We start from the raw sequence: 56,070 nt of genomic DNA, 5'->3' as shown, positions 1-56,070 counted from the left end.
ATTTGAGAAACATTTCTCTCATCCTCATACTTCTCTTTCCCTATCGCTTTCATAAATAGTAAAATACTGCTCATACCAACGATAAAGTACAGAGCACTCATGCCCCAAGAGGCGATAAATGAACCTAGCATAACACCTAATGCCCCGTTCATTTTTGCCACTTGAAAGACCATTCCGTTAATCGCCATATAAGAACCTCTTGCCTCATTTGGCACCATATCTGCCATAATAGATTGACGCACTGGCACATACATCATCTCACCTACCGTTTGGAAAAGCCCTGCAATTAATAAAATCCATAAGCTATTGCTCGTTCCGAGTATTGTAAATCCAATTGTATAAATGAATAAACCTACATATAAGATTTTCAAATCGTTGAAGCTTTTCAGCATTTTAATAAGAAGTGCTGAACATAACACAACTAAAATTGTATTCTCTGCAGAAATCCAGCTCAGCATGCGAATACCTGTTAAATCAAACGTAAAACCATTCCCGAATAAAAAGTGCACCGTTTCAAATTCCTTCTGCAAGCGAACACCTAAATAATTATTAATTTGAAACTCTAAAGACAATGTACATATACTTGCTGCACAAAAAATTAAAAACGCTCTATCTTTCATTACAACTTTATAACTATCTGCCATATCTTTTAATACATTTTTCTTCTCTACTGTTTTTCTCACTACATACACTTCTTCCATATATACAGTCATCACATATAAAGTAATAATTGCAACAAGCGTTAATACGATAAACAATTGCAATCTATAGTTTTCAAATAGTAACCCACCAAATATTGCTCCAATCGCAATGGATAAATTAATAGCCCAATAATTAATGCTATACATTACTTTTCGATTTTCAGGTGTACTCACATCAATTAACATAGCCTCTGTCGCAGGATTCATAAGTCCAGATCCTAAACTATTCACTAGCATAAAGATAAATGTTAACCACGGTGAATCTACATAATCCGAATTCGCAACTCCCATACAAGCAATAGAAATGACTTGTATACTTTGACCGATAATCATAACCTTTTTACGCCCAAGCCGATCCCCAACATATCCACCGTATAAACCAATTACTAATGAAGCTATGACATTAATGAGTAGTAAAGCACCAGCAATCGCACTACCTAACTTTATTGAAAAATAAATCGCCATAAATGGAAAAATCATCGTGGATACAGTACGTGTTAAAAACGAAGTTATAATTCTAATTTTTATATTTCGATGCATACTCCAAAATCCCATTGTTTCCTCCTCCTTATGCTTACTTATTTTACTTTGAAAAAAAGGAAGAAAAAGGTTAGAATATTCTAAAGAGTTTCCCCTTTTATAGATAGAAGGAAGTGTATATATGAAAATTATGGACTATTACATTAGACTAAGACTACATGCACAAGATCAAAAACATATACAAAATAGCTTACAAGAATTAGCGGATGTTTTATATTGCAGTACGAAAAACGTAAAGATTTTATTAAAGAAAATGAGCGAGGAACAATTAATTAGCTGGACTCCAGGGCGAGGCCGCGGAAATAAAACGGAAATTCTATTTATACATAATTTCGTAGAAGCGATTGAATCCTATACAGATGAACTGTTAGCGCAAGAAAAATTAAAGGATGTTTTTCTTCTTTTAAAAGAACCTCTACCCCTTGCACTTCAAAAAAAGATAGAAAATAAACTACATCATCATTTTGGATACGAACCTTCAAATGATATGTACGACGTATTAAAGATTCCTATATCGAGAAAGATATTCCCTTTAGATCCGGCTTTTGTGGCTGTAACTACAGAGAGCCATCTTACGAGTCAAATTTTTGATACGTTAGTCGTCTATAACGATGTTACTGAAAAAATGGAGCCTCACATTGCGCATACGTGGGAATTAAGTGAAGATGGACTTACGTGGACCTTTTATTTACGAAAAGATATATATTTTCATAACGAAATAATTTTAACTTCTAAAGATGTACAATTTTCATTTGAAAGACTAAAACAAGTTCAATCCCCTTTCGAATGGTTAACAGAAGAAATTATTCAAATTGAAACGCCATCACCACTGCAAATTCGATTCCATTTAGCAAAACCAAATTTATTTTTCTTACACTATGTAAGTTCCATGCAGCTCGCAATTTTACCGCGTGATACGAGTATTCAAAATCATCATTATATAGGTACTGGACCTTTCAAACTTGCTCATTACTCTGAAGATAATATCGTACTCGAAGCGTTCACCCATTATTTTAAAGAGCGCGCGTTATTAGACCGTATTGAATTTTGGGGTATTCCTGACCATGTGCAAATAGATGCTGATTATGAACTACCAAACGAAGAGGAAAATGAAAGGCATGATATACAAATAGAAGAAATAGGTTGTATTTATGCTAGCTTCAACTTTAAAAAACCTGGTCCTCATCACGACATTTACTTTCGAAAAGCTTGGAGAGAACTATATGATGTTGAAATGATACTTCGTAACATAGAGGGTAGACGGACAATTGCTGCATCAAGCTTCTTCCCTGATAGAAGCCGCCTTGCAACAAGAAGATCCTACTCTTTAGAAAAGGCAAAAGAGTATTTGAAAAAGAGTACATATAATGGAGAAACGATACATATTTACTTCTTCGCATTTAAAGATAGTGCAAATGATGCATATTTCTTAAAAGAACGATGTGAAAGTTTAGGTATACAAGTAGCGCTTCACCCATTTCCCGTTTCAGATTATATGGATCGCTCTATTGATAAACATGCTGATATTATTTTCATGGGAGAAGTCTTTGCTGCCAATCATGAAATTGCATTCTTAAATGTATTTAAAAATAAAAGTTGCTTCGTAAATCGGTTCATGGACCCGCACTACGAAAAACAAATTAACTGTTTACTAGATACATTTTTACTAGAAGAAAATAAAGAAAAGCGTTATGAACTCATGTATGAGATTGAAGAGTTTTTACAAGCAGAACACATCATTTTATTTAACTATCACGTTTTAAAAAGAAAAACATACCCTTCTTCTTTAAAAAACGTAACAATTGATTCATTTGGTTGGGCAAATTTTGCGAAGTTATGGATACAACCATCCACGCATTAAAGTGTGAGTTTTTATAAAAGGAGAAGGTACTACATCCTTAGTAGTACCTTCTTCACATACAAATATAAACTATTATTTAATTACTTCATCTAAGTGATCTTTCAAGTTCAATAAATATTGTTCTATATCCGGATTCTTCACCACATCATAACAAGCAAAACTCTTTAACGGACTCATACCGAGAAACTTTTGCACGCGGTGTAAATGACTAAGCGCTGATTCTAAACTTTCTCCTTCAAAGAACTTCGTCTTATCTCCAAATGCTTTTTCAGGTGCATTCCAAGTTGTAGAGAACATATACTCTTTCTCTTTTAATAAACCACCTGTTCCATATTCATCTGCACCTTTAAAGAACAAACCGTATTCATATACTTCATCCATATACGTTTTAAATAAGCCCGGTACACTAAACCAATAAATCGGTGTTTGATAAATAACAACATCGGCCCATAAAAACTTATCTTGTTCTTCTTTAATATTGTAACCATCTTGAATCGTTGTTGTTTTCACATGATGATTCTCGCCTAATACAGTAACCATATAATCTACTAACGTTCTATTTAATCGTCCTTCCTTTGTACCGTATTTTTCATGTCCATTTATAATAAATATATTTTTCATCGTTTTTCTCTCCCCTATATGATCTACTCTTCAGCTATTAAGCCGAGTTGCTGCTGTAGTGTAAGATTATCTTCTAAATGCCAATCTTCCGTTATCTTTCCGTCTGTCACATGTAAAATATCAATTGCAAAAAAATTAATTTTCTTACCATTATGCGTTCCTGTAAAAGAAAGACGGGCTGTTACTTTATCACCAACAACCAATAAGTCTTCAATCTCGCAATGTATATCAGGCACAACTTTACGAAAATTTTGCGCTGCAAACTTTAATCCTTCAATGCCTTGTGGTCGCCCTTTCGGCAATGTATTATCGAAGAAATCTTTAGTAACAGTCTGCGGAATAAGTTCCTCCTTACCTGTATCCCAAAATGCATAAAAACGCTGCGCCGCATGAACCATTTCTGTCGCTTCTTTTTTACTTAGTGAGGGATCAATTGTCATTGCTTTTGGCCTTGGCATTTCTTTTAATAACTGAACTTCACCTTTTTGTTCCGCGCCGCATGCTACAAGCACAATACAAATAACAAACAAACTAAGGAATCCAAATAACTTTTTTATCCCCATGGAAATCACCACCTCCTCATATAAATCCTTTATGTTTCGTATTACTATTGTATATGCACTAACTTCCCTTATGGAAGTAGTGATATTTTTTTCATATAGTTACCAAAAGTATAGTTTTGTGATACTATAAAGCAAATTCATCCAAAAAAATTTTATGGAGGCTTGTTCCATGAACAATATAGATCCAGTTGAATTAACGAAAGGTTTACCTGGCATACCTTGTCCTATCGCTAAAACGCTTGATGTAATTAGTACAAAATGGACATTTTTAATCATTCGTGATCTTCTTATCGAAGGAACATTACGCTTTAGTGATTTACAAAAATCAATGGATGGGATTAGTCCAAAAACATTATCGCTTCGACTAAAGGAATTAGAATCTCAAGGCATTATAACGAGAAAAGTATATCCAGAAGTTCCGCCTCGTGTAGAGTACACATTAACGGATAAAGGAAAGCAATTAGAGGGGATTTTTATTGAATTAAAACGGTTTGGATTAAGTTTATAAAACAAAAACCCCTTACCGTCGTAAGGGGTTTTATTACTTCGCAAAACTCTCAGCCAACTGTTTCTCTCTCCACATAAATGTAATGCCGAGACCAACTATTAAAACAACTCCTGAAAATGCATATGGATAATGAATATTCATATCAAATAATATTCCGCCCATCGCTGGTCCTGCGATATTTCCTAAACTCGTATAAGTCGAGTTCATTCCAGCAACGAATCCTTGCTCTTTTCCAGCTGCTTTTGATAAAAACGTCGTTAAAGCTGGACGAAGTAAATCAAATGCTAAGAAAATGAAGCAAGTAACGAGAAGTACAATCCAATAATTAAAGACTACAGTTGAGACGAATGCTAATACTGCACCTACAATTAAACATATTTGAATTAATACTTTCTCACCGAACATGTCTACCAATTTGCCAAACATAAATACTTGCACAACTACCCCAAAGATTGAACTGATTGTAATAATTGCTGCAATATCTTTCGGCGAGAAACCAAATTTATGATCTGAGAATAAGCTAAACACAGTTTCATACGCCGATAATCCGAATGCGAGTACAAATACGATAATAAATGCAATTGCATACATTGGATGTAATGATTTCTTTAAATCACCAATAAAACTTGATTCTTTCGTATTAGAAGAAATCTCTGCAAGTTCTTCTTTCGTTAACGGTTCTTTTAAAATAAAGATTGAAATTACACATGCTATAAAAGCAATTGCTGCTGCAACGAAAAACGGCACACGTATACCGTATTCTGCAATAAATCCGCCGATTCCAGGCCCTATAATGAATCCAGTACTAATAGCCGCAGATAAGTATCCCATCGCCTTTGGACGTTCCTGAATAGATGTAATATCCGCAACATATGCCGTAACACCAGGCATAATAAAAGCAGCACTAATTCCGCCTAATACCCTTGCCACATAAAGCATCCACACATCTTTTCCTAATCCAAAAAGAAGCTCTGAAACACCAAAAATAAATAATCCAATGATTATCATTTTCTTCCTACCGTAAAGATCAACCCATCGGCCTGTAATAGGTGAAGTAATGAGCTGTGCCATTGCAAACACTGCAACGAGATATCCCATCGTCTTCCCTGTTAAATGCATATCATTCATAAAGGACGGCATAACCGGAATGATTAATCCAATCCCTAAAAAAGCGATAAATATATTACTCAAAAGAATAACCAATACCATCTTTTGTTCTTTTATCGGTTTCTTCACTTTTTAACACCTCTTCCCATAAGTTCCTCTCAAAAAATAATACCCAAGAAGCTTTTTCTTTATCCTGCTCTTTGCGGGCTAGTAATGAGTGAGGATGCCTCCACTCATTAGAATTTCACTCTATCCTTCTACACATACATAAGTATTAGGTGAATGACTATCATTCAGTTTTCCTCAAAAATGAACCTACCTTTTCAGACAGGTTCATCTTACTACTTCTTTATATGTAGTGCATGTGTTAAAAAATCTAGTACTTCTGCCTTTTGCAAATCCACTTGCTCATCATCTTTATGATCATATAAATAAACTTGTTCCGCTGCTGATTCAACAAGAGCGATAAATAACTTCGCTGTTCGCTCTGCGTGAACCGAATCACGAATTTCACCGGCTTCTTTCGCCTCACTTAAAAATTCGCTTAACCACATATAAAGAGGCTCATACACAGCTTCCCACTCTTTTATATGTTCAGTAGATGCAAGACCTGCATACATTAAAGCTTGTATTTCACGGTATTCCTCTATAAAGTGAAACACCGCATCGATTACTTGTGCCACTTTATTTGAAAAAGGTACATCTTTTTGTACTTTTTCTTTCACTGCAAGTATCATCTTTTCAACCATCACTTCTGCTATTGCAGGCATAACAGATAGCTTAGAAGGAAAATATAAATAGAAAGTTCCTTGCGCAATGCCAGCTAATTTCACGATATCAGAAATCTTCGTTTTTTCGACGCCCTTTTCCTGAAACACTTCAATAGCTGCATAGACAATTTTCTCTTTTTTATTCATCATCTAAACCCTTTCACACGCATATTGAATGACTGTCACTCATTTTATAAGATAATCGATTGTACTGTCAATGATAGTGAACTCTAAGAGGAACTCATTTTTTTATAATAAAATCTCCTAATAAACAATTAGGAGATAAAAATGCAATATATCTTTAAGAAAGTGCCTTTAATCCTGTCACTCCACATACAATAAGAAACACACTAATGATACGCGCTTTACTTTTCGACTCACCAAACAAGAACATGTTTAACAAAACTGCACCTGCTGTTCCGATACCAATCCAAACCGCATATGCGACACTTACTTGTAAAAATAAGAAGGAAGTATACAAAAATGCGAAGGATGTAGCAAACCCACCGATATAAATCGCACCATTGGCTAATGTCTTATCTTTACTATACATTTTAAGTCCTATCACACCGACTATTTCACTAATTGCAGCACAAAATACGAAAAACCAACCCATTTTTAAGCAGCTCCTTCCACAGTTTCTTCTTTATTATCAGCTAGCTTTAAACCGATAACGCCAGCTACAACCATCACGATAAAAAATAACTTCCCTACACTGAAACTTCCGCCGAAAAGAAATACATCCATTAAGAAAGTACCTACCGTACCAGCTCCGGCGAAAACAGCATATACAGTCCCTGTTGCAAGATGTTCACACGCTTTAGAAAGGAAGTGAAAATCAACAGCGATAACTCCTAAAATAATAATCCAATGCCACCAAGTATTAGCCGTATTAAAACCAAACACCCAAAAAATTTCAAAGATACATGTTAATATGACATATAACCATGCTCTATTTTTCATACCTCTCACCTCTTATGACTGACTATCAGTCATTTTTATTTTAAAAAAATATACTCTTTCATCAATACTATATAAAAACAACTATCATCCTCATTTACCATTGTATTTGTTCCATTTCTAAGCTAACTGCATCCTGTCACATAAAAATGACTGAATATCATTCATATATATATTGTACATGAACATTTTAAAAACTGTCAATGCCGAAAGTTTATTTAAAATTTCTTTCATCTGATTTGTATATTTCTTAATAATCTGTCAATACTGCTAGTAACATAATATTTTCTCCACTCCCCCTTGGAGAGATCCCTTGAATGGAGCAGTTAGCTTTTGCTAGCTGCTCTTTTTTATTTGTCCGCACACTTATGATGAAATACTCATAGATCAAATCCATTTTTCATCACATAACAACCATCTATTTATTTTCCAATAAGTTTTTGTATGCACTAATTTTATTCTCAAGCATCTTCTCTGTAACCTCTAAGTTTTCTCTTTGAATCTGAATAGATTTCCTATGATCTTCTAGGAGCTGTAAACGATCTTCTGTTGTATGCTCCCCTTCTGTATATAATCTAGCGTATTCTCTTATTTTCGCTATTGGCATTTGCGTTTGTTTTAATTTCATTACAAACTGCAACCACTTTATATGTGACTCTTCGTAAAGTCGATTTCCATTTGTATCACGATTTGCAATTAATATATTTTCCTTTTCATAATAACGTAGTGTATGTGTGCTCACGCCTAATAATTTTGCTACCTCGCTAATTGTGTACATACTAAAACTCCCTTCACATGCTTACCCTCATATATTTTATAACCGTATCAAATTTATAAAAAACGTTTGACTTAGAGTATACTCTAACAAATACAATCTAACCATAAATGAATTTGAATTTAGGGGGATTTTATATGAAATACACTGTTATTACTGGCGCAAGTTCCGGAATTGGTTATGAAGCAGCTTTAGCATTTGCATCTCGTGGAAAAAATTTAGTACTTGTAGCTCGAAGACAAGAAGAATTAAACGAATTAAAATTGAAAATTAACGAAATGCATCCAGAATTGGATGTTGTCATTCGAAAAACTGATTTATCTGTTACTGAAGATGTTTATAAACTTTATGAAAGCCTACAATCTTTTCAAATTGAAACGTGGATTAACAACGCAGGTTTTGGTAATTTCGCCTCAATTGCTGAACAAAATTTAAATAAAATCGAGACGATGTTGCATGTCAATATAGAAGCACTAACAATACTCTCTTCTCTTTTCGTTCGAGATTATTCAATGGTTGACGGAACACAGCTTATTAACGTTTCATCGGGCGGCGGATACACAATTGTTGCTGATGCTGTTACGTATTGCGCTACGAAATTCTATGTAAGTGCATTTACAGAAGGGCTGTCTCACGAACTGAAAGAACAAGGCGCAAAACTGCAAGCAAAAGTTTTAGCTCCTGCTGCAACTGAAACAGAATTTGCGAAGCGTTCATTTGATATTGATGAATTCCAATACGATAATGTTGTACCAAAATTCCACACTGCAAAACAAATGGCACAATTTATGCTCGACCTTTATGATAATGATAAAGTTGTAGGAATTGTCGACGGTTTAACGTATAACTATGAACTTAAAGATCCACTTTATAATTTTGCCGTGAGACAAAAGAATTCAAATTCTTAATAACCTGTCCATTTCTTATGGAAATATATGTTCCCACTATATATGTAAATAATAGTGGGAACTTTTTCTCTATAAAATTTTCATCCAACATACCGCACCATCGCCACTTCATCACAATAATCCACCTTTGGACAATGTCTACAATCAATCCATACTTTCTCTGGCAACGCTTCTTTATTTATAAAATCAAATCCACACTTTTGAAAAAATACTGTTTCATATGTTAAGGAAATTACTCTTCTTACATTTATTTTCGTAGCTTCCTCCATTACATGATTTACAAGCATACGCCCTATCCCTTTCCCTGCATATGTATGCGAAACTACTAACGATCGTATTTCTGCAAGATCTTCTCCTAATACATGCAAGCCAGCAACTCCAACAATTCTCTCGTCTTCTTTCATAACATATAAACATTGCAAATATTGATAAAGAGACAAAAGAGAACGTGGTAAAACAACTCCCTCTTTTGCATAAACCTCAATAAGACTATAAATTTCTTTCACATCACTCGTCACCGCATTACAGATTTTCATATTACATCCCCTTGCCCCTCAATATTAATATTTATAACTCGAAATGAATTTTAATTCATAATTTTATATAATAATACATCTCTCTTTTCTCCTCGTCAATCAATTTATACAAACAAAAAACCAAGCAATCTAATCGATGCTCGGTTCCTCATTTCGTATCGGCAATACCGTCGAATATTTAATTTCACGAAGTGCTAAACTTGTCTGTATCCTTGTAATACCAAGCTTATTCAACTTTCTAATAAACTGCTCTAGTTCTTTACGATCACGATTTGCAACCTTTAATAAATAATCGTACTCTCCTGTTAAACAGTGACATTCTAACACTTCCGGCATCGATTCTAATTCTTTCTCCAACACTTCCAGCTTGTCAAATTGATGAATATTTGTACTCATAAAAATAAAACATAATAAATCAAACCCAAGCTTTTCTTGATTTAAAATCGCAACTTGCTTATCGATGAAACCTTCCCCATCCAATCTTTTTATTCTTGCATGCATCGCAGCCGGTGATAAATTAACGCGACGTGCCAGCTCTGCATTACTTACTTGTGACTCCTTCTGCAATATATCTAAAATTTGTACATCCAAATCATCCAACACTTTAATAACAGACGACTCCATTACAATTCCCCCCTTTTTTCTTACCGATGATTATTCGAAAAAACACCTTATACCTTACAAAAAACTGAATATCATTCCGTAAATATCATTCATAACTAAAGATTTTATCGAGTTTTCACCATTATACAAAAGAATATATTACACAATAAAGAAAAATGCTAAAATTATTTACAATTCGTATTGATTACAAAAAAGGGGATTTTAGCATGCCTTATTTTTACGTCTTTTTACTATTACTAACGAGCTTATTATGGGGAGGAAATTTTGTCGTTGGAAAATCACTCGTCGATCATGCATCGCCGATGACACTGACAAATTTAAGATGGATGATTGCGATTGTTTGTTTATTACCGATGGTATGGTTTAAAGAAAAGAAAATCCTTCCACCACGTACCGCAATACTTCCTTTAATATTGATGGGAATTTCAGGGGTCGCTCTTTTTAACATCTTTCAATTTTTAGCATTAGAAAAAACATCCGCTACGAATGTAGGTCTTATCTCTACATTAAATGCAATTTCAATCGCATTATTTTCAGTATTATTTCTAAAAGAAAAAGTAAATACACTTCAAATCCTATCCATGATTCTTTCATTCTTCGGGGTTATCCTCGTCCTATTAAAAGGTGATTTCTCGCTTTTATTTTCACTACATTTTAATAGCGGCGATTTATGGATGATTGCAGCAGTTTGTATTTGGGGAATCTATTCTGTTTGTAGTAAATGGGCAACAAAAACAACTACACCACTTATGGCAACGTTGTACTCTGGTATTTTCGGCGTTATTTTATTACTACCGTTTAACATAGGTAGCTTCACTGTTTCAAATATAAATACTTCTTTCATCACATCACTTTTATATACTGGGCTTATTTCGACAGTTCTTTGTATGGTATTTTGGAATATTGGTGTACAAAAATTAGGCGCAACTACATCAGGTATTTTTCTAAACTTCAATCCAATTTTCACAGCCATTTTAGCATTCATATTCCTCGGAGAAGAATTAACGTGGATACAAATTTTAGGGACAATTGTCGTTGTAACAGGATGTTATTTATTTTCTCATTTTAAAACTGTTGCCGTTCAGCCTGTTAGACCTTTAATGCGAAAACATTCTTAATGAAAAAACATCGTCATCTGGGTTGGCGATGTTTTTATTTTCTCTTCATTTCTTTTATATACTGCTTTTCCTCTTCTGGCGATAAACGTTCCGTCGCCTTGCCAGTATCTCCACCTTGAAGGCTCCATAAAAAGTTATGCTCCTCAACAGTTTGAGAAAAATCTCCTTTTTCCCATCTATTTATAATAGAAAATAACTTCATTTTATATTGAAAACCTGTACTATTTTCAATATCTCTTTTTACATTAGAAATTTCCTTTTTTGTCATCTCTACAAATCCCCATTTTTCAGAGGATTTTACCTTTTGGTGCACCATTTTATGCATAGTAGAAATAATTTCACCTTCACTAATTTGCGGGGCTTCTTCTGCAGCTTTTTTCTCTTTTTCGTTTGCCGCTCGCTCGATTTGAATATTTTCATTTTCTTTTTCCACATATGCAAGCAATTTCTTTCCGCCAACTATAGAAGAGATGATTACCATAATGGTAATACATATACCTACAATCCATTTAAAAAGCATTATCTCTTCATCGCTTCCCTAACAATATGACTATCTACATATTGCTTAAACTTCACGATTTTTCCGTTCTCAAGTTGCCATACATGAACAAATTCTGCTTCAAATGATTTTCCTGTTTCTTTATAAACTCCAGAATACATACCTTCAGCAACAATTACATCTTTTCCGTTTACTTCATGATATGTATTTACACTTGCTTTATAATCATCCCATTCTGATTCTAAACGGCTAAATACATTTTTCATTATAGCTTCCACGCCTTTATATGTTCCGCCGTACGGGAAACCTTCTGCCTCTGTCCATTCCACTTTTTCAGAGAGGGCTTCTGCTAAATGCTTTGCATTCGAAGAAGCTGATCCTTCATACGTGCTTTGAATAATTTCTAAATTTGATTTAGGCATATTACTTCCTCCCGTTTATTTATTTTCACACAAGATGTAACTCATACAGTTACATCTTGTGTGAAAAAATATTTAAATTGTTTTACTCTTAATTTATTTATTGTAATCATTATAGTTACAACACTTCTTCAAGTCAACATTTATAAATAAAATTTACTTCGTTTTCATTACTTTTTCTTTTAAGAAACGATCTACATATCCTTCTGCTTTTACTACGAATAAATACGCACCCATTGATAATAATGCAAGATCTAATTCATATCCTGGATTCTTTCCATCTCCTAATAAACCTGCTGCTCCATTTACCTTTACAATAGCTCCAGCTAAAATAAGAGCGAATAACAATCCTACATATCGTACACCTAAACCGATAATTAATAATATACCACCAACTAATTCAACTGTTGCTACGCCGTATGCAAGACCACCTGGTAAACCGATGCTTGTAAACCATCCTGCTACGTTATCGATACCTGATTGAAACTTTGCTAAACCGTGTGCAAAAAACGTAACTCCTAACACGATACGAATAATTAAATTCCCAATATATTGATTCATTTTGAACTCTCCTTTTTGTTTTGTTATGGTGAACTTTTATTTACAAGTCAAAACAATACGGTATTTTATTTCATTCGTCAAATACTTTTTTAAAGAAAACAAAAAACATTATCCGTTTTACGGATAATGTTTTCCTACAAAATAGCGCTAATTCAAGCTTTTATTCTATCGCATAGAAAAAGTTGAAACATTTTTCCAGCGCCAATATAAGGCAGTAAAGAAACGTCCTCTTCCACAACTATTCCAACAACATTCACTTTCTCATCTACAAGTAAATCATGTGTAGCAACTTGCATCTCCCCTGCATATCTACCGTACAATTCATTATCAATTGTAATGCTGCCTTTCTTTCTTACAATTGTATGCATCGGCTGTAAAACCACTCTATTTCCTTCCCTTGATTCTACAGATCGAATAACATCACGAGCCGGATCTAGTCTATTTGTATGCACTTGCTCCACCACTTTTAATACTTCTTTATCAGTTATAAATGATTTGTAACGCAATGGAATAATCCCTCTACTCGCACTAGCTACTTCTTGCATACTTTCCAAACTTGCGCTTATATCTCCAATCAATACTTTATCAACACCACAATCTTGAACAAGTTCTAAGTACGCTTCAAGCGGGCGCATATTGCGATGTTTTTCTAACGTTGGTAACCCTTCATATAACGGACCACGTTTTTCCGTATCTCCTGGAATAAATGCCATCGTTTTTATTCCGCACTCCTGTAAATATTGATTTTGTTTTTGTAAGAAGGACTTTGCTAGTCCCGTCTCTGGACGTGGATAAAAATTATGCCACGCTTCTACATTCTCTACTCTTATATGTTCTGCAAGTAATTCTTTCCAAAATGGCTTTGTAATCGTACTTGCATTTAAAGCTACTTTCATCTTATGAGATACGCTTGCAATTTCTTTTGGCGCAATGCCGTAATCCATTCTTAAACCGGTAATGCCCCAGTCCAATAGTTCTTCCACATTTTCATATGTTAGCCCTAAATGATGTAACGATTTTGGAGAAACATCAACCATTAACTCCATTTCATGTGCAAGAGCTTGTTTCCCTAATATTTGAATTAACTCTTTATACGTATTTGGATCATCTTCTGGAATGTGCAGTGATGTAAAAATAGATGTAAACCCATTTTCCTTCGCTACTTTTAGCCACTCTTCTTGTTTCTCTACTCGTTCTTTTGAAAGATAAATGGAAACTCCGATCATATAAATCTCCCTTTCTATTAATAGAAAAAGAGAAAGGAATCCCTTTCTCTATATGTTTTCTGCCATTTCTTCTTTAAATCCGAAGAAGTACGTAAAGATAAATCCGAAAGCATATGCAATTACTAAACCTAAGAAATAGAGTAAATATTTATTGTCAGCAATTAACGGAATTAAAGATAGCCCTGATACGCCAATTCCAAGAGAAGCTGTTTGCATAACTGCTTGGAATGCACCACCGACAGCCGCTCCTAAACAAGCAGTAATAAACGGTTTCCCAAGTGGTAATGTCACCCCGTATAATAACGGCTCACCAATTCCTAAAAAGCCAACTGGCAATCCACCTTTAATTACATTTCGAAGTCGTTTGTTTTTTGTTTTCACATAAATCGCAATTGCTGCGCCCACTTGGCCAGCACCAGCCATTGCGAGCACTGGTAATAAAGGTGTTACGTGTGTTTGATTAATAAATTCCATATGAATTGGTGTTAAACCGTGATGCAATCCGACCATAACGAGAGGTAAAAATGTTCCCGCAAGTACTGCGCCAGCAAATGCTCCGCCAATATTTAAAATAGCATTAATTCCGCTCGTAATACCATCTGATAAGAAACCTGCTAATGGCTGAATGGCTAACATCGTTACGATACTTACAACTAATACAGTAATGAGTGGTGTCACGATAATATCAACTGCGTTTGGCACTGCTTTTCGAACTTGTCTTTCCACTACAACCATAAGCCATGCTGCAAAAATAACTGCAAACAATCCGCCCCGTCCGGGCACTAATGCTTCACCAAACAATTTTACGTTTGCCATCGCCGGGTTGAAAATTAAAATACCAGCAATTGCCCCAAGAACCGGTGTCCCGCCAAATTCTTTCGCTGTATTCCAGCCGACTAAAATTCCTAAGAATGTAAAGATACCGCCGCCAATGAGTAGTAACATTTGTAACCACGTTGCATTTGGATCAGCACCAGCATTTTTCGCAAAGTTAGCAACCCCGTTTATAATTCCTGACGCAACAAGCCCCGGAATTAATGGGATGAAAATACTTCCTATTTTTCGTAAAAAGTTTTTCACCGGTGTATTATTTTTCTTCTTAATCTCTGATTTCATCTCTTGCCCAATATCTTCAAGGTGATGATCTGCTACCTCACCAATTCGTAGTCCTGTCAAACCTTCCATTTCAGCTGCTACTTTATTTACTGTTCCTGGACCAACGACAACTTGAAGCGTCTCATCTTCTATAACACCCATAACGCCTTCAACTTTTTTCAAAAGGTCCATATTTACTTTACTTTCATCATGAAGCGTTAAACGTAGTCTCGTCATACAATGAGCAATACTACGAATATTTTTTATTCCACCAAGTTGCTCCGAAATTTCCTTGGCCATTCTCTCTTCTTTCTTCATAATAGAATCCCCCTCCCTATTACTTTATAGTGCTTTCTTCACAAACCCTTTTGCGTATTTTAGTTTCTCCAGTGCTTCCCCATACTCACACTGCAACAACACCATAACAATGGCAGCTTTTACGTTACGTTCTGCCTTTTCATAATACTCTGCCGCTACTTCATAACTAGCACCTGTTGCTTCCACAATAATTCGTTTTGACCGTTCTACTAACTTTTCATTTGTGGATTGAACATCTACCATTAAGTTTTTATATACTTTTCCTACACCAATCATCGAAGCTGTTGAAATCATATTCAGCACTAATTTTTGTGCTGTACCAGCTTTTAAACGCGTTGATCCTGTTAATATTTCTGCACCTGTCTCTACTTCCACATTTAACTTTGCATATTTACTTATTTCAGCATTTTTATTACAAGAAATACTCGCTGTACTCGCTCCTACGCTCTGTGCGTATTTCAAGCCGCCAATTACGTAAGGAGTTCTGCCACTGGCAGCAATTCCAATCACTGTATCTTTCTCATTTAATCCAATACATTTTAAATCTTCTTCTGCTAACTCTTCGCGATCTTCGGCACCTTCCACCGCCTTAGTAAACGCTTTCAATCCACCTGCTATAAATCCTTGCACCATTTTATCATCCGTGCCAAATGTCGGCGGACATTCCACTGCATCTAGAATACCTAAACGACCACTCGTACCAGCACCAATGTAAATTAAGCGTCCCTCTTCTTCAAAAGATTTAATAACAGTCTGTACAACCTTTTCAATTTGTTCTATCTCTTTTTCAACTGCTAACGCAACAGTTCGATCTTCTTCATTCATACTTTGCAACACTTCTTTTATGCTCATTTCATCCAGATTCATTGTTTTCTCATTACGATGTTCTGTCGATAAATTTTCTAACATATTTCCACCCTCTTTGAAATTATATTTCACACTTTTATTATAACTTTGAGAAATTAAAAATCAATAACACCTTCTTATTTTATGAAATAAAATTTCACAACATGACATATTTGTGTCAAAGATAATAAAAAAGATGAGTCTCCTCATCTTTTCTTCTACTTTAACTTCCGTAACCGCAACGCTTCTTCTCGCGTCTCCATAAATTGATCCAATACTTTATTACCAATTCGGTTGAAAGTAATCACATATAAAGCATCAATCATATTCAGTTGCGTCATTCTCGACGCAATACTTGCAATACGATGATCTTGTTCTACATCTGGCATACAAAGAAGAATGTCCGCTTCTTTATATAGGGGGGATGATTGATCTAGCTTCGTAATTCCAATAACAGTTGCACCTTGTCTCTTTGCATACTGCGCCATTTCAAGCACATCTCTCGTTCGACCAGATGTTGAAATCGCAACAAATATATCGCCTTCTTTTAAATTCGTCACAAGTGGCAACATCATATGAAAATCAGATAGCATCATCGCTGTAAATCCAAGCCGCGTAAATTTATAAGCCCCGTCCATTGCTGGCGTAGCTGATCCGCCTACTCCGTAAAATATAATTTTGCCCGCATTGACAATACGATCCGCTGCTTTCTCAAGTTCCCTCTTATCTATTGCAGTAACACTCGCCTCAATTGCAGCTTTATTCACATAAGTAACTTTATTAAATAAATCATACGGTCCATCTTCTGTATTCATCACTGAAAAATCGTTAATATTATAATCAGCAATCGTTAATTCACGAACGAGTGCTATCTTAAATGCTTTAAAACTTCCGATTCCAATCGATTTACAAAAGCGAACGACACTCGCTTCACTTGCTCCTGCATTCGTTGACACTTCTTTCGTCGTTAAATTCGGTACAATCTCTGCATTCTCCATTATGTACATGGCAACCTTCTTCTCAGCTGGTGAAAATTGATCCATATTACTTTCAATTTTAAATAGTAATGTTGAAGCTTTCACTATTTAACCTCCACTTCTTACGGTTGCGTTCACTTATTTTCTCTTGCTTCAAGAAGGTAATAACCATCATCGCCAGGAGGATGAAACACATTTACAATGCGATTCCCTTTTTGATAAACAGTTCTTTCCCCCTCTGTCCACTTCTTTTCCCAACCGTTCATCCAAATCGCAACATCAGGTAAAAAAGCAGTATATTTCAGCTTCTGACCGTACTCACCATCTGCTTCTTCCGAAAAAATAGAAACCGGAAAATCTTTCACTTTTGATTCTTTCCATGCAGTAAATGGTATACATACTGCAATAAGTACGATTACACCGATAACCTTCTCCTTCGTAATCTTCACACTTCCCTCTCCTTGTCATATCACATACATAGATTTTACCATAATTACAAACCCTTCATGCTATATGATCATTGCTTTTGAGAATAAAAAAAGAGCTTACCTACATCAGATAAGCCCTTCCTGTCTATACAAAATATTTCTTCAAAAGTGGCGGTGTAATAATCGTCGTCAATATAACAACAATAACAATCGCTGTGAAATTTTCTTTCGCTAATAAATTCGCCGTAAGTCCATTTGCTGCGATGATAAGCGCTACTTCACCACGTGATACCATCCCCGCACCAATACTGATAGAAGATTGGCGATTAAATCCTGTCAGTCTTGCGCCTAAGCCGGATCCGATTAACTTTGTGAAAATCGCAACGAGAGTCATAATAATAATGAACCAAAGCTGACTTCCAATGCCTTGAAATGTAATTTCCATTCCGATACTTACGAAGAATACTGGAACAAATATTGCATAAGCAATCGGTTCAATTTTATGTTCCACTTCATGCTTATACTCTGTTTGAGAAATAGCAATTCCTGCTGCAAATGCTCCAATAATGCCTGCAATTCCCATCATTTCACTGTAATAAGAAAAAGAGAAACAAATAATAAGAGCCGCGCTAATTAACGCTTCTGTTACACGAAGCGGGACAAGCATTTTCATAATCCAAGGAACGACTTTCCAAGCAATAAAAACAATACTTACAAAGAAAATAATTTTCTTTACAATGACAAGTGTTATATTCACATCTTGTGTTCCTAAAAAACTCATTACAAATGCTAATAAAATAACGACAATGACATCATCAAATACGGCAGCACCTAAAATTGTTGTACTTTCTCTCGTATTCATTTTTCCTAGATCACGTAGCGTCTGCACCGTAATACTAACCGATGTTGCGCAAAGTAATAACCCTAAAAAAATGGCATGGGATTGTATTAATCCAAACAGCAATCCTGTTACATAACCACCGATGAAAGGAAAAATAATTCCACCGGCCGCTACTGCAAACGACGATTTCAAATTCCGATTTAACTCTTCTAAATCTGTTTCAAGTCCCGCCATAAACATAAGTAACAAAACACCAATCTCACTCAATTCATCAATCAGTTCAGAACTATTAATAATACCAAGTACAGCCGGACCGATAATAATACCGACAATTAACTTACCAAGTACAGAAGGCTGACCAAGTCTTACACTAATGTCACCAGCTAATTTCGTACAAAGTAAAATGACGACAAGTTCAAAATAAAATAACATAGCATCTGCTCCTACTTTAACTTTAATCAGTGGGTCGTTAACCCCCGTCCATTTCTGCAAGTAGTTTCCCCTATTGATCCGCATTTTATTTGTCATATTTTTATTTGACAAAATATTCTGAATTATATTAAGATTAATCCAGCAATTTTAAAAAACTACATACCATAACTGCACCTCCACTTCCTTACTTACTCTTTTTTAATGGACTCATACTATAGTCGCAGTTATGGAAATGAAAAAACGGGGGGAGAGTCCAAAGTGAAGTCATTATTACGAAAAAAAGCGCTTAGTACTGAATCACCAAAGCAGCTAGCTAGAACATTAACTGCACTCGATTTAACATTTTTAGGAATCGGCGCCGTAATTGGGACAGGGATCTTTGTATTAACAGGTATTGTTGCAGCAAAACATTCTGGTCCTGGTATTATGCTATCATTCCTTATTGCTGCATTTACTTGTGCTTGTGTAGCCTTTTGTTACGCTGAATTTGCTTCTTCTATTCCTGTCTCAGGAAGTGTGTATACTTACGCATACATGACAGTCGGAGAAGTCGTCGCCTTCATCGTCGGATGGTGTTTAATGCTCGAATATTTACTTGCCGTTGCAGCAGTAGCTGTCGGTTGGTCTGGTTATTTGCAATCATTACTACAAGGGTTCAATATACACCTGCCCGCCATAATCGCCTCGGCCCCCGGCGTAGGAAAAGGTGGTCTCATCGATTTACCTGCTGTCTGTATTTTACTTCTTATTACGGGCCTTTTAAGTTTTGGTATACGCGAAAGCGCACGCATTAATAATATTATGGTTCTTATTAAGTTAGCCGTTATTATCGCTTTTATCGTAGCAGGTGCAAAATATGTAAAACCTGAAAACTGGACACCGTTCATCCCATTCGGATACGACGGTATTATTACTGGGGCTGCCACTGTGTTCTTCGCCTTCTTAGGATTTGATGCAATCGCAACAGCTGCAGAAGAAACGAAAAAACCGCAGCGTGACTTACCAATTGGTATTATCGGTTCTCTTCTTATTTGTACTGTTTTATATATGATCGTATCTTTCGTTTTAACAGGTATGGTTCCTTATACGCAATTAGACGTTTCTGATCCAGTTGCATTTGCATTGCATTTCGTTGGTGAGGATACAATTGCAGGACTACTCGCTGTTGGAGCGATGACTGGAATGACAACCGTTCTCTTAGTCGTTATGTATGGACAAGTTCGCGTTTCGTATGCGATGAGCCGTGACGGTTTACTTCCAAAAGCGTTAGCACGTGTAAATAAAAAAGTAAAAATCCCTTTATTAAATACGTGGATTACTGGCGTTGTTGCTGCTTTATTAGCAGGCCTTTTAGACTTACATTTGCTAGCGAATTTAGTAAACATCGGTACGTTAACAGCCTTTACATTCGTTTGCTGCGCAGTACTTATTTTACGAAAAACACACCCTGATTTAAAACGTGGATTCCGTACACCTTTCGTACCTGTATTACCAGTTGTCGCGATTCTTTGCTGCTTATATTTAATGATCAATTTGTCTAAAACAACATGGATTAGCTTTGCAGTTTGGCTTATAGTCGGCTTATGCTTCTATTTCTTCTACTCTAGGAAACATAGTCATTTAGCTATTGAAAAAACAAATGATGAAAAGAAAAAAGCATAACAAAATAGCTCGCCGTTTTAGCGGCGAGCTATTTTTCTGTACTATTATATTTTTTCGTTAACGACTGTAAAATGAAAAATATGCCGATGCAAGCTGTAAACCATGCCCAATTTCCTATTGGCGTTGCGTATTTCACAATTCCAATACCTACAAGCAATAGGAAAATAATCACCTGATATATGAGCTTCCACTTTTGCATATATTCCCTCCTTTACTTCGTTCCCTTCTTTTTATTCTTCCAGGCATTTAAACTATCAAAGAAGAAATTAATAAATAACGTGCCTAAACCCGCTAATAAAAACGTCATTAAAAATAAAACCCATATACTTTTTTCTTTTAAGAAATAATATCCTACAAGGAGCACAACCGCGATCCATACATATTCAAGAATTCTTTTTAGCTTTTTCTGTTCCAAATTATTCGCTCCTTCATTCTATACTAATTTTAGTATAACAAAAAAGAAGCCTATCATGATAAGCTTCTTTTCTTCTCTCTTATTTGTTTATGCTTTTTTCAACAAGTGAAATCGTATACTCTAATGTACGATTCATTGTTTCTACCTGTGTATCTTTTACTTTTACATCTTTCACTACAGCTTCGGCCACTGTAATTTTTTGACTCAGTGCTTTCACTGAAACGTCCGTTACATTTGCATCTTGCGCTTTTTTCACTACTACTTTTGCAGATTCAATATTGATTTGTAATTTTTCTTTCGGTGTTTTCGGTTGTTCTACTACTTTAGATTGTACAAATGTTACATTAGCTGTTTTTAATTCGTTATATGTTTGAACGATTTGCTCTCCCGTGCTCCCTACATTTTCAAACACTTGTTTTGCATTATTATAGCTTTTCTCTAGTTCTTGAAATGCTTCCTTTGAATATTGACCTGGCTTATCACCAAACTCATACGTACCAGCTAACACTTCTTTCCCTTTTCCAAGCTCTTCATATAACGCGTTCACTTGCTCTAATTTCGTACGGTTAGAAAACTCATTGTACGCTGCTAATACTTCTGAAGAACTTAACGCTTTACTATATAATTTCGCAAGCGCGATTTGTCCATTTAACGGAATGCCACCATTTCCATTGCTATCAGGATCCGCTCCAAGTGCAAATGGTACATTTGGATGATACACTTTCCCTGTAGCTGGTTGGCTATTTACTTTTTTACCATCGACATAAATAGCTACTTCACTTCCGTTATACGTTCCTGTTAAATGATACGTTTTGTTCGCTTCTAATTGAACTCCAACACGTTTATAGCTGCCACCAATGTGAGCCCATAATTCAACATATCCACTTCCTGTAGACTCAAATCCAATTCCGCCGCTCTCTGTATTTTGCAAAATACCTTGGCCACGGATTTGATTCATTGAAAATACCGTTTCTAACGTAAATGTATTTGCTACTTTCTCTTTTTGTGCTGCTGAAAATGGAAGGTATCCAAATGTATTAGATTGTCCGTTTAACTTCATAACATTCTTTTTCAATGCTTTATCATATTCAATAGTCACATTGCCCTTCACATCACCTTTTGTACCAAATGGTGAATTGTCTTTAAATGTACCATCTGCAAAATTCACATCGAAAACATCAGCCTTTGGCACTTTTACATTCGGATCAATCTCATCTTTTTTCGTAGTAATTTCTGCCGTTAAAGGCTGCGCACTTTCATTACCAAACGAATCAATTGCAACAACTTCAAGTGTATATGTTTTCCCGCCATCTAACCCTGCCAGTGTAAACGTAAGATCTTTCGGCACTGGATCACGATAAAACTCTGAGAATGCTAACAATTTATTTTTCATTTCACCCGTTTGCTTATCTCTAGCCTGCACACGGTAAGAGTGAACAAGGAGGTTGTCCAACGCTTGTGGGAATGTTACTGTTGCCGCATTTTCTGTTACATTTGATACAGCAAGCTTTACATCCTTAGCAAAGTATGGCTTTTCTTTATCACGATCTTCTACATGTGTAAATGTTTCTTTCTTTGCTGGTAATTTAATTTTCCAAGGCTCGCCTGTCCAAGAATTCGTATGGAAATCACGACGATTAATCGTTACTTCTTTATCATCTACTTCTACTAATAAACCTTGGCTTAACGTACTAGCTCCTGGCGGGATATTCCCTTGTACTTTACCACCTTCAACTTCCATATAACTTACTGAAGATGTACCAACTGATGTAAAGTCTTTTTGATGTATCGATCTCGGATCATCTAATGGATAATGTGAATGACCTGAAAACGTAATAACTTGTGGGTATTCTTTTAATACTGCATTAATTTTTGCGCTATCTTGTGTTCCCCATTCATGACTACCGTATACTGTCTCTTTAATGTGTTGATGTAAAAATACAAAAATCGGTTTTTCTGGATCATCTTTTTGCGCTTTTGCCATTTCTTCTTTTAACCAATTAATTTGCTTGTCCGAATAATAGCCATGAGTTGTTCCATTCTCTGGAGACATAACAAGGAAGTGATAACCTTTTACCACTTTATGATAATAAATTGATTCCATACCTGTTTTTTCTAAGAAACGCTTCTGTGCGCCCTCTACAGATAAACCGTTCCAATAATCATGGTTACCAAGAGAATTCATTCTCACGGCATCTTTATTTGCATTTTCATTATACACTTGCATGAAACGATCATATTGCTGCACTGATCCTGTATCTGTGAAATCACCTACAATAACAAATGCATCTTGCTTTGGTGCTAGTGTATTAAACTGTTCAATCGCTCTTTTCCAGCGAAACGTATCATCTGTTCCACTGTTTTTAATATGCACATCACTTACAACTGGAAAAACTATCTTCTTCTCACTTGATGCCTTTTCTTGCTTTTTCTCTTCCGCCTTGACTGATGTACTCCATGGAAATGATACGAATGCTAATACAAAAAACATTAATAATCCAATAAGGCCTTTTACTTTTCTTAAAGCATTTCTGTCCACGTGAATCCTCCTCATAATAATTGATTCATTACAAGGGCTATTTTATCTAATACATGTTAATGTCGTTTAAATAACAAATGAACTTTATTAGATTTTTGTAAATATACAGTTAATTATAAATTAAGTCCAACATTACTCGTACTATTGTATACAACCACCTTTTGTCTAAAAGAGTCTGATCATTCTTTTCCTATGACTATTCACATATAATCTTTTCTATAACACTAATGATAAGTTAAGGTTTAAGCCTATTAGACAATCTTAATTTTTAATATTTCCTTCTTTTTTTAACACATCGGCCATGCTTTTACATTTAATAGTAATAAAAGACAACTTAAAAGGAGGGGTTGTATTGAAGAATAAAAAAAATATCGGCTGTTTCGCTCCTTTATCTATTATTTGTCCAGACCCTTGTCCACCGCCCCCTCCTCCAAATCCAAATTGCGAGCGAGTAACAAATGAATTTGCAGGGAATTTCCTCATAACTAATAACACCATCTCCTCTGCCAAAGATGCATCACAATTAATGATACTATGGCAAAGTGATGGGATACTACTTATATCAGGTACTGTCTCGGTTTACAATAGTACTAGCAGCAACGAAGCAATTACAATTCAAATCGTTGGAACAGTAACCAATATTTTCACTGTGTTTCCTGGTAATACAATATCGTACACAGGAAAAGACCTACAGTCGATCAATATTATCAATATAACAAGTAATCCTTCACTATATTTAGAAGGCAAGTACTGTTGCGAATTTACATGTTGCTTATAGAATACCAATTTCATTATTTCCTTAATATAAAAAGCATACCGTTCACGGTATGCTTTTTATGAGATTGGATAACGTACTGTAATACAAAACTCTCCTTGATTAACAGTCGTTCCTGTCGTAGTAATTCGGACAGTAGTAAAATATCGGACAGTGAAAGTACCACTACTTTGTGGTTGTACAGTAATTGTATCAACCACTGTTGCACCTACTAAAAAATCAACTGTAATCGGGTTGGCACCTACATCATACTTCACGTAACCTGAACCATATACTTCTTGCGTGATATTATTTGTATATACAATTTGAGTACCAGCACCTGTAATAGACCAGTCTGTACATACTTGGTCTTGCACAAGTGTTTTATTAGAACAACAAGACAAACTGGAACTTCTCATTCCCATTTCGATCCTCTCCTATTCTGCTATGAAAGTGGATAACGTGTTGTAATACAAAATTCTCCCTGATACGTTCCAGCAGGTGTTGCAGGTAACACAACTTGTATACTATCAAAGCGGCGATACGTAAAAGCAATACTCGTTCCTGGGTTTAATGTTTGTGTATCAATTGTACCCCCAGCAGAATCAAGTACCTCTACAGTAATTGGGCCTGGTCCAACATCATATTTAACAAAACCAGTACCAATTACGTTTTGGTTAATATTATTTGTATAGAGAACATTATCAATTGCTGTTGCAACTACAGTAGCAGACCACGGACTACACACTTTATCTTGCACATAATTTTTATCTGGACAACAAGTTAATGCTGACCCTGAGCACTCACAAGACATAGTTGTTTCCCCTCTCTCTTTTATATTCCCTATATGTGTATGTCCCCCAGAGTCTTTTGCCTGTACTATTCATCTATTTTCAAAAAATATTCATGTGACTAGATAGATTCTGTTTTGTTTCTTTTTTTCATATATTTATAGACAAAGATACTAGCAACGATAAGAATAACGCCTCCTAATATCGGTAACATATATTGCCCAACAACATCCGCTGCTTTTTCCCAATGTGGACCTAATTTCATTCCAAAATAAACATACAAAGTCGTTAACGGGAACATTGCTACAAATGTATATATGCTAAATTTCCATATGTTCATTTTCGCCATACCACATGGAACAGAAATAAGCGTTCGAACTCCTGGCACAAAGCGTCCAACAAATGCTACAACCGGTCCATATTTCTCAAAGAAATCATCTGCTTTTTGAATTTGTTCTTCTTTAATGAAGAAGTATTTCCCGTATTTTATTAATAGAGGACGACCACCGTAATAACCGAGTGCATATAACGTTAAAGGTCCTGTCGTTCCGCCGAGGGTTCCGGCTAATACAGCAAGCCAAAAATTCATATCTCCCTCGTACACCCAATAACCAACCATGGGCAAAACTACTTCTGCTGGAATAAATTCAAACGTTAATGCTAACACAACTCCAAAATAAGAAAATTGCTTTAAAAACTCGATTATATCTAAAATAATTTGCTCCATATTTTCTACCCCAACTCCTATCCTACGTTTACGTTATGCTTTTCTTGTAATTGAACTGGCGCCATTTTTACAATTCGGTTCAAAATAAATAATACAATTCCAATATCATCTAAAATACCGATAAACGGTAAGAAGTCTGGAATTAAATCGAGCGGCATCGCAACATAACCAACTAAAAACGCAATAGATAAAATTTTCTTCTTTATTGAAACCTCTTTTGAAGTGAAAAAGTCAAATAGGAATGGAACAAATCGGCGAACATGAAATACAACTCTTAATCTACTAATAAGTTTTTTCATTTTTATATCTCCTCTCTTTGTATACAAAAAGGCCCCTACCAAACATGGTAAGGGTCCTAAAAAAGACAATAAGGGGCCTTTACCATTGCTGGTAAAGGTCTCACTAACAACGAAACGTTGCCAATAAAGCCGAGGGTTTCTCCCTGTAATGACGACTTTACTGTAATAAGTTACTCCCCTTTATATACACAATTTTATACAATCACATTAAAATATTTTGGAGGGCTTGTCAATATATTTTATATCCCACATCCTCCTGCTTAACATTCCGTAAAAACAAAAAACGTATAGGAAATTTCTTACTATCTCATAATATACATAATCATTTTTGAATGAAAGGAGAGGCTTCATTTGCATACCGTATGGAAAGGTGCCCTTTCACTTGGACTATTAAATATAGGAATCAAACTATACAGTGCCGTAGAAGAAAACGATATAAAGTTTTTAAGTCTTCATAAAGAATGCTTAACACCTATTAAATATAAAAAATTTGCTCCTGATTGTACGGATGAAGAAATTGATGATAAAGATATTGTAAAAGCCTATGAATACGCACCTCATAAGTACATTATTATGGATGAAAAAGAATTAGCTGAGTTGCAAAAAGCTCACGAACCAAGATCTATTCGTATTATATCTTTTATCCAAAATAACGAAATTGATTCTGTTCTCTACGATCGTTCTTATTTTATAGGCCCTACCTCAGGACATGAAAAATCATATTTATTATTAAAAGAAGCACTTGAACGTACGAATAAACTTGGTCTTATCCATATTTCCATTAGAAAAAAACAACATTTAGCTATTATCCGTAACTTTGAAGATGGGCTTATATTACAAACTATTCACTACCCTAATGAAATTCGCGATATAACAAATACACCTAACTTACCAAGTAACGAAAATTATCCGATTCAAAAACAAGAACTCACAGCAGCAATCAATTTAATCCACCATCTTACAAATCCTTTTGAACAAGAGATGTATACAGATGAGTATAAAGAAGCCCTTACCGAACTAATCGAAAACAAAATTGAACAACAGGAAAAAACCGAAACAATCTCTCCAACTCCAAACATCATCAATATTATGGAGACATTACAGGCAAGTATTGAACAAGCAAAAATAAAAAGAGAAAATAAAGCAGAAAAAGAGGCCAAATAAAATTGACCTCTTTTTTCTTTAAAGCGGATTACATTTTGGCATCTCAAGTCCAGACGATTGTGCTAATTTTAATAAGTAATAACATTCTTCTCTTGCCATATGATCCGCCATTCTAGCAGATAATGCACTTAATATTTCATTCGATAACTCCAGCTCTTCGACCTCATGGAGAAAATGCGAAAATAATTTTAACTCAAGTGAAACATCTTTTGTAAACTTCTTTAATGCAGGAAAATGATGAAGCTCTGTCCGTAAATACCCCGTCATTTCAACTGCCTTTAAATAAAATTGTTCAAAGTGCTTCGTAAATTCTTCGCTTTTCTCTTTTAATCTTTTTTCAACAAGATCTAATCCACCAGAAATAGACCCTGCATGGCCAGCCGCATCCGTTAACCAAACGAGATGATAATGTAATTCATGAAAAACAGGCGGAACTTCTCCTTTATTTAAAAATTCTAACACTGTTATATACTCTTCTACTTCGTTTACCATATGATTGATGAAAGTTGGCGTAAAATGAATAGTGATTTTTCCCTCGAGTTGTTTCTGTATAATACTTAATTTAAACGTTCGTATTTCCTTTGCGGCTCGTTCTGCCTCTTTTGAAAACGCAATGAGATTCACATTACGAACTTTATTTAACAGATTCGTAAATGTTTCAACAAAATAAGTGGCCTTTTTTATATCCTCTTTTTCCTTCGGAGCTAATGCATCAAGTAAAAATTGCGAATGATCAGTAAGCACCTTTAGCCAAAATTGATGCTCAAACAATGCACTTTCTTCATAATTCCTCTCCACTAAATCCCCTCCGTTTATTCGTCCTTCTCTATCACTTGAATTTTATATCCATCTGGGTCTTGTACTACAATACTCTTCTCACTTTTGTTTTCTGTATATGCAATTTTATAAAACACTAACCTCTTCTTTAAGTTCTCTATGTTAGAAATTGAAAACATTAGTACATCAACCGAATCCGTAACACTCTTCTCACGCCCACCCAAACTACGATTCATTACAAAACTAACTCTCATTGAATCAGCATCATACCAAACCCCTGTTACATCTAATTGGGGTCTTTCTAAACTAGGCTTGATTCCTAAAATCCCTTCATAAAAATACAAAGTTTCCTTTAAGTTTTTCACTTCCAATACAATGAATTGTTTCACATTCTCCACATTCATTCCCCCCGTACCTATTACTTTTTTATATGTGTCATAAAGGCCTATTATGTCTGAATACAATACGTAGTGATGAAGAATATAGGGAGGTTTATTAATGGATAAATATATGAAATCATATGTGCCATATCATAGTCCTCAAGATCCTTGTCCTCCTATTGGTAAAAAATATTACTCTACCCCTCCTAATTTATATTTAGGTTTTCAACCGCCAAATTTACCACAATTCTCACCGAAAGAAGCACTACAAAAAGGAACCTTATGGCCTATCTTTTATGATTATTACGAAAATCCTTATAAAAAAGGGCGGTGACTACTGACGTGAACCAGCCACTACCAGAAGAGTATTATCGACTTTTAGAGAATCTCCAAGAATTAGACTTTGTATTAGTTGAACTAACCCTTTACTTAGACACCCACCCAGACGATACAGCAGCTATTAACCAATTTAATGATTTTTCCTATAAACGAAGAGTATTAAAACAACAGATGGAAGAAAAATATGGACCGCTTCAACAGTATGGAAATAGCTATTCTAATGCCCCTTGGGAATGGAGCAAAGGTCCTTGGCCATGGCAAATATAAAGGAGAGAAACTATGTGGATTTATGAAAAAAAATTACAATACCCTGTTAAAGTAGGCACTTGTAATCCAGCACTTGCAAAATTATTAATTGAGCAATACGGTGGTGCAGATGGAGAATTAGCTGCTGCACTACGTTACTTAAATCAGCGTTATACAATCCCGGATAAAGTCATTGGCCTCCTTACCGATATTGGTACAGAAGAATTTGCGCATCTTGAAATGATTGCTACAATGGTTTATAAGCTGACAAAAGATGCGACTCCTGAACAGATGAAGGCAGCTGGTCTCGACCCTCATTACGTCGATCATGACAGCGCACTTCATTACCATAACGCAGCTGGTGTTCCATTTACTGCAACCTATATACAAGCTAAAGGTGATCCAATTGCCGACCTATACGAAGATATTGCGGCTGAAGAAAAAGCGCGTGCCACATATCAATGGCTTATCAACCAATCTGACGATCCCGACATAAATGACAGTTTACGCTTTTTACGCGAACGAGAAATTGTCCATTCACAACGTTTCCGAGAAGCGGTTGAAATTTTAAAAGAAGAACGCGATAGAAAAATATATTTTTAATACACGTATCCTAGCGATATGTGTTTTTTTTACGTTAAAAGTTAAATCCTTCCTATTAAACATACAAATAGTATATTTATTCGATTTAATGCATTATTTTTTAATTTTTTCAAAATTCCCTATTGCTTTCTAGTCATCAGACCTTTAAAATAATAACAGTTACTCGACAAATTATTTGAATTTTCGACAAAAATACTCATTAGGAGGATTTTCTTTATATGCGTACAACTTTGAAACCAGCGCAAATACTTTCGATTAGTTTATTACTCTTCGCAGTTTTCTTCGGTGCTGGTAATATGATTTTCCCGCCCCTTCTTGGCCTTTCTTCCGGAGAAAATATGTGGGTTTCCATTACAGGGTTTATTATTACAGACGTCGGTTTATCTTTACTTGCTATCGTTGCTGTTGCCCTTGCTGGTGGTAGTTTTAACACTTTAGCGAGCCGTGTTCATCCAAAATTCGCAGCAGTATTCGCTATCATTATTTATCTTTCAATCGGCCCACTATTTGTTATTCCACGAACTGGATCTGTATCTTATGAAATTGGGATTGCACCACTTTTCCCAGATCAATGGTATTCTATGTTAGTTTTTAGTGCGATTTTCTTTACAGTCGTTTACTTCTTATCATTAAATCCATCCAAGCTAGTAGATCATATTGGTAAAATATTAACGCCAATTTTACTTGTAATTATTGCAATTATGGCAACAAAAGCGATTCTTTCACCAGGAACGTTTGCAGAGCCTATCGGTGACTATAAAGACATCCCGTTTTTCAAAGGATTTCTTGAAGGATTTTTAACGTTAGATGCAATTGGCGCTCTCGTACTATCAACAATTGTTGTAAATGCAATTCGTCAAAACGGTATACAAGAGAAGAAATCTATCGCGAAATATACAATCATTTGCGGAAGTATCGCTGCTCTATTCTTAACAATTGTTTACTTCTTACTCGGTTATATCGGAGCTTCAAACGGAAACTTGGGACAATTCGAGAACGGTGGTCAACTATTAGCAACTGTTATGTACCAATTCTTTGGGACAAGCGGTAATGTTTTATTAAGTATCGCCATTATCTTCGCTTGTTTAACAACAGCAATTGGTGTTGTAAGTGCATTCGCCAACTATTTCGCAACAGTATTAACAAATGTTTCTTACAAAAAGCTCGTACTATACGTTTGTATCTTTAGTTTCGTTATTTCAAACTTAGGATTAAGCTTATTAATTAAAATCACACTACCTGTATTAATTATTTTGTACCCAATTACAATCATTTTAATTTTCGTATCATTTATCGATAAATATACGAAACGTAAACCTTCTGTCTACATCGGAGCAATGATCGCAGCATTCATTATTAGCTGTATTCATGCACTTGATAATGTGGGAATGATACCAAGTTTTATCGCTAATATCGTACACACGATTCCTTTTTATAACTTAGGAATCGGCTGGATCGTTCCAGCAATAATTGGTGGTATAATCGGATACTTTATTCCGCAAACAGAAGCTGAAGGTGAAGTTTCTGCAAAGTAAAAAGAAGCAAGCATGAAATCCATGCTTGCTTCTTTTTCTCTTCACATCGTATGTTTAAACGTAAACAACTCTTCCTTTGACTGTACAGCAGATTGTTCCTCTTCTACAACTTCCTTCTTTATCTCTCCCCCTAATCGAACTTTCAACATCGCCTCTTCTAGACTTTTTACAATCATATTTCCTGAAAAAATGGTAAGCCCGAAAAATGTAATTGGGACGAGAGGAATCCATGGATGCACTGTTAAAGATCTAAAATAGACTCCAATTAGCCCTGACCATTCATGTGTGTAAGATTCTATTTCTTCTATCGGTCCTAAAAACTTAACCGTTCCGCCAAAGAATATTTCTAGTAACCCTAAGTGCAGTAAAATAGTAAGAGTCTGCGTAAACTGCTGAAAAAATACAAGTATAAACGTCATATAAAGGTGCGGGAAAAGATGCTTTATAACAATATGTCTTCTCGATCCACCTAATATGCGTGCGGCATCAACAAATTCCTCCGTTCGCAATTTACGAACTTCCTTCGCAACATACAGTGCAATAACTGGCATTACAAGCATTACAAGCATTACAAGTAAGACAACTTGAAACGAAGCCCTTTCAAAAAAGGTTGTTGTTTCCTCCCCGCTTCCAAATGCATTTGCAGATTGAAGAAAAAAATACGCAATCATAACTGTCGGAATAACTGTAAAACTATCAAAGAAAGCCTCAATTTTTGAAAATCCTCTTTTTATATACGTTCCGAGTACGACACCGAAAAACACACCTATTACCATTCTAAGTGCCGCAATTAAAATAGATATACCAATCGTCCACTTCGCGCCTTCAATAACTAAATGTAAAAGGTCGTATCCTTTCCGATCTGTCCCGAGTAAAAATTGTAATGAAGGTGAAAACGGTGGCACTTGTGGATTTTCATCCGCATCATATTGCAATGTAACTTGTCTAATATGTCCATCATTCCATAACGTATTTCCGATGCTCAAAAGAACTAATAGGAGAAGAAACCCAATGCTTATCCAAAATCTTTTATCACGTTTTATATACGTCCACATATTATAATCTCTCCTTCATCGCAGCCGGAATGAGATAATGAAACAATTTAAATAAAATAAAAATCGGAATATATATAAGAAGCACACTAACGATGAAAACCTCAACTCTAATACCAAAATAAGATTTCAAAAACATAAAAATACCACCCGTATTAAAAATCCATTCTATAATATATAAATTAGATAACATAAAAAAGATATTCGTTTTCGCAAAGAATAATGTACTAAGCAACACATTTCGTAAAATATGACGATTTAAAATATGAAAGCGCCCCAGCCCTTTCGCCTTAGCAAATAGTACATAATCTTTTTCTAGTTCATTTTCAAAACGAAGCACGACCATTTTTACAAACATAATCGTAGTCGGGATGCTCAAACAAAGTATCGGCAATCCTCTAATTGACTCGCCTCCAATTGAAGCAATTTGAAAAGGTAAAAAACCTGTTTGTTTAAAAAACCATATAACTAAAATTTGTGATACTAAAATAAGAAGGATATCTGGAATAGATTCTAGGAAGATAAGAAATGATTTAATTCGATGTTGTATACGCGGTGAACTACTCATAATTACATAAACAATACAAAATGCTACAAATAATGAAATAAAAAAAGCAGCTAAAAAAATAATAATCGTTTCTTTATAATGGACGAACAGCTGCGGAAATAAAAATTTACCTTTCACATATTGCAAATTGGAAATATCCATTAAGTTCACAAACACTTCTTTTAAACTCTGTATGTACTTTGATACATCCAGCTTAAATCCATAAAACAATTTCGGCAGAGCCCCTAACATAATAATCCCCAAAATCGAAATAATAAATTGAATTGTCACTTCCATCCCATTCAGAAAAACTTTTTTGACCACGTTTTCCCTTCTCTCTCTTTATATTTTACTCTCTAATTTTATTCTTAATTTTCTGAATTGTAAATATTCAAACATAAAAAATCACTAGGTTATGATCCTAGTGATTCTTTATGCGCATGCCTTTCTCTTTTTGCAAACGGCATATACAAAATAAAACACCCAATAAGCGCTGCGAGTTCTAATGAAATAATATAGTAAGGATGCGGTCCTAACATATCGAGTAATGAAGCTGTTTCTGGCTTATGAGCTAAAAACATATAATTACCGCCTGTTTTATAATTCACAAACGAAACAAGCGGAATCAATATGTTTAAAAATATCATCGTACGCTTAATAGATTGCAAGGTCGGTCTATAGCCTTCCACCCAAGTCATAAAGAGTGGTGCCCAAATGAGCAATATATGCGCGATAAAATATTCAATGAAACGAAAATGCGGAAAAGCATACTGCAAGTTTGGCGTTAAAATAGCTTGTGATGCACCAATAATTCCCGTGAAAAATACAATCTCATATATGCGGTAACTTTTTGTTACGATCATAATCGACGCTAATAATAAACTAATCGTACATAATTCAAACGGTAATGAAGTAGCTAGCTCAAAAATCCCCGCTTTCCACTCCCACATATGAAGCCCAATTTCACTACCTATAAATAAAAATGCAATTGCATATCGAACCGTTATATTCCACTCACTTTGACGTAATACATCTTGGTATTGATACAGAAAAAATATCCCCACCAACATAATAAATAATATAAGGGCATGTTGCCTTGAGTATGGAATAAATGGTTTTAATGGGTGTGCGCTAAAATAAGCTTCCATCTTCCTTCCTCCTTTCCTCCATACAATATTATTGTAAGAAAGAAACGACGAGTCAATTCATTTGCTTACACTAGGACAACCTCTACCTTACATTTACATATTCATACCTTACAAAACTGTAAGGTTATTGTAAGCTAAAACGATTTGTCAGATTCTTTACCTCTTCTATACTTAATGTAGATACTAAAACGAACGAAAAGGTGATAAATAGATGAAGAAGAAAAATAAAGTGTTAATTACTAGTGTAGTAGCAATCGGAATTGCAGCTGGATCATACTTTGCATTTGCTGGTGGCGGTTCAGATGTAGCAATGGCATATAGCGGATATAAAGTAACCGAAAAACAAATCCAAAACGCGCAAAAATTTGGTGGCGAAGTTATTCCAAATGGAATTGAAACTATTTCATTCGATCCAACAAAAGGAACATATGAATTAGCTGTGAAAAAAGGCGATGAAGTGAAAAAAGGTCAGCTTCTATTTAAATACAATGATCCGACTGCGAAACAAGGTGTAACAGAAGCAGAAATGCAAAAGAAAATCGCACAAAAAGAAGTAACGTTGCTCCAAAAACAAATTGATGTAGCGAAACAAAAATTACAAAAAGATAAAAATGCAGGCCTTCCTGCTGAAGCATTAAAAGCATCAGAAGCCGAAGTTGGGCAATTAGAATCACAAATTGAAATGAAAAAGTTTGAAGTTGAAAAAGCTGATGAAATGATTAAAGCAGCAAAAGAGAAAGTAAACAATCTTTCTGTAACAAGTCCTGCTGATGGCGTAATTGATGATATCGTAAAAACTGCTGACGAAAAAACAGGTATGAGCGGAATTACTCTTCGTCACGCTGGTCAATTTAAAATAAAAGGTCAAATTTCTGAATATGAGCTTGCTAGTATGAAAGTTGGGCAAGAAGTAACTGTTTCATCAAAAACTGTCGCTGGTAAGACTTGGACAGGAAAAGTAACAGAAATCGGTTCTACACCATTAAAGAGCATGGATGAAAATAAAACTGTTTCTAACTATCAATTCACTGTCACATTAGATAATAGTGACGAATTACAAAACGGCTTCCACGTTTACGTAACAAGTAAATCTGGCGAAGCAACTGGTACAATTGTTCCGAAAAGCAGTATCGTGAAAAAAGGTGACAAAAATGTTGTCTTCGTTGTAAAAGACGGTAAGGCGAAAGAACAAGCAGTTACTGTTGAATTCGAGACTGATAGCGAAGCAAAAGTTTCTGGAGTGAAAAAAGGAGAGGAAATTATCTCTAAACCTGAAAAAGACTTAAAAGATGGTATGGAGGTTGTCGCCCAGTGATTAACTTAAAAGGCATCACGAAATCCTTCCAAAATGGTGCAGAGTCCGTTCAAATATTACACGGAATTGACGTAACACTGAACCAAGGAGAATTCACTTCAATTATGGGACCTTCTGGTTCTGGTAAATCAACACTAATGAACATTATCGGTTGCTTAGATAAACCGACGACAGGTACGTACGAACTAGCCGGTCAAAATATTTCAAACATGACTGAAACAGAACTTGCACACGTACGTAATAAAGAGATCGGATTCGTATTCCAAAACTTCATGTTATTACCGAGACTTACAGCGCTTCAAAATGTAGAACTACCTCTTATTTACGCTGGAGTCGATAAAAAAGAAAGACGCGAGCGCTCATTAGCCGCTTTAATAAAAGTCGGTTTAGCTGATCGCGCTACTCACTTACCGAACGAATTATCCGGTGGTCAAAAGCAACGTGTCGCCGTTGCCCGCGCAATCGTAAATAACCCGAAATTCATTTTAGCCGATGAACCGACGGGAGCACTTGATACGAAAACAAGTACACAAATTATGGACCTCTTTTACGAATTAAATAAACAAGGCTCAACAATCATTATGATTACCCATGACCGTGAAATCGGGGAAGCTGCAGCACGTCAAATTGTAATTCGTGACGGAAATATCGTCCAAGATTGGAGAGGTTAATTTTGAATACGAGTGAAAATATACGCATGGCCCTTTCCTCTATCTTTGCTCATAAAATGCGTTCTATCTTAACGATGTTAGGTATTATTATTGGGGTTAGTGCCATCATTACTATTATCTCGATTGGGGATGGAACAAACGCAAAGTTCCGCGAACAAATCGGGAATGAAAAAAAAGATCAGTTTTCTGTAAATTATAAGACAGAAGATTACTCAGATATGGACGGCAAAATTTCCTCAAGCATGTATGAAAGTATATCCAAAATTTCTGGTGTGCAAGAAGTTTATCCAGATGTAAAAGGAAAAGAAAAAGTATATGCAGGAAAAAAAGAATTAGATCTTGATATTACCGGTGCAAAAGGTGATTATTTTGAAGATACATCTAAATTCAAACTTGAGCACGGCAGATTTTTAACAGCAGCTGATTTAGACAGACCTGAACACACAATTGTATTAAATACAGATGCTTTTGATAAATTATATTCTTCATGGGAACCAAACTTATATGTAGATATAAAAGGTACACCATACAAAGTAGTTGGCGTATATTCAATAAAAGCAATGATGGGTGGCATGACATTTAAAGAAGGTGTCATTTCAGCAGAAAACTGGCCTGTACTATTCGGGAAAAACAACTACGATTCTGTAACGGTAAAAATTGCTCCTGGTCAAGATAAGGAAACTGTTCAAGAAGCAGTTGTAAAATCATTAAATGAAGCAAAAAAACCAGAGCATTCAGGTAAATTTGAAGTACCAGATCCACAAGAATTCTTAAAAGAAATTGATAGCTTCACAGGTATATTAAAAAGTGTATTCGGTGGTATTGCTGCTATTTCCTTACTTGTAGGTGGTATTGGTGTAATGAACATTATGCTAGTATCTGTAACAGAACGTACACGTGAAATTGGTATCCGTAAAGCATTAGGTGCAACACGTGGTAAAGTATTAATGCAATTCTTAATCGAAGCTTGTATTTTAACAGCACTTGGTGGTTTTGTCGGATTTATGCTTGGAATCTTCTTCGCATGGATTGTCGCAATGTTTGCAGGATGGCCACTTGTCGTTTCACTAAAACTAGGACTTATCTCCGTTGCCCTATCTATGTTAATCGGTATACTATTCGGTTTACTACCAGCTAACAAAGCTGCCAAACTGGATCCAATTGAATGTTTACGATATGAATAAACAAAAACGTAGGAGTTTACACTCCTGCGTTTTTTATTTACCTATTAAATCGAGTTTCTTCTATTATATATGTTTCACGTTACAACTATCATTCTAATACTCTTCATTATTTATAGGTACTAAGGCTATTATCTAATCCTATTATTGCAAAAATACTATGTAACAGACGAAAATCAAGGCGTAATTTTTTCCATACTTCGACTGATTTTGTAACAATTATATCGATATTTTATTAAATTTCACCTCATTTATATATTTTCACGCCTAAAAAGATTATCGTTTCATAACTAAATTTCCATTCAAACAGTAAAATAAGCTATTTTTGTAACACTATAGATATCATCAAGAAATATTACTGTAACATTATTAACGTTACAGTAATTGAAATACTACTCATTTTGTGTTTCATATGCCCTAATACGCCAAAAAACAACAAGGAAGCGCTATCAGGATATTTATGGAATTGTTACAGAATATTAATGCCCCATTACGAAAGCTTTGTAATTTTATGTTTTTCGCAAATAAGAAAATAATGGTTGCTATAATGAGGTCAACGAAAACAAATGCAATGGAGGCTATTATGAAAAAATTTATGGGTATAGCAACAGCAGCGGTTTTTGGTCTTGGGATTTTCACAACATCTGCTAAAGCAGAAACAATCGTAACGACTGACGTACTAAACGTACGAGAAAACCCAACTACTGAATCAAAAGTTGTAGGAAAATTATTAGATGGATATAAAGTAAATGTTTTACATACAGAAAATGGTTGGTCAAAAGTTCAATTGAATAGCGGTAAAGAAGCTTTCATAAGCGCTGACTATACAAAAGACACTTACTACGTAACAGCAAACGTATTAAACGTACGTGCTGGGGCAAACACAGACTCAGAGATTCTTGGTAAGTTGAAAAAAGATGATGTAATTGAAACAACACACCAAGTACAAAATGATTGGATTCAATTTGAATATAACGGAAAAACAGCTTATGTTCATGTTCCTTACTTAACAGGTAAAGCACCAGTTAAAGTTCAACCAGTAGCTAAAGTTGAAAAAACGACTACAGTTCAAGATACAGCTAAAGTTCGTGAAGCAGCTAAAGCTCAGGAAGTAGCTGAAACTCAAGCAAAAGCTAAAGCAGTGGAAGCAACTAAAGCTCGCGAAGCAGCTGAAGCTCAAGCAGAAGTTAAAGCTCAAGAAGCGGCTAAAGCTCGTGAAGCAGCTAAGGCTCAAGAAGCAGCTAAAGCTCAGGCAGATGCTGAAGCTCAAGCAGAAGTTAAAGCTCAAGAGGCAGCTAAAGCTCGTGAAGCAGCTAAAGCTCAAGCAGATGCTGAAGCTCAAGCAGCGGCTAAGGCTCAAGAAGCAGCTAAAGCTCGTGAAGCAGCTAAAGCTCAAGAGGCAGCTGAAGCTCGTGAAGCAGCTAAGGCTCAAGAAGCTCGTGAAGCGGCTAAAGCTCAAAAACCAGCTACACAACAACCTGTTGCAAAAGAAACTGAAACAAGTACACCATCATCTTCTCGTGAGTTACGTGTTGTAGCAACAGCTTACACAGCAGATCCACTTGAAAATGGTTATAAAGCAGGCGACCAAGTAAAATCAGCTTTAGGCCACAACTTAACAGCTAATCCAAACATGAAACTAATTGCAGTTGATCCAAGTGTCATTCCATTAGGTTCAAAAGTATGGGTTGAAGGTTACGGAGTAGCAATCGCTGGTGATACTGGTGGAGCTATTAAAGGTAATAAAATCGACGTTTTAATGCCAGATAAAGGTTCATCAAGTAGCTGGGGACGTAAAACAGTTACAGTTAAAGTATTAAACTAGTTATAAAAAAGAGCCAGTCTCATCGTTGAGACTGGCTCCTTTTCTATAATTATTACATTCTTTCTTTCTCTTGAAAGTAAGCAATATTGTCTCGAAGCCACTCCCTCTCCGACATAAACAAGTTTCCACGTTTTTTGTATACCTTATCAAATATCTTTAAAACTTCTTCATGATTAGCAAACTTATGTAAGAAACGAAGAGCAATGATAATCTCTGCTTCATCCGTAGGCTCTACTTCATTTTTACGTCTTCTAGCAACAATTTTATTCACACGTTCGCAAATTGCTCTCATTGCCATTTCGTCGCCATACGTATAAATAGCTCGAACAGCTTCATATTTCACCATAACATTTCTATCATGTAAAGCTTCAATATAAACTATTTGTAAGTCCGATCCCCCTATTTTTGCTAAAACCTCAATAACGGTTGAACGAACATAGGCACTATTACTATATAAAAGCTTTGTTAACGGCAGAATCGATTGCTTCGTTCCAATCTCAAACAATGTATAACAAATATGTGTAATCTCATCTTTATTTTCTTCAGTATCCAACAACTTTAGCAACGCACTTTCCGCTTCTAACGATTTATATAACTTTAAGGAAGCAACTGCCCAATAACGAACACTATCGTTTTTATGATAAATATACGGAATGATTTTATTTGTACTACTTATTTCTGGCAATGTATAAATATTACTAAGCAGTTCACTTAACAAAGTCGGGCTTTGTTCACATTCCAAACGATCTATAAGATAATCAGCAATATAGATTTCCTTCGTATTGATGGCGAGTTTCGTCATTAAATAATAAATATCTTTCTTCATAGATACCTTTTTTGCTTTGATTACCTTCTGCTGTAAATAAAGAAAAGTTAATAAGTCATTTAACGCTTTTGCTTCATCATACGCACGATGCCAAATCTCTGTTTCCTCATCAGCCATCCGCCTTAATAAATCATCTATATACTCTTCCATCTCCTTCTCTCCCGTCCAAATTAAGTCTATCTCTTTGCATTCTATATACGATAGATTACTATTTCAACAGAAAAAAGAGGATGTCACAGCATCCTCTCCTTCTCTTCCCTATTCCACACAAGTAAACTGCGTCCAAGCTCCTACATAATCTAGTAAGAATAACTCCTCTTCTGCAATTGTACCGACAATATTTTTCCGTTCATCTATCGGCATTTCTTTCAGAATGATTTGCAGTTCACCTTTATACTTACCAAATGAATTGTTTCCAATTACAACTTGCCCTCTTTCCTGCAGCACACTTTCACGCACTGGGAAGTCATAATCTTTGTACTTTTTACGTACTTCTGTAGAACGTACCATATACTCTGTTATGTCGCCGCGCCTTACGTGTAATTCTTGCAGCGTAGCTCTCTTCTCTACTTCAGTCGCTTCGTCTACAAAGTGCACTTTTAGCTGTAACATGTAGCGATTTAAGTTTCCTAGTTTCTCTAACTCTTCCTCACTCGCATAAGCATTTCCGATAATGACATCATCAATTAACCCTGTTGCCCATAAATGCTTCGCTTGTACTTCAATTGGTAAATTACGATGCTCTTCTAATGTACATAATCCATCGTTAATATCCCATGGACCGATGTTTGCGACATGTGATGTAATAAAGGCTGCACTGCGAATACCATGCTTTTTAAAGCGTTCACTACAGCGAATGAAATAATCGTATGGAAGACCAGTGAATTTTTGCGGATAAAAATTATGGCAACCAATTAAAGCTGATTTATTCGCTTGATGCGAAAGAATATTTTCTAAGTACGCAATATCGTTACTTACATTTAACTCAATTTTTAAACCGTACGGATTATTCGTCATTTTCGCTTCCGTTAATCCGTCAAAACCTACATCTAAACGAATACCGTCTGCGCCTAATTCTGCGAAAAATGATAGATCGCTATAACTAATACCAAGCTGATCAAACACAGCTGGAGCTACATCTAAAATAACTTCCATATTGTTATCTTTTGCGTGATTGATAATCTCTTTAAATTCAGCTACAATTTCTTCTTTCGGACGATTCACAGATAACAAACAAGTAAATATTCTTGAGAAACCGTGTCGTGCCGCTGCGGAAATATAAGCCATATCTTTTTCTTTCGTTGAATGTTCTGGATAAAGTGAAATTCCTAATTTACGCTCCATGCTTTTGCATCTCCTTCACACGTTGTATTAATGCCATGCTCGTAAATCTATATTTTGCAGATAAACACGTTGCACATAAAATTGTCGGTACAATAATTACGTACGGTGATTGCAATCCTAACATTACATATGCACCCATTGAACAACCGATAAATAAAACTGATACTAGTAGTAACACTAATAAAGATTTACTTTGTACCCATTTCGAATAATGGGCAATACACTGTCCGACCACGAATGTAATTAAGATGATAATTGCTCCGAGCATTCTGTTTTCTCCTCTCCTGCTAATTGTTGTTTCTCATACATTTTGAAGAATGGATAGTAAATAACGAATGAGATGACAAAGTTAACAAGTACAAGTACACCAGCCATAATTGTCCAGTCCGTACTAATTACCGCTGCAATTGGTGCTAACATCGTAAATGGCAGTTTCGCCATCATAAGTGGAATCATACCTGAAACAACTGCAAAATATGATACTGTCGTTGTCACTAACGGTGTAATAACGAACGGAATAATTAGAATTGGGTTCATTACAATCGGTGCCCCAAAAATAATTGGTTCGTTAATATTGAATAAACCTGGTACGAATGATAATCTACCTAACTCTTTTAGGAACTTAGATTTAGAGAACATAAACATAATTACTAAAGCTAACGTTGAGCCTGATCCGCCAATCCATACGAACCATTGAATAAATTGCTCTGTAAATAAGTTTGGTAACTGATGTGCATTTCCTGTAGCCGTGAATACTTCCATATTTTCAAGAATTGCTGAATCCCACATCGGACGAATAATTGGTCCTAAAATCGCTGGTCCATGTATACCGAATGACCAGAAAAACACGATTAAGAATACTGTTAATAAACCACCGAATAAATTATTTCCTACTAATACTGATTTTAATGGTGCGATTAAATATGTGATCGTTGTATTCACATCAAATTTCAAACCGTAGCGAATGCCCCAGAATAAAAGAATAACTGCTAATGTTGGAATTAATGCTGCAAACGAATTTGAAACTGCTGGTGGTACACTATCTGGTAATTTAATGGAGATATTATGCTTAATCATAAAATGATAAATTTCTACTGCAATTAATGCTGTAACAATTGCGCCGAATAAAGACGTTGCACTTAATGTTCCTACTGAAATATATCTACCTGCATCAATAACACCTGGTACAGCTTTCGTAATTTGAATTGGTTCAACTGATGCTAGTAAAAAGGCGAGTACAGATAATAACCCTGCACTTAACTGATTGAGCTGATAAAAGTTCGCGAGCGAAGCCCCTACACCAAACGCTGCGTATAATGCCATTAGTCCTACTGTAAATCGGAATGGAATATCTAAAATATGGCGAAACGGTGCAATCCATTCCATATATGCATCAATTGGTAAATTTAAAAAGATAACAAAAAATGATCCGACGATCGTTAACGGCAATGTAGAAATAACCCCGTTTCGAATTGCTAATAAATGTCGTTGTCCTGCAATCTTTTGCGTTGTTGGCATAATCTTTTGTTCCATAAAACTCATAAACCCATTCATCAATAGCCCTCCTCTTTCTCTCTACTATAAAAGAATGAAATAAACTTTATAACATTATAATGTTTATATTTAAAAAGATATAATTATGCTAAAACTAATTGTTCTGCTTGCTTAAGCACCTTCAAACCATCACACATGCCATAATCTCGTTGGTCTATAATCGCAACTGGTATATTGTATGAATTTGCAAGAAATTCTACAGCTGGAAATAAATATTTCACCTGTGGGCCAATTAAAACGACATCGGCTTCCTTAATTTCAAGCTTCACTAGTTCTGAATCAACTGCCTTAATTTTATAATTCTTCCCCTGTTTCTTTGCCTCTTCTTGCATTTTTCTTACGACCATACTCGTTGACATACCTGCTGCACAACATAATAAAATGTACATCTTATACGGTCACTTTCTCTTCTACTCGTTTATGAAGAGCAATAAATTCTTCAGCCAGTTCTTTCACTGTAATTGCATTCATTAAATGATCTTGTGCGTGCACCAACAGTAAACTAATTTCTGCATGATTTCCTCTTGCCTCTTCTTGAATTAAATCCGTTTGAATACGATGCGCTGCTGAAATTTCCTCACTAGCAAGTTTCATCTTTTCACCGGCATTCCCGAAATCTCCTTGTCTTGCAAAAGCAATTGCTTCAAGCGCCGCACTTCTCGCATTGCCACCATGTAAAATTAACGCAAATGGAGTTTGCATATCAGCCATTTTAAATTCCCCCAAGCTATATGTTTTCTATATTTCCATCTTATTATGAAAACGCATACAATTAAACATAAAAAACTTCCGTTATGTAACGGAAGTTTTTATATACTTTTTCAAAATGATAATAAAATCTCTTGAAAATCTTCAATTACCTCGGTCTGAGTAAGTTTCTCTATCGTAGTTTGACTAGACATAATATCATATAAAAAATCATAAAGCCTTTGCAAATCTTCATTATTATTGCGCTTTACACTAAATAAAATAATTACTTGTACTTTTTTATCTCCCCAATCAACAGCCTTTTCAAGTGTGCAAAACATCAAAAAAGTTTCCTCACTTAATAACTGCATCGGATGCGGGATTGCAACTGAATTCCCAACCGCTGTCGGAGACGTATTTTCTCTTTCCATAACAGAAGCATAAAAGTTTTCTGGTACATAGCGTTTCTCAGCAGCTTTCTCACATAAAAACTGAATAACATCCTCTTTCGTAGAAGCACTATAATTTAAAAAGATTAAATCTTCCTTAATATAAGGCTGCACACTAGTATTCACATGCGTAAACAACCGCTGACCAATCGATTTAATCTCTTTATCATCAAATATTGAATTCACTTTTATAACTGGAACAGGCAAGCCACTCGGTATATGAATCGTACTAATAATACAATCTATTTTTTCTTTATAAAGATCTTCTACTTTCAATTGATAATAGCCTGTAATACCTACAATCTCTAATTTATCTCGGAACTGTGATAAAATTTTATATTTTAATAGTTGGGCACTTCCTTGACCAGTCGCACAAACTAATAAGCATCTTTTCTTTTGATTTTGCTCCTGCAAACGGCTCATAGCTCCACCGAAGTGAATTGCAATATAACCAATTTCACTTTCAGGGATCGATTCACTCGTATATTCACCAATGATATCTCCAACGAGAACCGCAATTTCAAAAGCATACGGATAATTCTTTTTCACTTCTGCCAAAAGAGGATTTCTCGTATTTAACTTATACTTCAAACGATTTAATAACGTTTTTAAATGAATACCAAATCCAAATAATAATTCTTCATCATAATAAAAAATAAGATTCCGTTCTTCCGCTACTTTAAAAAGAATATGTTGCATAAATGCATATATATCTTTCCCTAATAGCTCTTCTATATTTTCATAGCGATTTCTCGTTGTAACAGCAGTACTTAATAAATGCATCGTCACATATAATACTTCTTCTTCTGGAAATGAAAATTTTAACGCTTTCTCTAAATCTCCTAAAATCTGCTTCGCAATTGTATATTCTTTCTTTATTATAAGTTCTGATTGCTCCGCATGCAGTCCTTTCATATAATGTTGACTTTGACAACGCTTTAATGCGATTGCAATATGAATGACTAAATTATCAATTTCTATATCAGATAAATATATTGTTCCGCCTTCAATATACTTTAATATAATTGAACGAATGAGTGATATATGCGGTAGCGATAAATATGTCTCCGTCTGCTCAAATTGCTCATGAAACGGAGTATGGTCATAACGCGGTAAACCATATTGTGATAAACAAGAACGAATATTAAATTCCTCTCCAACAATACGTATACCATAATACGGTCTCTTCTCAATTTGTAATTTATAGCGATCACATATATCTGTAACATCTTTCATAATTAAATTGACCGTTGATTTGCTCACATACATCTCTTCCGCTAATTCTGAAAGCTTCACATATCCCTCTGTCATTAAAACACGCTGCAGAATGTACGCTATTCTTTCTTCATAAGAAGTTGGGATCTTTTCCGTCTGTTTTTGAAATAGACTCACACAAAAGTCTTCAAATTTCTTCTTTTGTATAATTTCTAATTCGTACCCAGTCCCTCTTTGCGATTCGATTTTCGCTCCATTTTCTTCCAATATATCATTTAATAATTTTATATCCTTTTGAATCGTCTTCGTCGATACATGTAAACGGCCCGCTAAAAAAGCTCGATTTAACATCGATTTCTCTTCTAAAAATTCCTCTAAAATAGAAATTAATCGCTGATGCACCTTTGTCATAGCTCTTCCTCTCGCTCTTTATATATAAAGGGGGAAAAGCTGCTGAAATCAGTAGTTTTTCCCCTTTATATTCTCTCTATTTCTTTAATGTAAATCCGAATTTATCCCATGCTTGTAAATAGTCTAGTAAGAAAATCTCTTCTTCTACAATTCGACCAACTACATTTGTTTTTCCTGTATTCACCATATCTTTTAATGCAATTTGTAATTCGCCTTTATACTGACCATATTGTTCATTATCAATTAATAAATCCCCACGCTTAATTTCACGCGTATTATGAGGTTTAAACTCTTCTTTTTTATATTTCACACGACTTTGTGTAGAACGAATCATATATTCAGATACATCTCCGCGATAAAAATGTGGTTCGTTTAATACGATAATTCTTTCTAGTTCTGTCGTTGTATCATATATTTCTATATCAAATGTTTGTTTCTCTTTATTTAATGCACCTAGTGCTTGTAATTCTTCTTCTGACGCATATGCGTTTGCAATAATAACATCATCAATTAATTCCGTCGCGAATAAATGTTTCGCCTGTGTTGTCATCGGTAATTCACGATGCTGCTCTAATGTACATAACCCTTCTGTTACTGGCCAAGGTCCATATGTTGCATCAAATGATGAAATAAAAGCAGCCGTTCTCATACCGTAATCTTTAAATTGTTTCGAGCATTTAATGAAATGATCGTATGATAACCCTGAATAACGATGCGGATAAAAATTATGACAACCAATTAAATTTTCACGATTTGGTCTATGACTCATAATGTTATCTACATACTTCGTACCATTGCTCATATTAATCTCAATTTTCAAACCATACGGATTATAAGTCATAATTGATTCTTCTAATCCTGAAAAACCAACATCTAAACGAATACCGTACGCACCCAATTCATGGAAGAATGATAAATCATTATACGAAATACCTAATTGTTCAAAAACAGATGGACTAATATCCACTAATACTTGGAACCCTAATGCATTCGCATGTGAGATCGTTTCTTTAAATTCTTCAATAATTTTCTCTTTTTCTCCATCCACAGATAATAAACATGTGAACACACGTGTAAACCCATATTTACTTGCTAATGTTAAATACTCCTTATCTTTCTCTACTGTTGAATGTTCTGGATAAATAGAAATACCTAATCGTCTCATATGTACACGCCTCTTTCTTCATCATATTGTAAACCTTTTCAAATATATGTAGTGAAAAAGTATATATCCCCTTCTTGTTCACTACTCCTTTGAATCCGCTTTCTTTAAAGAAAAAACAATTTCTATCATTCTTAACACCTACAAGTCTATACATCTATACTTTACATCTTTTTTTCATAGTTGTGTAGCCTTTACACAAATTTGTCAGTTTTTCACCTTAAAAATTGTTATCCGTTTTCAAGACACCTTCCTTGACTGTTGCATTGGCCAATACATATACTCGAAAGAAAAGAGAAAATTTTATATAGGGGATGAATATATGGGAGAAGCAATACTCGTAAAACGAGAACCGTTATGGACAAAAGAGTTTGTTGCTTTAATTTTTGCAAACTTATGTATGTTTTTAGGGTTTCAAATGTTAATTCCAACCTTACCTGTTTATGTGAAAGAAATTGGTGGCACAAGTTCAAATATCGGATTTGTTGTCGGCATGTTTACCGTTGCGGCACTTTTTGTTAGACCGCTAACTGGGAACGCCTTGCAAAAATTCAATAAAAAAATCATTTTAATGATCGGTACTGCTATCTGTTTACTCGCTATGGGCAGTTACCTTTTCGCCTCAACTATTTTTCTCTTGCTTGCTGTTCGTATTTTGCACGGAGCTGGTTTCGGTATTACAACGACTACATATGGAACTGTCGTTTCTGATTTAATTCCCTCAGCTCGCCGCGGAGAAGGCATGGGATATTTTGGTCTTTCTGGAACACTTGCAATGGCCCTCGGTCCACTTATCGGACTATGGCTTATGCAAACATATAACTTCACAATTCTTTTTTTATGTGCATTATCGTGCACAATTGTTTCATTAATATTAACGAAACTACTTCAAATCCAAAAAACGAAACAGCCTCCACAACAATCATCTAGTACTTTTCTCGATGGATTTATTGAGCGTAAAGCTTTACTTCCTTCATTATTAATATTATGTATTACATTAATGTACGGAGGAATCGGAAGTTTTATCACACTATTTGCTACAGAAGTCGGCATAGCTGATATTAGTCTCTTCTTTTTATGTAACGCACTAGCAATCGCTGTGACTCGTCCATTCTCTGGAAAGCTATATGATGCGAAAGGCCATACATTCGTCATCATTCCGGGAGTTATTATAACGTTTACAGGTATTATTTTATTGTCGTATACGACGACAATTCCGAGCTTAATTATTGCTGCAGCATGTTACGGAAGTGGTTTTGGAGCGATCCAACCTGCACTACAAGCATGGATGATTGACCGCGTAGCACCGCATCGACGCGGCGTAGCAACTGCTACATTCTTCTCCGCATTTGACCTTGGAATCGGCGCTGGAGCGATTATCTTTGGATTTATTGCTCACTTTACAAACTATGCAACTGTATATCGTTACTCCTCTCTATTACTTATTGCTTTTCTCTTCATTTACATTACAAGCATAAGAAAACAAAAGCATGGCGATAAAAACACGGAAAAAGCTGCTGGATAATTCAGTGGCTTTTTTTATCGTGTTAAAAGAATTGTTTCCCCTCAAGTTACTGTTATAAACTACATGCATTTCCCTACATATTTTCTTAACTTTCATCAAAAAATATACGATGAACTCGCAGATACTTTCCTCGATATTCGACTGAACAACATTATTCTAAAAAGTGTGATTTCTTTACAAAATTAAGATTTATACAAGATAAAAACCAATGAAATGCAGTTGTTTCTTTAAGGGATTGTAAACTTTTATTCCCTTTGTAAATTTAGTGTAAATTTTACTAGCAAACCGTTTACAGTGACTCAAGGTTCAGTTAATAATTACATCGTACATGAAATTTAAGGAGTGGAATGCGTGGAATATAATGTTCAAGATATGATCTTCCAGTTCATTGGTGGATTAGGTATTTTCTTATTCGGGATTAAATACATGGGCGATGGACTGCAACAAGCAGCTGGAGATCGTCTTCGCGATATTCTAGATCGTTTTACAACAAACCCACTTATGGGTGTACTAGCAGGTATGTTAGTTACTGTATTAATCCAATCCAGTTCAGGAACAACCGCTTTAACAGTCGGACTTGTAAGTGCCGGATTTATGACATTAAGACAAGCAATCGGTGTTATTATGGGTGCAAACATCGGTACGACAGTTACTGCATTTATTATCGGAATTAAAATCGGAGAATATGCTCTCCCAGTTATGGCAGTTGGAGCAATCTTACTATTCTTCTTTAAAAATAAAAAAGTACATTCTGTAGGTCAAGTTGTATTCGGTTTTGGTATGTTATTCTTCGGTTTAGAATTAATGAGCGCAGGTATGAAACCTCTTCGTTCTTTAGAATCATTCCAAGAATTAACAGTGAGCATGAGTGATAATCCAATTTTAGGAATTGTTGTCGGTACAGTCTTTACTTTAATTGTACAAAGTTCAAGTGCAACAATCGGTATTTTACAAGAACTATTCGGTCAAGGTGCAATCGATTTACAAGCAGCTCTTCCTGTATTATTCGGTGATAACATCGGTACAACAATTACAGCTGTATTAGCAGCAATCGGTACTTCAATTGCAGCAAGACGTGCAGCATTAGTTCACGTTATCTTTAATATTATCGGTACAATTATCTTTACAATTTTATTAATACCATTTACAAGTTTAATTCAATATTTCCAAACATCATTAAACTTGAATCCAGAAATGACTATTGCATTTGCACACGGAACATTTAACGTAACAAATACAATCATTCAATTCCCGTTCATTGCAGTGTTAGCATGGATCGTAACAAAAATTATTCGTGGTGAAGATGCAGCGATTGACTTCAAACCACAACATTTAAATCCAATCTTTATTGAACAATCTCCAGCCATCGCTTTAACTGAAGCTCAAAAAGAGATTATCCGTATGGCTGAGTTCTCATTACATGGATTAAAAGAAGCAAATCAATTTTTAAATACACAAGACAAAAAACACGCAAACATGGCTACTCAATTAGAAGGAGCTATTAACAATTTAGATAAAAAAATTACCGAGTATTTAGTTTTACTATCAGAAAAGCCACTTTCACCTACGGATTCTGAAAAACATTCTGTTTTAGCAGGTGTTGTTGGAGATATTGAACGTGTCGGTGATCATGTAGAAAACCTTGTAGAACTTGTAGATTTCCAAATTTCAAACCGTGTTTCACTATCAGATGAAGCATTAGCTGAATTAAACGAAATGCTTGAGTTAACAATTTCAACACTGCAAGACTCAGTTGAAGCTTTAACAAACTTCGATACTGAACTAGCTCAAACTGTTATTGCCAAAGAACGCAAAATCGACCAAATGGAACGTGTTCTTCGTAAACGTCACGTATTACGTCTAAACGAACGCAGCTGTTCAGGTGATGCAAGTATCATCTTCGTCGATATGGTAAGTAACTTAGAGCGCATTGGCGATCACGCTGTAAATATCGCTGACGGTGTTTTAGGTGAACAAGGAAAAATCAATCTAAAACAATCATTATAATAAGAAAGAGACGCTAACTTAAGCGTCTCTTTTTTCATTATATTTTAACAACTGTTCTTCCTTTTAACTTTCCTTGCAATATAAGTGCAAACTTCTTCTCTAATTCTTCTAATGTACATTCTTCTGTATAAGATAGTAACTCTTTATTTCCCCATTCTTTCGCTAAAAGCGTCCAAACATCTCTTCTCACATCTACTGGGCATTGCACGGAATCTATCCCTAAAAGGCTTATACCTCGTAAAATAAACGGATATACCGTTGTTTGTAGTTCCTGGCCTGCCACATTACCGCATGTCGTTACACAACCACCATACTTTACTGTTTTTAAAGCTGTTTCTAGCATATGTCCACCTACAGTATCGATAACTCCCGCGTATATCCCTTTTAACATCGGTCTTCCTGATTCATCATTCAATTCCGCGCGATGAATCACCTTTTTCGCTCCTAGACGTAGTAGCATATCTTCCTCTTCCATTTTTCCTGTCGCTCCTACTACGTTAAACCCTAGCTTACTTAATATACTAACAGCTACACTCCCTACGCCGCCTGTAGCACCCGTTACTAAAACATCTCCCATACTAGGCTTGACTCCTGCTCCAATAAGCTTATATACCGACAAAGCCGCAGTAAAACCTGCTGTCCCATACATCATACTTTCCTTTAATGACATTCCTTCCGGTAAAGGCACGACCCAAGATGATGGCACGCGAATATATTCTCCGAAACCACCAGAGGTATTCATACCTAAGTCATATCCCGTTACAATAACTTGATCTCCTGCTTTAATGGTAGCATCTTCACTACTCACAACCACTCCTGCAGCATCAATTCCTGGCGTATGAGGATATGTTCTCGTAACACCCTTATTACCAGTAGCTGAAAGAGCATCTTTATAATTTAATGAAGAATAATGAACTTGTATGAATACGTCTCCCTCAGGTAAACTACTTACTTCTCTCTCAACAACTTTTCTTACAAACTGATGATTTTCCTTTTCGTTCACAACGATTGCTCGGAATGATGTATGATTCATTATGCTCTCTCCTTTATCCGTCAAATTCTTCTTTATTATATAGAAGAAATAAGTAAGCTTACTCATCTCTTCTTGGCTATATTTCAACAAATCTTACTTCTCTATCACTTTCTCACAATATATATTTTCATTTCTACTAAAACAACTTATACTTATTCTACATCTCAAAAATATAATATAGAAAATCTGACTTTTTATAAATATATTGAATTTTTACGAAATGTAAATGTTTTGTAATGTTTTTTTTCGCTAAATTTCATTATAATAAGTGGATATGAGTGTCGTATTTCAATCCAAATGAAGGAGTACAGGAAATGGAGCAAAACCCATCTTTGCAAGAAAATACACGCAATAAACCGAAAAAAAATAAGAAAAAAATAAAAATTATTATAAGCGCTATACTATTCGTTTTATTAATAGGCGGCGGTTATACTTGGTTTTTAGTAAATAAAGCATCTTCTGCTGTTCGAAATGCCGCACACGATTTAGCACGCGGTGATAAATCTGATTTACGTGATAAGGCTGTAAAACCTATTACAAACAATGTCTCTGTTTTAATAATGGGTGTTGATGAAAGCGATGTCCGTGGAAAAGAATATGGTGAAGCTATAAGAACAGACGCGCTTTTACTTGCAACATTTAATAAAGATAGCAAAACTGTTAAACTATTAAGTATCCCACGTGACACATATACTTATATTCCAATAGAAAAGAAAAAAGATAAAATTACACACGCTCATGCATTCGGTTCTGCTAAAAACGGAAAAAATGGTGGACCACAAGCAAGCATTGATGCAGTTGAAAAATTAATGAATGTTCCTGTCGATTATTTTGTAAAATTCAACTTTAAATCATTTATAAAAATCGTCGATGACTTGGGCGGTGTTGAAGTTGATGTACCAGTTGAATTTACTGAGCAAGATAGCAATGATAATGCTGAGGCTATTCACCTAGAAAAAGGTGTTCAAAAGCTAAATGGCGAAGAAGCTCTTGCTCTTGCTAGAACAAGACACATCGATAGTGATGCAATGCGTGGACAACGTCAACAACTCGTTATCGAGGCTATTTTAAAGAAACTAACTAGTGTTGGTTCTGTAACAAAAGTTGGCAACATCATTGATGATATTAACGGCCAATTCGTTACAAACTTAACATTTGATGATATGCTTTCATTCTATAAATATGGATCGGATTCGGAAATTGAGAAATTACAAATCCAAGGTGATGATTGCTATATGGCAAAAGGTGACGATACTTGTAGCAAATCTGCTGGTGGTGGTCGAACTTACTACTACAATCCAGATAAAAAAGAATTAGCTAATGTTACAAATGAACTTCGTACTCATCTTGGACTACCTGCATATACAAAGTTTGACTCAGACCCTGATTCGAAAAAGACAAAAGAATCTAAGTCTGAAAATTCAAGTGAACGCGAATCAAGTAACCATGAAGTGAAAAATAAGAACAAAAATAGCAGTGAAGATACAGAAACATCGTCTAACGACAATGAATAGTAAAGAAGCCGTACTCTATGGAGGTAGAGTACGGCTTCTTTTTATTTCTTCAGAATTAAAAATCAGAACTTTCTAACTATCTTTTTTAATATTTTTAAATTATAATAAATAGTAGCAATCTATTCCAATTATCAGGGGGCTCATACATATGAAAGCTGCAGTAAAACATAACATCTCAGATTTTAAAGACTACTTAAAATCCAACGATATATACATGGAAGAAAATATAGATGAAAATGATGGCTCTGTTCATTTTTCAGTAGGATTAGAGACTGAAGCTGGCGCAAAAATTCAACTTATCGCTGCTTTCCAAAACGAACATCCTACGGTGGATATATACTGCTTCAATGTTGCTCACGTACCTGATGCAACATCAACAAATGATATTTTACATGTCATCAATGAATTAAATACATCTTATCGCTTTGCAAAATTCACATTAAATAAGCAAAATGCAATTGATATTTCAACATCTCTTGCATTCTCAGAACCAAACTTTAATCCAGCACTTGTCTTTGAACATACGAGAATGCTATATAAATTAGCGAATGACGAATATAAAAACTTAATGAAAGTTATTTGGGCATAAATAAAAGGATGGGCTGCAAGCAGCCCATCCTTTTATTTCGATATCATATCAATCCACATCTTAATAGCAGTGCCGACAATTAAAATCGATAACATATATTGTAGTACTTTTTGATTTATCCTCTTCCCGACTCGCGCTCCAAGTGGCGCAGCAAATATACTTGCAACCGCAATAATTAGAGCTGGAATGATAACTACTTGTCCAGTAATCACTTTTCCAGTCGTAATCCCTACTGAGGAAATAAACGTAATAGCGATAGATGTCGCTATCGTCATGCGCAATGGTAATTTTAAAATAACTAGCATAATAGGAACTAAAAGAAACGCACCTCCAGCTCCAATAATGCCCGAAACACCTCCTACAATAAACGCTAACACACTTGCTAACCATTTATTATACTTAACTGCTCCACTATTATTTTTCTTCGGTACAAACATCATCATAGCTGCAATGGTCGCCAATACTGTATAAACAACATTTACAGCGTGTTCATCTAATAGATTTGCACTAAAACTTCCTATAAAACTTCCTATTAATATACTAGCTCCCATATACATAACTAACGTTTTATTCATGTCATTACTTTTCCGGTATGCCCACGCGCCTGCAAAAGTTGCAAAGAATACTTGTACCGCTGTAATACCACTCACTTCATGTGACGTATAGCCAGTAAATCCTAGCAATACTGGAATGTATAAGATCATCGGATAATTAATAATCGCGCCACCAATCCCAACCATTCCTGATATAAATGATCCTATAAACCCAATTATAAAAAGTAATACGACTAAGCTCATCTTACATCCCCCGCCTTCTAAAAAGAAGGTGATTTAAATGAATAAGTTTACATTCCCATCCGAAGCATCTGCTAAATATGCCCCTACACCTGCAAACTCTACGCCTTCCATAATCTCTTCCTCTTTTAACCCTAATAAATCTACTGTCATTTGACAAGCTACAAGTTTAATCCCCTGTTCTTTTGCCAAATCAATTAAATCTGGCAAAGGCATTGCATTATGTTTTTTCATAATGCCTTTAATCATCTTTGGTCCCATACCAGCAAAATTCATTTTGGATAACCCCATCTTATCAGCACCGCGTGGCATCATTCTTCCAAATACTTTTTCTATAAATGTTTTCTTTACATTCACATATTCATCTTTCCTTAAAGCATTTAATCCCCAGAAAGTATGAAAAATAGTTACCTCTTGATCATACGCCGCTGCGCCATTTGCAATAATATAAGCAGCCATTGCTTTATCGTAATCTCCGCTAAATAAAACGATTGTTGTTTTCTTCTGTTGTTCCATATTGTTCTCCCTCCAATTACCTATAGGGGTATTTTTATTTATAAAAATTGTTTCTCCCTATTCTACTTTTCCTTCCCAAGCTAACATACCACCTACCACATTGATTACTTGAAAACCGTAACTTTCTAAAAATTGAACAGCTCTTGCACTTCTCCCGCCTGAACGACAAACGATAATATATTCCTGATTTTTATTTAATTCATGCATACGAAACTCTAATAGTCCTAGTGGAATATTACATGCTTCTGGAATTTTCCCTTCAGCTACTTCTTCTACTTCACGTACATCCACAATATTTACCGCTTCTTTACGCAACAATTTTTCTTCTAATTCTTTTGTAGTCATTTCTTTCATTTTAAATTTCCTCCTCACAAACCATTCATACCACCTGAAACGTTTATTACTTGCTGAAACCCTAGTTTTTTCAATACCTTTGCTGCTTGCTTACTTCTCATTCCACTTTGGCAAATAACGATTACTTCCTTATTCTTATCTAATTGATTCGCCTTACTTGCTAGATCATTTAGGGGGATATTTTGAAAGCCTTTCATATGATTCCCTCTATATTCACCTACTGTACGGACATCAATAAAATACTTCCCCTTTTTCCCCACTATACTTTTCAATTCTTTGCCATTTATATTTTGAACACCTTTCACTGGTAAAAATCGTGAAATAACAAACCATGCAGCAAGTACAATGAAAAGCGTACTTAATATTGTGTTCATATAACCAACCTCTCTATATTTACAAAACTATTGCTTCACTACGCCTTCCTAATCCAAAACTTCAGCACATCGCCTTCTTCTTCAAGCTTTACGATGTCATGGCCACATTTATTTGCCCACGCTGGAATATCCTTAACTGACCCTTTATCCGTTACATGTATTTCTAACACTTCTCCAGTTTGCAAAGTATCCATTGCTCTCTTTGTTCTTACAATCGGCATTGGACATGCTAAACCTTTCGCATCTAACACTTGTTTTATATTCATCATCAATTCCTCCATTTTTTATTTATTTCATTATTCGTGCACTGCACAACGATTTGGACCAATCTCCATTTCACGCTCTTTATCCACACTTGGGTGAATTTTACCCATATTGGTTTGACGAATTTCTTCATATGCATTTGGCTGAGGTGGTAAGTTTTCTGTTACAACTTTACGGAACTCTCCCTCATCCTCAATATTTAATCCTGCATTATGCTCAAATAAATCTTTTAATTTTGCACTAACAAT

Annotated in this window: 66 protein-coding genes (2 of these 66 only partly in view); 19 read left to right on the top strand and 47 right to left on the bottom strand. The window is 35.3% G+C overall.

The features are described 5' to 3' along the window. Positions 1-1,256 carry the 5' portion of an MDR family MFS transporter gene (locus ACTFRM_RS00745; protein WP_063220058.1) on the bottom strand. It extends 7 nt beyond the left edge of the window, so only the first 1,256 of its 1,263 coding nucleotides appear in the window; it begins with the start codon at positions 1,254-1,256; its stop codon lies off the left edge, out of view. Positions 1,257-1,362: 106 nt separating this feature from the next. Here ACTFRM_RS00745 and ACTFRM_RS00740 point away from each other — a divergent pair, with 106 nt between their 5' ends. Next, positions 1,363-3,102, top strand: coding sequence for an SgrR family transcriptional regulator (locus ACTFRM_RS00740; protein ID WP_259592962.1), 1,740 nt, complete (start codon positions 1,363-1,365; stop codon positions 3,100-3,102). A gap of 72 nt (positions 3,103-3,174) precedes the next feature. Here ACTFRM_RS00740 and ACTFRM_RS00735 read toward each other — a convergent pair whose 3' ends face one another. Together ACTFRM_RS00735 and ACTFRM_RS00730 are read right to left on the bottom strand one after the other, a co-directional pair. After that, entirely contained in the window at positions 3,175-3,723 is a 549-nt protein-coding gene (locus ACTFRM_RS00735) for an NAD(P)H-dependent oxidoreductase (protein ID WP_000789191.1), read from the bottom strand. 23 nt (positions 3,724-3,746) lie between these two features. After that, a complete protein-coding gene (locus ACTFRM_RS00730; RefSeq protein WP_000511553.1) occupies positions 3,747-4,286 on the bottom strand; it encodes an ester cyclase in 540 nt (179 codons plus the stop codon). A gap of 169 nt (positions 4,287-4,455) precedes the next feature. Between ACTFRM_RS00730 and ACTFRM_RS00725 the strand changes: the two genes are divergently transcribed. Next, positions 4,456-4,794, top strand: coding sequence for a winged helix-turn-helix transcriptional regulator (locus tag ACTFRM_RS00725; protein WP_001059470.1), 339 nt, complete (start codon positions 4,456-4,458; stop codon positions 4,792-4,794). 33 nt (positions 4,795-4,827) lie between these two features. On the opposite strand, the gene ACTFRM_RS00720 is transcribed toward ACTFRM_RS00725, so the two are convergent. The 5 genes from ACTFRM_RS00720 to ACTFRM_RS00700 all read right to left on the bottom strand — a co-directional run bounded on the left by ACTFRM_RS00720 (position 4,828) and on the right by ACTFRM_RS00700 (position 8,409). Beyond that, positions 4,828-6,030, bottom strand: a complete 1,203-nt coding sequence (locus ACTFRM_RS00720; RefSeq protein ID WP_000742953.1) for an MFS transporter — start codon at positions 6,028-6,030, stop codon at positions 4,828-4,830. Between the two features lie 212 nt (positions 6,031-6,242). Beyond that, positions 6,243-6,821: a TetR family transcriptional regulator gene (locus ACTFRM_RS00715; protein ID WP_002025356.1), complete on the bottom strand. Its 579-nt coding sequence runs from the start codon at positions 6,819-6,821 to the stop codon at positions 6,243-6,245. 151 nt (positions 6,822-6,972) lie between these two features. Then, positions 6,973-7,287, bottom strand: coding sequence for a DMT family transporter (locus ACTFRM_RS00710; protein WP_000539671.1), 315 nt, complete (start codon positions 7,285-7,287; stop codon positions 6,973-6,975). A 2-nt stretch (positions 7,288-7,289) separates the two neighbouring features. Further along, positions 7,290-7,634, bottom strand: coding sequence for a DMT family transporter (locus tag ACTFRM_RS00705; protein WP_000796022.1), 345 nt, complete (start codon positions 7,632-7,634; stop codon positions 7,290-7,292). A 415-nt stretch (positions 7,635-8,049) separates the two neighbouring features. Then, the gene (locus tag ACTFRM_RS00700; protein ID WP_440043067.1) at positions 8,050-8,409 is read right to left on the bottom strand and encodes a MerR family transcriptional regulator; all 360 of its coding nucleotides are present in this window, start codon (positions 8,407-8,409) and stop codon (positions 8,050-8,052) included. Positions 8,410-8,543: 134 nt separating this feature from the next. On the opposite strand from ACTFRM_RS00700, the gene ACTFRM_RS00695 reads away from it, so the two are divergent. Next, positions 8,544-9,314, top strand: a complete 771-nt coding sequence (locus ACTFRM_RS00695) for an SDR family NAD(P)-dependent oxidoreductase (RefSeq protein ID WP_075677768.1) — start codon at positions 8,544-8,546, stop codon at positions 9,312-9,314. Positions 9,315-9,394: 80 nt separating this feature from the next. Here ACTFRM_RS00695 and ACTFRM_RS00690 read toward each other — a convergent pair whose 3' ends face one another. Then, a complete protein-coding gene (locus ACTFRM_RS00690; RefSeq protein ID WP_000686663.1) occupies positions 9,395-9,850 on the bottom strand; it encodes an N-acetyltransferase in 456 nt (151 codons plus the stop codon). Between the two features lie 129 nt (positions 9,851-9,979). Continuing rightward, complete coding sequence (locus tag ACTFRM_RS00685; RefSeq protein WP_000446097.1) at positions 9,980-10,474, bottom strand: Lrp/AsnC family transcriptional regulator; 495 nt, start codon at positions 10,472-10,474, stop codon at positions 9,980-9,982. Between the two features lie 206 nt (positions 10,475-10,680). On the opposite strand from ACTFRM_RS00685, the gene ACTFRM_RS00680 reads away from it, so the two are divergent. Further along, positions 10,681-11,592, top strand: a complete 912-nt coding sequence (locus ACTFRM_RS00680; protein ID WP_001146242.1) for a DMT family transporter — start codon at positions 10,681-10,683, stop codon at positions 11,590-11,592. A 34-nt stretch (positions 11,593-11,626) separates the two neighbouring features. Here the strand turns inward: ACTFRM_RS00680 and ACTFRM_RS00675 are convergent, their stop codons facing one another. The 9 genes from ACTFRM_RS00675 to ACTFRM_RS00635 form a co-directional block, all read right to left on the bottom strand. After that, on the bottom strand, positions 11,627-12,112 hold the full coding sequence (locus ACTFRM_RS00675) for a PRK06770 family protein (RefSeq protein WP_137396391.1): 486 nt from the start codon (positions 12,110-12,112) through the stop codon (positions 11,627-11,629). After that, on the bottom strand, positions 12,112-12,513 hold the full coding sequence (locus tag ACTFRM_RS00670; protein WP_173600749.1) for a nuclear transport factor 2 family protein: 402 nt from the start codon (positions 12,511-12,513) through the stop codon (positions 12,112-12,114). Before ACTFRM_RS00670 ends, ACTFRM_RS00675 begins: the two co-directional genes overlap by 1 nt. A 153-nt stretch (positions 12,514-12,666) precedes the next feature. Next, positions 12,667-13,071 carry a DoxX family protein gene (locus tag ACTFRM_RS00665; protein WP_001077751.1) on the bottom strand — a complete coding sequence of 135 codons (405 nt, stop codon included), beginning with the start codon at positions 13,069-13,071 and terminating at the stop codon, positions 12,667-12,669. Positions 13,072-13,223: 152 nt separating this feature from the next. Continuing rightward, positions 13,224-14,297: a DUF871 domain-containing protein gene (locus tag ACTFRM_RS00660; RefSeq protein WP_137396389.1), complete on the bottom strand. Its 1,074-nt coding sequence runs from the start codon at positions 14,295-14,297 to the stop codon at positions 13,224-13,226. A 48-nt stretch (positions 14,298-14,345) separates the two neighbouring features. Next, a complete protein-coding gene (locus ACTFRM_RS00655) occupies positions 14,346-15,710 on the bottom strand; it encodes a PTS transporter subunit EIIC (protein ID WP_000711293.1) in 1,365 nt (454 codons plus the stop codon). Positions 15,711-15,734: 24 nt separating this feature from the next. Further along, on the bottom strand, positions 15,735-16,619 hold the full coding sequence (gene murQ, locus ACTFRM_RS00650; protein ID WP_000892339.1) for an N-acetylmuramic acid 6-phosphate etherase: 885 nt from the start codon (positions 16,617-16,619) through the stop codon (positions 15,735-15,737). A 155-nt stretch (positions 16,620-16,774) separates the two neighbouring features. Continuing rightward, positions 16,775-17,638, bottom strand: coding sequence for a MurR/RpiR family transcriptional regulator (locus ACTFRM_RS00645; protein ID WP_000648174.1), 864 nt, complete (start codon positions 17,636-17,638; stop codon positions 16,775-16,777). A 29-nt stretch (positions 17,639-17,667) separates the two neighbouring features. Then, positions 17,668-17,982, bottom strand: coding sequence for a hypothetical protein (locus tag ACTFRM_RS00640; protein ID WP_000704958.1), 315 nt, complete (start codon positions 17,980-17,982; stop codon positions 17,668-17,670). A gap of 124 nt (positions 17,983-18,106) precedes the next feature. Further along, positions 18,107-19,330 carry a cation:proton antiporter gene (locus ACTFRM_RS00635; RefSeq protein ID WP_060852387.1) on the bottom strand — a complete coding sequence of 408 codons (1,224 nt, stop codon included), beginning with the start codon at positions 19,328-19,330 and terminating at the stop codon, positions 18,107-18,109. Positions 19,331-19,435: 105 nt separating this feature from the next. Here ACTFRM_RS00635 and ACTFRM_RS00630 point away from each other — a divergent pair, with 105 nt between their 5' ends. Continuing rightward, a complete protein-coding gene (locus ACTFRM_RS00630; RefSeq protein WP_002040681.1) occupies positions 19,436-20,896 on the top strand; it encodes an amino acid permease in 1,461 nt (486 codons plus the stop codon). A gap of 28 nt (positions 20,897-20,924) precedes the next feature. On the opposite strand, the gene ACTFRM_RS00625 is transcribed toward ACTFRM_RS00630, so the two are convergent. The 4 genes from ACTFRM_RS00625 to ACTFRM_RS00610 all read right to left on the bottom strand — a co-directional run bounded on the left by ACTFRM_RS00625 (position 20,925) and on the right by ACTFRM_RS00610 (position 24,360). Further along, entirely contained in the window at positions 20,925-21,095 is a 171-nt protein-coding gene (locus tag ACTFRM_RS00625; protein WP_001174838.1) for a hypothetical protein, read from the bottom strand. Positions 21,096-21,107: 12 nt separating this feature from the next. Further along, positions 21,108-21,311 (bottom strand): hypothetical protein, encoded by a 204-nt coding sequence (locus ACTFRM_RS00620; RefSeq protein WP_000435797.1) that lies wholly within the window; start codon positions 21,309-21,311, stop codon positions 21,108-21,110. A gap of 79 nt (positions 21,312-21,390) precedes the next feature. Continuing rightward, complete coding sequence (locus ACTFRM_RS00615) at positions 21,391-23,850, bottom strand: LamG-like jellyroll fold domain-containing protein (RefSeq protein WP_440043066.1); 2,460 nt, start codon at positions 23,848-23,850, stop codon at positions 21,391-21,393. Between the two features lie 261 nt (positions 23,851-24,111). Next, the gene (locus tag ACTFRM_RS00610) at positions 24,112-24,360 is read right to left on the bottom strand and encodes a hypothetical protein (RefSeq protein WP_002025365.1); all 249 of its coding nucleotides are present in this window, start codon (positions 24,358-24,360) and stop codon (positions 24,112-24,114) included. Between ACTFRM_RS00610 and ACTFRM_RS00605 the strand changes: the two genes are divergently transcribed. Then, a complete protein-coding gene (locus tag ACTFRM_RS00605; RefSeq protein WP_225989749.1) occupies positions 24,245-24,628 on the top strand; it encodes an S-Ena type endospore appendage in 384 nt (127 codons plus the stop codon). The two genes, ACTFRM_RS00610 and ACTFRM_RS00605, sit on opposite strands and share 116 nt — an antisense overlap. Positions 24,629-24,684: 56 nt before the next feature. Here the strand turns inward: ACTFRM_RS00605 and ACTFRM_RS00600 are convergent, their stop codons facing one another. From ACTFRM_RS00600 to ACTFRM_RS00585, 4 genes are all read right to left on the bottom strand, one after another. Further along, positions 24,685-25,029 carry a DUF3992 domain-containing protein gene (locus ACTFRM_RS00600; protein WP_000525819.1) on the bottom strand — a complete coding sequence of 115 codons (345 nt, stop codon included), beginning with the start codon at positions 25,027-25,029 and terminating at the stop codon, positions 24,685-24,687. 20 nt (positions 25,030-25,049) lie between these two features. Further along, the gene (locus ACTFRM_RS00595; protein ID WP_001277537.1) at positions 25,050-25,418 is read right to left on the bottom strand and encodes a DUF3992 domain-containing protein; all 369 of its coding nucleotides are present in this window, start codon (positions 25,416-25,418) and stop codon (positions 25,050-25,052) included. Between the two features lie 98 nt (positions 25,419-25,516). Continuing rightward, positions 25,517-26,122 carry a DedA family protein gene (locus ACTFRM_RS00590; protein WP_000435017.1) on the bottom strand — a complete coding sequence of 202 codons (606 nt, stop codon included), beginning with the start codon at positions 26,120-26,122 and terminating at the stop codon, positions 25,517-25,519. Positions 26,123-26,139: 17 nt separating this feature from the next. Further along, positions 26,140-26,421: a YkvA family protein gene (locus tag ACTFRM_RS00585; protein ID WP_000733844.1), complete on the bottom strand. Its 282-nt coding sequence runs from the start codon at positions 26,419-26,421 to the stop codon at positions 26,140-26,142. A 351-nt stretch (positions 26,422-26,772) separates the two neighbouring features. Here ACTFRM_RS00585 and ku point away from each other — a divergent pair, with 351 nt between their 5' ends. Next, positions 26,773-27,585 (top strand): non-homologous end joining protein Ku, encoded by an 813-nt coding sequence (gene ku, locus ACTFRM_RS00580; protein ID WP_000557737.1) that lies wholly within the window; start codon positions 26,773-26,775, stop codon positions 27,583-27,585. Between the two features lie 18 nt (positions 27,586-27,603). Here the strand turns inward: ku and ACTFRM_RS00575 are convergent, their stop codons facing one another. Both ACTFRM_RS00575 and ACTFRM_RS00570 read right to left on the bottom strand, forming a co-directional pair. Beyond that, the gene (locus ACTFRM_RS00575) at positions 27,604-28,383 is read right to left on the bottom strand and encodes a DUF2935 domain-containing protein (RefSeq protein ID WP_000440988.1); all 780 of its coding nucleotides are present in this window, start codon (positions 28,381-28,383) and stop codon (positions 27,604-27,606) included. A 14-nt stretch (positions 28,384-28,397) separates the two neighbouring features. After that, a complete protein-coding gene (locus ACTFRM_RS00570) occupies positions 28,398-28,826 on the bottom strand; it encodes a VOC family protein (protein ID WP_162837398.1) in 429 nt (142 codons plus the stop codon). A gap of 34 nt (positions 28,827-28,860) precedes the next feature. Here ACTFRM_RS00570 and ACTFRM_RS00565 point away from each other — a divergent pair, with 34 nt between their 5' ends. From ACTFRM_RS00565 to brnQ2, 4 genes are all read left to right on the top strand, one after another. Then, positions 28,861-29,076: a spore coat associated protein CotJA gene (locus ACTFRM_RS00565; RefSeq protein WP_000362187.1), complete on the top strand. Its 216-nt coding sequence runs from the start codon at positions 28,861-28,863 to the stop codon at positions 29,074-29,076. Positions 29,077-29,084: 8 nt separating this feature from the next. Then, positions 29,085-29,348, top strand: coding sequence for a spore coat protein CotJB (gene cotJB, locus ACTFRM_RS00560; protein ID WP_001075543.1), 264 nt, complete (start codon positions 29,085-29,087; stop codon positions 29,346-29,348). Between the two features lie 12 nt (positions 29,349-29,360). Next, positions 29,361-29,930, top strand: coding sequence for a spore coat protein CotJC (gene cotJC, locus ACTFRM_RS00555; protein WP_000265278.1), 570 nt, complete (start codon positions 29,361-29,363; stop codon positions 29,928-29,930). A gap of 218 nt (positions 29,931-30,148) precedes the next feature. After that, on the top strand, positions 30,149-31,465 hold the full coding sequence (brnQ2, locus tag ACTFRM_RS00550; protein ID WP_001260934.1) for a branched-chain amino acid transport system II carrier protein BrnQ2: 1,317 nt from the start codon (positions 30,149-30,151) through the stop codon (positions 31,463-31,465). Positions 31,466-31,506: 41 nt separating this feature from the next. Here brnQ2 and ACTFRM_RS00545 read toward each other — a convergent pair whose 3' ends face one another. The 3 genes from ACTFRM_RS00545 to ACTFRM_RS00535 all read right to left on the bottom strand — a co-directional run bounded on the left by ACTFRM_RS00545 (position 31,507) and on the right by ACTFRM_RS00535 (position 34,212). Beyond that, on the bottom strand, positions 31,507-32,520 hold the full coding sequence (locus ACTFRM_RS00545; RefSeq protein WP_440043065.1) for an ABC transporter permease: 1,014 nt from the start codon (positions 32,518-32,520) through the stop codon (positions 31,507-31,509). 1 nt (position 32,521) lies between these two features. Continuing rightward, positions 32,522-33,388, bottom strand: coding sequence for an ABC transporter permease subunit (locus tag ACTFRM_RS00540; protein ID WP_000239670.1), 867 nt, complete (start codon positions 33,386-33,388; stop codon positions 32,522-32,524). Positions 33,389-33,477: 89 nt separating this feature from the next. Beyond that, positions 33,478-34,212 carry a YwaF family protein gene (locus tag ACTFRM_RS00535; protein ID WP_000388698.1) on the bottom strand — a complete coding sequence of 245 codons (735 nt, stop codon included), beginning with the start codon at positions 34,210-34,212 and terminating at the stop codon, positions 33,478-33,480. Between the two features lie 211 nt (positions 34,213-34,423). Between ACTFRM_RS00535 and ACTFRM_RS00530 the strand changes: the two genes are divergently transcribed. The 4 genes from ACTFRM_RS00530 (at position 34,424) to entC (ending at position 39,204) form a co-directional block, all read left to right on the top strand. After that, positions 34,424-35,527 (top strand): efflux RND transporter periplasmic adaptor subunit, encoded by a 1,104-nt coding sequence (locus ACTFRM_RS00530; protein ID WP_440043064.1) that lies wholly within the window; start codon positions 34,424-34,426, stop codon positions 35,525-35,527. Next, positions 35,524-36,198: an ABC transporter ATP-binding protein gene (locus tag ACTFRM_RS00525; protein WP_440043063.1), complete on the top strand. Its 675-nt coding sequence runs from the start codon at positions 35,524-35,526 to the stop codon at positions 36,196-36,198. Before ACTFRM_RS00530 ends, ACTFRM_RS00525 begins: the two co-directional genes overlap by 4 nt. A 26-nt stretch (positions 36,199-36,224) precedes the next feature. Beyond that, positions 36,225-37,382: an ABC transporter permease gene (locus ACTFRM_RS00520; protein WP_002197439.1), complete on the top strand. Its 1,158-nt coding sequence runs from the start codon at positions 36,225-36,227 to the stop codon at positions 37,380-37,382. A gap of 457 nt (positions 37,383-37,839) precedes the next feature. Then, the gene (gene entC / locus ACTFRM_RS00515) at positions 37,840-39,204 is read left to right on the top strand and encodes a cell wall-binding protein EntC (RefSeq protein WP_121868518.1); all 1,365 of its coding nucleotides are present in this window, start codon (positions 37,840-37,842) and stop codon (positions 39,202-39,204) included. A gap of 52 nt (positions 39,205-39,256) precedes the next feature. Here entC and ACTFRM_RS00510 read toward each other — a convergent pair whose 3' ends face one another. From ACTFRM_RS00510 to ACTFRM_RS00475, 8 genes are all read right to left on the bottom strand, one after another. After that, entirely contained in the window at positions 39,257-40,180 is a 924-nt protein-coding gene (locus tag ACTFRM_RS00510) for a HEAT repeat domain-containing protein (protein ID WP_048538586.1), read from the bottom strand. Positions 40,181-40,288: 108 nt separating this feature from the next. Next, on the bottom strand, positions 40,289-41,374 hold the full coding sequence (locus ACTFRM_RS00505; protein ID WP_000440054.1) for a DUF871 domain-containing protein: 1,086 nt from the start codon (positions 41,372-41,374) through the stop codon (positions 40,289-40,291). Beyond that, positions 41,364-41,642, bottom strand: a complete 279-nt coding sequence (locus ACTFRM_RS00500; protein WP_000900048.1) for a hypothetical protein — start codon at positions 41,640-41,642, stop codon at positions 41,364-41,366. Before ACTFRM_RS00500 ends, ACTFRM_RS00505 begins: the two co-directional genes overlap by 11 nt. Beyond that, positions 41,618-42,928, bottom strand: coding sequence for a PTS sugar transporter subunit IIC (locus ACTFRM_RS00495; protein ID WP_001013053.1), 1,311 nt, complete (start codon positions 42,926-42,928; stop codon positions 41,618-41,620). Before ACTFRM_RS00495 ends, ACTFRM_RS00500 begins: the two co-directional genes overlap by 25 nt. A gap of 83 nt (positions 42,929-43,011) precedes the next feature. Beyond that, positions 43,012-43,317, bottom strand: coding sequence for a PTS sugar transporter subunit IIB (locus ACTFRM_RS00490; protein WP_000275642.1), 306 nt, complete (start codon positions 43,315-43,317; stop codon positions 43,012-43,014). A 1-nt stretch (position 43,318) separates the two neighbouring features. Continuing rightward, on the bottom strand, positions 43,319-43,639 hold the full coding sequence (locus ACTFRM_RS00485; RefSeq protein WP_000774631.1) for a PTS lactose/cellobiose transporter subunit IIA: 321 nt from the start codon (positions 43,637-43,639) through the stop codon (positions 43,319-43,321). A 110-nt stretch (positions 43,640-43,749) separates the two neighbouring features. Then, a complete protein-coding gene (locus tag ACTFRM_RS00480) occupies positions 43,750-45,690 on the bottom strand; it encodes a BglG family transcription antiterminator (protein WP_440043061.1) in 1,941 nt (646 codons plus the stop codon). A gap of 76 nt (positions 45,691-45,766) precedes the next feature. Further along, positions 45,767-46,855, bottom strand: coding sequence for a DUF871 domain-containing protein (locus tag ACTFRM_RS00475; RefSeq protein WP_001253349.1), 1,089 nt, complete (start codon positions 46,853-46,855; stop codon positions 45,767-45,769). A gap of 319 nt (positions 46,856-47,174) precedes the next feature. Between ACTFRM_RS00475 and ACTFRM_RS00470 the strand changes: the two genes are divergently transcribed. After that, entirely contained in the window at positions 47,175-48,377 is a 1,203-nt protein-coding gene (locus ACTFRM_RS00470; protein ID WP_000503245.1) for an MFS transporter, read from the top strand. Between the two features lie 351 nt (positions 48,378-48,728). Beyond that, positions 48,729-50,384 carry a Na/Pi cotransporter family protein gene (locus ACTFRM_RS00465; RefSeq protein WP_000456278.1) on the top strand — a complete coding sequence of 552 codons (1,656 nt, stop codon included), beginning with the start codon at positions 48,729-48,731 and terminating at the stop codon, positions 50,382-50,384. Positions 50,385-50,421: 37 nt separating this feature from the next. On the opposite strand, the gene ACTFRM_RS00460 is transcribed toward ACTFRM_RS00465, so the two are convergent. Further along, positions 50,422-51,417, bottom strand: coding sequence for a YhdH/YhfP family quinone oxidoreductase (locus ACTFRM_RS00460; RefSeq protein WP_001016960.1), 996 nt, complete (start codon positions 51,415-51,417; stop codon positions 50,422-50,424). Between the two features lie 314 nt (positions 51,418-51,731). Between ACTFRM_RS00460 and ACTFRM_RS00455 the strand changes: the two genes are divergently transcribed. Both ACTFRM_RS00455 and ACTFRM_RS00450 read left to right on the top strand, forming a co-directional pair. Then, on the top strand, positions 51,732-52,931 hold the full coding sequence (locus ACTFRM_RS00455; RefSeq protein ID WP_427260248.1) for an LCP family protein: 1,200 nt from the start codon (positions 51,732-51,734) through the stop codon (positions 52,929-52,931). A gap of 148 nt (positions 52,932-53,079) precedes the next feature. After that, positions 53,080-53,520: a hypothetical protein gene (locus ACTFRM_RS00450; protein WP_000642362.1), complete on the top strand. Its 441-nt coding sequence runs from the start codon at positions 53,080-53,082 to the stop codon at positions 53,518-53,520. A gap of 32 nt (positions 53,521-53,552) precedes the next feature. Here ACTFRM_RS00450 and ACTFRM_RS00445 read toward each other — a convergent pair whose 3' ends face one another. The 6 genes in view from ACTFRM_RS00445 to ACTFRM_RS00420 are tightly spaced (at most 57 nt apart) and all read right to left on the bottom strand, a layout consistent with a single transcriptional unit that may run on beyond the window. After that, complete coding sequence (locus ACTFRM_RS00445; RefSeq protein WP_048655908.1) at positions 53,553-54,317, bottom strand: sulfite exporter TauE/SafE family protein; 765 nt, start codon at positions 54,315-54,317, stop codon at positions 53,553-53,555. Positions 54,318-54,350: 33 nt separating this feature from the next. Further along, positions 54,351-54,830 (bottom strand): DsrE/DsrF/DrsH-like family protein, encoded by a 480-nt coding sequence (locus ACTFRM_RS00440; protein ID WP_000437746.1) that lies wholly within the window; start codon positions 54,828-54,830, stop codon positions 54,351-54,353. A gap of 57 nt (positions 54,831-54,887) precedes the next feature. Next, positions 54,888-55,184 (bottom strand): rhodanese-like domain-containing protein, encoded by a 297-nt coding sequence (locus ACTFRM_RS00435; protein ID WP_000661810.1) that lies wholly within the window; start codon positions 55,182-55,184, stop codon positions 54,888-54,890. A 14-nt stretch (positions 55,185-55,198) separates the two neighbouring features. After that, positions 55,199-55,558, bottom strand: a complete 360-nt coding sequence (locus tag ACTFRM_RS00430; RefSeq protein ID WP_001092318.1) for a rhodanese-like domain-containing protein — start codon at positions 55,556-55,558, stop codon at positions 55,199-55,201. Between the two features lie 38 nt (positions 55,559-55,596). Further along, entirely contained in the window at positions 55,597-55,827 is a 231-nt protein-coding gene (locus tag ACTFRM_RS00425) for a sulfurtransferase TusA family protein (protein ID WP_002182462.1), read from the bottom strand. 27 nt (positions 55,828-55,854) lie between these two features. After that, a protein-coding gene (locus ACTFRM_RS00420) for an MBL fold metallo-hydrolase (RefSeq protein WP_048655909.1) crosses the window boundary here: on the bottom strand, positions 55,855-56,070 show its end. Its footprint extends 915 nt past the window's final position; the window shows 216 of its 1,131 coding nt (coding positions 916-1,131); its start codon lies off the right edge, out of view; its stop codon occupies positions 55,855-55,857.

The sequence above is a fragment of the Bacillus cereus group sp. MYBK227-1 genome (assembly GCF_051916325.1).
Taxonomy (GTDB): domain Bacteria; phylum Bacillota; class Bacilli; order Bacillales; family Bacillaceae_G; genus Bacillus_A; species Bacillus_A cereus.
The sequence above is the reverse complement of the archived record's forward strand: the minus strand, read 5'-3'. Positions and strand labels throughout refer to the sequence as shown.

Excerpts from the sequence above, each read along its gene's own strand:
- cotJC (WP_000265278.1), top strand. The coding sequence starts at position 29,361 with ATGTGGATTTATGAAAAAAAATTACAATACCCTGTTAAAGTAGGCACT.
- ACTFRM_RS00530 (WP_440043064.1), top strand. The coding sequence starts at position 34,424 with ATGAAGAAGAAAAATAAAGTGTTAATTACTAGTGTAGTAGCAATCGGA.
- ACTFRM_RS00655 (WP_000711293.1), bottom strand. The coding sequence starts at position 15,710 with ATGAAGAAAGAAGAGAGAATGGCCAAGGAAATTTCGGAGCAACTTGGT.
- ACTFRM_RS00470 (WP_000503245.1), top strand. The coding sequence starts at position 47,175 with ATGGGAGAAGCAATACTCGTAAAACGAGAACCGTTATGGACAAAAGAG.
- ACTFRM_RS00740 (WP_259592962.1), top strand. The coding sequence starts at position 1,363 with ATGAAAATTATGGACTATTACATTAGACTAAGACTACATGCACAAGAT.
- ACTFRM_RS00505 (WP_000440054.1), bottom strand. The coding sequence starts at position 41,374 with ATGGAGCGTAAATTAGGAATTTCACTTTATCCAGAACATTCAACGAAA.
- ACTFRM_RS00595 (WP_001277537.1), bottom strand. The coding sequence starts at position 25,418 with ATGTCTTGTGAGTGCTCAGGGTCAGCATTAACTTGTTGTCCAGATAAA.
- ACTFRM_RS00495 (WP_001013053.1), bottom strand. The coding sequence starts at position 42,928 with ATGAATGGGTTTATGAGTTTTATGGAACAAAAGATTATGCCAACAACG.
- murQ (WP_000892339.1), bottom strand. The coding sequence starts at position 16,619 with ATGTTAGAAAATTTATCGACAGAACATCGTAATGAGAAAACAATGAAT.
- brnQ2 (WP_001260934.1), top strand. The coding sequence starts at position 30,149 with ATGCGTACAACTTTGAAACCAGCGCAAATACTTTCGATTAGTTTATTA.
- ACTFRM_RS00690 (WP_000686663.1), bottom strand. The coding sequence starts at position 9,850 with ATGAAAATCTGTAATGCGGTGACGAGTGATGTGAAAGAAATTTATAGT.
- ACTFRM_RS00715 (WP_002025356.1), bottom strand. The coding sequence starts at position 6,821 with ATGATGAATAAAAAAGAGAAAATTGTCTATGCAGCTATTGAAGTGTTT.
- ACTFRM_RS00695 (WP_075677768.1), top strand. The coding sequence starts at position 8,544 with ATGAAATACACTGTTATTACTGGCGCAAGTTCCGGAATTGGTTATGAA.
- ACTFRM_RS00585 (WP_000733844.1), bottom strand. The coding sequence starts at position 26,421 with ATGAAAAAACTTATTAGTAGATTAAGAGTTGTATTTCATGTTCGCCGA.
- ACTFRM_RS00450 (WP_000642362.1), top strand. The coding sequence starts at position 53,080 with ATGAAAGCTGCAGTAAAACATAACATCTCAGATTTTAAAGACTACTTA.
- ACTFRM_RS00490 (WP_000275642.1), bottom strand. The coding sequence starts at position 43,317 with ATGTACATTTTATTATGTTGTGCAGCAGGTATGTCAACGAGTATGGTC.
- ACTFRM_RS00670 (WP_173600749.1), bottom strand. The coding sequence starts at position 12,513 with ATGCCTAAATCAAATTTAGAAATTATTCAAAGCACGTATGAAGGATCA.
- ACTFRM_RS00520 (WP_002197439.1), top strand. The coding sequence starts at position 36,225 with ATGGCCCTTTCCTCTATCTTTGCTCATAAAATGCGTTCTATCTTAACG.
- ACTFRM_RS00680 (WP_001146242.1), top strand. The coding sequence starts at position 10,681 with ATGCCTTATTTTTACGTCTTTTTACTATTACTAACGAGCTTATTATGG.
- ACTFRM_RS00625 (WP_001174838.1), bottom strand. The coding sequence starts at position 21,095 with ATGCAAAAGTGGAAGCTCATATATCAGGTGATTATTTTCCTATTGCTT.
- ACTFRM_RS00485 (WP_000774631.1), bottom strand. The coding sequence starts at position 43,639 with ATGGCTGATATGCAAACTCCATTTGCGTTAATTTTACATGGTGGCAAT.
- ACTFRM_RS00705 (WP_000796022.1), bottom strand. The coding sequence starts at position 7,634 with ATGAAAAATAGAGCATGGTTATATGTCATATTAACATGTATCTTTGAA.
- ACTFRM_RS00460 (WP_001016960.1), bottom strand. The coding sequence starts at position 51,417 with ATGAATCATACATCATTCCGAGCAATCGTTGTGAACGAAAAGGAAAAT.
- ACTFRM_RS00475 (WP_001253349.1), bottom strand. The coding sequence starts at position 46,855 with ATGAGACGATTAGGTATTTCTATTTATCCAGAACATTCAACAGTAGAG.
- ACTFRM_RS00600 (WP_000525819.1), bottom strand. The coding sequence starts at position 25,029 with ATGGGAATGAGAAGTTCCAGTTTGTCTTGTTGTTCTAATAAAACACTT.
- ACTFRM_RS00445 (WP_048655908.1), bottom strand. The coding sequence starts at position 54,317 with ATGAGCTTAGTCGTATTACTTTTTATAATTGGGTTTATAGGATCATTT.
- ACTFRM_RS00590 (WP_000435017.1), bottom strand. The coding sequence starts at position 26,122 with ATGGAGCAAATTATTTTAGATATAATCGAGTTTTTAAAGCAATTTTCT.
- ACTFRM_RS00545 (WP_440043065.1), bottom strand. The coding sequence starts at position 32,520 with ATGTGGACGTATATAAAACGTGATAAAAGATTTTGGATAAGCATTGGG.
- ACTFRM_RS00660 (WP_137396389.1), bottom strand. The coding sequence starts at position 14,297 with ATGATCGGAGTTTCCATTTATCTTTCAAAAGAACGAGTAGAGAAACAA.
- entC (WP_121868518.1), top strand. The coding sequence starts at position 37,840 with ATGGAATTGTTACAGAATATTAATGCCCCATTACGAAAGCTTTGTAAT.
- ACTFRM_RS00725 (WP_001059470.1), top strand. The coding sequence starts at position 4,456 with ATGAACAATATAGATCCAGTTGAATTAACGAAAGGTTTACCTGGCATA.
- ACTFRM_RS00735 (WP_000789191.1), bottom strand. The coding sequence starts at position 3,723 with ATGAAAAATATATTTATTATAAATGGACATGAAAAATACGGTACAAAG.
- ACTFRM_RS00500 (WP_000900048.1), bottom strand. The coding sequence starts at position 41,642 with ATGCTCGGAGCAATTATCATCTTAATTACATTCGTGGTCGGACAGTGT.
- ACTFRM_RS00700 (WP_440043067.1), bottom strand. The coding sequence starts at position 8,409 with ATGTACACAATTAGCGAGGTAGCAAAATTATTAGGCGTGAGCACACAT.
- ACTFRM_RS00665 (WP_001077751.1), bottom strand. The coding sequence starts at position 13,071 with ATGAATCAATATATTGGGAATTTAATTATTCGTATCGTGTTAGGAGTT.
- ACTFRM_RS00455 (WP_427260248.1), top strand. The coding sequence starts at position 51,732 with ATGGAGCAAAACCCATCTTTGCAAGAAAATACACGCAATAAACCGAAA.
- ACTFRM_RS00685 (WP_000446097.1), bottom strand. The coding sequence starts at position 10,474 with ATGGAGTCGTCTGTTATTAAAGTGTTGGATGATTTGGATGTACAAATT.
- ACTFRM_RS00510 (WP_048538586.1), bottom strand. The coding sequence starts at position 40,180 with ATGGAAGAGTATATAGATGATTTATTAAGGCGGATGGCTGATGAGGAA.
- ACTFRM_RS00535 (WP_000388698.1), bottom strand. The coding sequence starts at position 34,212 with ATGGAAGCTTATTTTAGCGCACACCCATTAAAACCATTTATTCCATAC.
- ACTFRM_RS00430 (WP_001092318.1), bottom strand. The coding sequence starts at position 55,558 with ATGAACACAATATTAAGTACGCTTTTCATTGTACTTGCTGCATGGTTT.
- ACTFRM_RS00425 (WP_002182462.1), bottom strand. The coding sequence starts at position 55,827 with ATGATGAATATAAAACAAGTGTTAGATGCGAAAGGTTTAGCATGTCCA.
- ACTFRM_RS00635 (WP_060852387.1), bottom strand. The coding sequence starts at position 19,330 with ATGACAAATAAAATGCGGATCAATAGGGGAAACTACTTGCAGAAATGG.
- ACTFRM_RS00440 (WP_000437746.1), bottom strand. The coding sequence starts at position 54,830 with ATGGAACAACAGAAGAAAACAACAATCGTTTTATTTAGCGGAGATTAC.
- ACTFRM_RS00435 (WP_000661810.1), bottom strand. The coding sequence starts at position 55,184 with ATGAAAGAAATGACTACAAAAGAATTAGAAGAAAAATTGTTGCGTAAA.
- ACTFRM_RS00730 (WP_000511553.1), bottom strand. The coding sequence starts at position 4,286 with ATGGGGATAAAAAAGTTATTTGGATTCCTTAGTTTGTTTGTTATTTGT.
- ACTFRM_RS00480 (WP_440043061.1), bottom strand. The coding sequence starts at position 45,690 with ATGACAAAGGTGCATCAGCGATTAATTTCTATTTTAGAGGAATTTTTA.
- ACTFRM_RS00565 (WP_000362187.1), top strand. The coding sequence starts at position 28,861 with ATGGATAAATATATGAAATCATATGTGCCATATCATAGTCCTCAAGAT.
- ACTFRM_RS00710 (WP_000539671.1), bottom strand. The coding sequence starts at position 7,287 with ATGGGTTGGTTTTTCGTATTTTGTGCTGCAATTAGTGAAATAGTCGGT.
- ACTFRM_RS00675 (WP_137396391.1), bottom strand. The coding sequence starts at position 12,112 with ATGCTTTTTAAATGGATTGTAGGTATATGTATTACCATTATGGTAATC.
- ACTFRM_RS00630 (WP_002040681.1), top strand. The coding sequence starts at position 19,436 with ATGGACTCATACTATAGTCGCAGTTATGGAAATGAAAAAACGGGGGGA.